The 49,590-nt window shown below is 37.8% G+C and carries 51 protein-coding genes, 2 tRNA genes and 1 rRNA gene; 51 read left to right on the forward strand and 3 right to left on the reverse strand.

Annotated elements, in window-relative coordinates:
• Nucleotides 1-7: 7 nt before the first annotated feature.
• From rrf to rsmI, 11 genes are all read left to right on the forward strand, one after another.
• Nucleotides 8-123: ribosomal RNA gene (gene rrf, locus ACN6NE_RS11155) — 5S ribosomal RNA — on the forward strand.
• 137 nt (nucleotides 124-260) lie between these two features.
• Nucleotides 261-443 carry a sigma factor G inhibitor Gin gene (locus ACN6NE_RS11160; RefSeq protein ID WP_129705618.1) on the forward strand — a complete coding sequence of 61 codons (183 nt, stop codon included), beginning with the start codon at nucleotides 261-263 and terminating at the stop codon, nucleotides 441-443.
• Between the two features lie 153 nt (nucleotides 444-596).
• Nucleotides 597-2,021 (forward strand): aminotransferase class I/II-fold pyridoxal phosphate-dependent enzyme, encoded by a 1,425-nt coding sequence (locus ACN6NE_RS11165; protein ID WP_474325326.1) that lies wholly within the window; start codon nucleotides 597-599, stop codon nucleotides 2,019-2,021.
• A gap of 16 nt (nucleotides 2,022-2,037) precedes the next feature.
• Nucleotides 2,038-2,664, forward strand: coding sequence for a dTMP kinase (gene tmk / locus ACN6NE_RS11170; protein ID WP_129705622.1), 627 nt, complete (start codon nucleotides 2,038-2,040; stop codon nucleotides 2,662-2,664).
• A 63-nt stretch (nucleotides 2,665-2,727) separates the two neighbouring features.
• Nucleotides 2,728-3,057: a cyclic-di-AMP receptor gene (locus tag ACN6NE_RS11175; RefSeq protein ID WP_013054845.1), complete on the forward strand. Its 330-nt coding sequence runs from the start codon at nucleotides 2,728-2,730 to the stop codon at nucleotides 3,055-3,057.
• 33 nt (nucleotides 3,058-3,090) lie between these two features.
• Entirely contained in the window at nucleotides 3,091-4,083 is a 993-nt protein-coding gene (gene holB, locus ACN6NE_RS11180; protein WP_129705624.1) for a DNA polymerase III subunit delta', read from the forward strand.
• 4 nt (nucleotides 4,084-4,087) lie between these two features.
• Nucleotides 4,088-4,915: a PSP1 domain-containing protein gene (locus tag ACN6NE_RS11185; RefSeq protein WP_013054847.1), complete on the forward strand. Its 828-nt coding sequence runs from the start codon at nucleotides 4,088-4,090 to the stop codon at nucleotides 4,913-4,915.
• 14 nt (nucleotides 4,916-4,929) lie between these two features.
• Nucleotides 4,930-5,295 (forward strand): DNA replication initiation control protein YabA, encoded by a 366-nt coding sequence (yabA, locus tag ACN6NE_RS11190; protein ID WP_474325327.1) that lies wholly within the window; start codon nucleotides 4,930-4,932, stop codon nucleotides 5,293-5,295.
• A 78-nt stretch (nucleotides 5,296-5,373) separates the two neighbouring features.
• Nucleotides 5,374-6,120: a tRNA1(Val) (adenine(37)-N6)-methyltransferase gene (locus ACN6NE_RS11195; RefSeq protein WP_129705626.1), complete on the forward strand. Its 747-nt coding sequence runs from the start codon at nucleotides 5,374-5,376 to the stop codon at nucleotides 6,118-6,120.
• Nucleotides 6,107-6,394, forward strand: a complete 288-nt coding sequence (locus tag ACN6NE_RS11200; protein WP_013054850.1) for a GIY-YIG nuclease family protein — start codon at nucleotides 6,107-6,109, stop codon at nucleotides 6,392-6,394. The genes ACN6NE_RS11195 and ACN6NE_RS11200 overlap by 14 nt, the downstream gene beginning before the upstream one ends.
• Complete coding sequence (gene rsmI, locus ACN6NE_RS11205; protein WP_129705628.1) at nucleotides 6,372-7,244, forward strand: 16S rRNA (cytidine(1402)-2'-O)-methyltransferase; 873 nt, start codon at nucleotides 6,372-6,374, stop codon at nucleotides 7,242-7,244. The genes ACN6NE_RS11200 and rsmI overlap by 23 nt, the downstream gene beginning before the upstream one ends.
• A gap of 32 nt (nucleotides 7,245-7,276) precedes the next feature.
• Here rsmI and ACN6NE_RS11210 read toward each other — a convergent pair whose 3' ends face one another.
• The gene (locus ACN6NE_RS11210; RefSeq protein WP_170836841.1) at nucleotides 7,277-7,567 is read right to left on the reverse strand and encodes an AbrB/MazE/SpoVT family DNA-binding domain-containing protein; all 291 of its coding nucleotides are present in this window, start codon (nucleotides 7,565-7,567) and stop codon (nucleotides 7,277-7,279) included.
• A 566-nt stretch (nucleotides 7,568-8,133) separates the two neighbouring features.
• Between ACN6NE_RS11210 and metG the strand changes: the two genes are divergently transcribed.
• From metG to ACN6NE_RS11335, 25 genes are all read left to right on the forward strand, one after another.
• Nucleotides 8,134-10,116 carry a methionine--tRNA ligase gene (metG, locus tag ACN6NE_RS11215; RefSeq protein WP_025601514.1) on the forward strand — a complete coding sequence of 661 codons (1,983 nt, stop codon included), beginning with the start codon at nucleotides 8,134-8,136 and terminating at the stop codon, nucleotides 10,114-10,116.
• Nucleotides 10,117-10,206: 90 nt separating this feature from the next.
• The gene (locus tag ACN6NE_RS11220) at nucleotides 10,207-10,977 is read left to right on the forward strand and encodes a TatD family hydrolase (protein WP_057237546.1); all 771 of its coding nucleotides are present in this window, start codon (nucleotides 10,207-10,209) and stop codon (nucleotides 10,975-10,977) included.
• A 223-nt stretch (nucleotides 10,978-11,200) separates the two neighbouring features.
• Entirely contained in the window at nucleotides 11,201-11,764 is a 564-nt protein-coding gene (gene rnmV / locus ACN6NE_RS11225; protein ID WP_129705632.1) for a ribonuclease M5, read from the forward strand.
• Nucleotides 11,758-12,636: a 16S rRNA (adenine(1518)-N(6)/adenine(1519)-N(6))-dimethyltransferase RsmA gene (gene rsmA / locus ACN6NE_RS11230; RefSeq protein ID WP_057242731.1), complete on the forward strand. Its 879-nt coding sequence runs from the start codon at nucleotides 11,758-11,760 to the stop codon at nucleotides 12,634-12,636. Before rnmV ends, rsmA begins: the two co-directional genes overlap by 7 nt.
• A gap of 77 nt (nucleotides 12,637-12,713) precedes the next feature.
• Nucleotides 12,714-13,586: a sporulation peptidase YabG gene (yabG, locus tag ACN6NE_RS11235; RefSeq protein WP_025601509.1), complete on the forward strand. Its 873-nt coding sequence runs from the start codon at nucleotides 12,714-12,716 to the stop codon at nucleotides 13,584-13,586.
• A gap of 273 nt (nucleotides 13,587-13,859) precedes the next feature.
• Nucleotides 13,860-14,093: a biofilm formation stimulator Veg gene (gene veg / locus ACN6NE_RS11240; RefSeq protein ID WP_013054859.1), complete on the forward strand. Its 234-nt coding sequence runs from the start codon at nucleotides 13,860-13,862 to the stop codon at nucleotides 14,091-14,093.
• A 194-nt stretch (nucleotides 14,094-14,287) separates the two neighbouring features.
• Nucleotides 14,288-14,458: a small, acid-soluble spore protein, alpha/beta type gene (locus tag ACN6NE_RS11245; protein WP_129705635.1), complete on the forward strand. Its 171-nt coding sequence runs from the start codon at nucleotides 14,288-14,290 to the stop codon at nucleotides 14,456-14,458.
• A gap of 198 nt (nucleotides 14,459-14,656) precedes the next feature.
• Complete coding sequence (gene ispE, locus ACN6NE_RS11250) at nucleotides 14,657-15,526, forward strand: 4-(cytidine 5'-diphospho)-2-C-methyl-D-erythritol kinase (protein WP_129705637.1); 870 nt, start codon at nucleotides 14,657-14,659, stop codon at nucleotides 15,524-15,526.
• 56 nt (nucleotides 15,527-15,582) lie between these two features.
• The gene (gene purR, locus ACN6NE_RS11255; RefSeq protein ID WP_013054862.1) at nucleotides 15,583-16,404 is read left to right on the forward strand and encodes a pur operon repressor; all 822 of its coding nucleotides are present in this window, start codon (nucleotides 15,583-15,585) and stop codon (nucleotides 16,402-16,404) included.
• 21 nt (nucleotides 16,405-16,425) lie between these two features.
• A complete protein-coding gene (locus ACN6NE_RS11260) occupies nucleotides 16,426-16,812 on the forward strand; it encodes a RidA family protein (protein WP_474325328.1) in 387 nt (128 codons plus the stop codon).
• A 146-nt stretch (nucleotides 16,813-16,958) separates the two neighbouring features.
• The gene (spoVG, locus tag ACN6NE_RS11265) at nucleotides 16,959-17,249 is read left to right on the forward strand and encodes a septation regulator SpoVG (RefSeq protein ID WP_013054864.1); all 291 of its coding nucleotides are present in this window, start codon (nucleotides 16,959-16,961) and stop codon (nucleotides 17,247-17,249) included.
• Between the two features lie 194 nt (nucleotides 17,250-17,443).
• Entirely contained in the window at nucleotides 17,444-18,823 is a 1,380-nt protein-coding gene (gene glmU, locus ACN6NE_RS11270; protein WP_014462060.1) for a bifunctional UDP-N-acetylglucosamine diphosphorylase/glucosamine-1-phosphate N-acetyltransferase GlmU, read from the forward strand.
• An 18-nt stretch (nucleotides 18,824-18,841) separates the two neighbouring features.
• Entirely contained in the window at nucleotides 18,842-19,795 is a 954-nt protein-coding gene (locus tag ACN6NE_RS11275) for a ribose-phosphate diphosphokinase (protein ID WP_013054866.1), read from the forward strand.
• Between the two features lie 187 nt (nucleotides 19,796-19,982).
• Nucleotides 19,983-20,612: a 50S ribosomal protein L25/general stress protein Ctc gene (locus ACN6NE_RS11280; RefSeq protein WP_129705641.1), complete on the forward strand. Its 630-nt coding sequence runs from the start codon at nucleotides 19,983-19,985 to the stop codon at nucleotides 20,610-20,612.
• 139 nt (nucleotides 20,613-20,751) lie between these two features.
• Nucleotides 20,752-21,309: an aminoacyl-tRNA hydrolase gene (gene pth, locus ACN6NE_RS11285; protein ID WP_129705643.1), complete on the forward strand. Its 558-nt coding sequence runs from the start codon at nucleotides 20,752-20,754 to the stop codon at nucleotides 21,307-21,309.
• Between the two features lie 59 nt (nucleotides 21,310-21,368).
• On the forward strand, nucleotides 21,369-21,599 hold the full coding sequence (locus ACN6NE_RS11290; protein WP_013054869.1) for an anti-sigma-F factor Fin family protein: 231 nt from the start codon (nucleotides 21,369-21,371) through the stop codon (nucleotides 21,597-21,599).
• 69 nt (nucleotides 21,600-21,668) lie between these two features.
• The gene (gene mfd / locus ACN6NE_RS11295; RefSeq protein WP_129705645.1) at nucleotides 21,669-25,199 is read left to right on the forward strand and encodes a transcription-repair coupling factor; all 3,531 of its coding nucleotides are present in this window, start codon (nucleotides 21,669-21,671) and stop codon (nucleotides 25,197-25,199) included.
• A gap of 450 nt (nucleotides 25,200-25,649) precedes the next feature.
• On the forward strand, nucleotides 25,650-26,186 hold the full coding sequence (spoVT, locus tag ACN6NE_RS11300) for a stage V sporulation protein T (RefSeq protein WP_013054872.1): 537 nt from the start codon (nucleotides 25,650-25,652) through the stop codon (nucleotides 26,184-26,186).
• A gap of 229 nt (nucleotides 26,187-26,415) precedes the next feature.
• A complete protein-coding gene (locus ACN6NE_RS11305) occupies nucleotides 26,416-28,020 on the forward strand; it encodes a putative polysaccharide biosynthesis protein (protein ID WP_474325329.1) in 1,605 nt (534 codons plus the stop codon).
• 12 nt (nucleotides 28,021-28,032) lie between these two features.
• The gene (gene yabN / locus ACN6NE_RS11310) at nucleotides 28,033-29,493 is read left to right on the forward strand and encodes a bifunctional methyltransferase/pyrophosphohydrolase YabN (RefSeq protein WP_129705651.1); all 1,461 of its coding nucleotides are present in this window, start codon (nucleotides 28,033-28,035) and stop codon (nucleotides 29,491-29,493) included.
• Between the two features lie 20 nt (nucleotides 29,494-29,513).
• Nucleotides 29,514-29,780, forward strand: a complete 267-nt coding sequence (locus ACN6NE_RS11315; protein WP_013054875.1) for an RNA-binding S4 domain-containing protein — start codon at nucleotides 29,514-29,516, stop codon at nucleotides 29,778-29,780.
• A gap of 99 nt (nucleotides 29,781-29,879) precedes the next feature.
• Entirely contained in the window at nucleotides 29,880-30,185 is a 306-nt protein-coding gene (gene yabP / locus ACN6NE_RS11320; protein ID WP_013054876.1) for a sporulation protein YabP, read from the forward strand.
• The gene (gene yabQ / locus ACN6NE_RS11325; RefSeq protein WP_129705655.1) at nucleotides 30,182-30,805 is read left to right on the forward strand and encodes a spore cortex biosynthesis protein YabQ; all 624 of its coding nucleotides are present in this window, start codon (nucleotides 30,182-30,184) and stop codon (nucleotides 30,803-30,805) included. The genes yabP and yabQ overlap by 4 nt, the downstream gene beginning before the upstream one ends.
• Nucleotides 30,806-30,809: 4 nt before the next feature.
• Complete coding sequence (locus tag ACN6NE_RS11330) at nucleotides 30,810-31,181, forward strand: FtsB family cell division protein (RefSeq protein ID WP_013054878.1); 372 nt, start codon at nucleotides 30,810-30,812, stop codon at nucleotides 31,179-31,181.
• Between the two features lie 88 nt (nucleotides 31,182-31,269).
• Nucleotides 31,270-31,737, forward strand: a complete 468-nt coding sequence (locus tag ACN6NE_RS11335) for a S1 domain-containing RNA-binding protein (protein ID WP_129705657.1) — start codon at nucleotides 31,270-31,272, stop codon at nucleotides 31,735-31,737.
• A gap of 120 nt (nucleotides 31,738-31,857) precedes the next feature.
• Here ACN6NE_RS11335 and ACN6NE_RS11340 read toward each other — a convergent pair.
• Together ACN6NE_RS11340 and ACN6NE_RS11345 are read right to left on the reverse strand one after the other, a co-directional pair.
• Nucleotides 31,858-31,929: transfer RNA gene (locus ACN6NE_RS11340), tRNA-Glu, on the reverse strand.
• Nucleotides 31,930-31,939: 10 nt separating this feature from the next.
• Nucleotides 31,940-32,013, reverse strand: a tRNA-Met gene (locus tag ACN6NE_RS11345).
• Between the two features lie 312 nt (nucleotides 32,014-32,325).
• On the opposite strand from ACN6NE_RS11345, the gene spoIIE reads away from it, so the two are divergent.
• The 15 genes from spoIIE (at nucleotide 32,326) to lysS (ending at nucleotide 49,258) form a co-directional block, all read left to right on the forward strand.
• Entirely contained in the window at nucleotides 32,326-34,803 is a 2,478-nt protein-coding gene (spoIIE, locus tag ACN6NE_RS11350; RefSeq protein ID WP_013054880.1) for a stage II sporulation protein E, read from the forward strand.
• Nucleotides 34,804-34,874: 71 nt separating this feature from the next.
• Nucleotides 34,875-35,615: a VWA domain-containing protein gene (locus ACN6NE_RS11355; RefSeq protein WP_013054881.1), complete on the forward strand. Its 741-nt coding sequence runs from the start codon at nucleotides 34,875-34,877 to the stop codon at nucleotides 35,613-35,615.
• Nucleotides 35,584-36,549: a protein kinase domain-containing protein gene (locus ACN6NE_RS11360; RefSeq protein ID WP_034654932.1), complete on the forward strand. Its 966-nt coding sequence runs from the start codon at nucleotides 35,584-35,586 to the stop codon at nucleotides 36,547-36,549. Before ACN6NE_RS11355 ends, ACN6NE_RS11360 begins: the two co-directional genes overlap by 32 nt.
• 96 nt (nucleotides 36,550-36,645) lie before the next feature.
• The gene (tilS, locus tag ACN6NE_RS11365; RefSeq protein WP_129705659.1) at nucleotides 36,646-38,022 is read left to right on the forward strand and encodes a tRNA lysidine(34) synthetase TilS; all 1,377 of its coding nucleotides are present in this window, start codon (nucleotides 36,646-36,648) and stop codon (nucleotides 38,020-38,022) included.
• 27 nt (nucleotides 38,023-38,049) lie between these two features.
• A complete protein-coding gene (hpt, locus tag ACN6NE_RS11370; RefSeq protein WP_013054884.1) occupies nucleotides 38,050-38,589 on the forward strand; it encodes a hypoxanthine phosphoribosyltransferase in 540 nt (179 codons plus the stop codon).
• A gap of 93 nt (nucleotides 38,590-38,682) precedes the next feature.
• The gene (gene ftsH, locus ACN6NE_RS11375; RefSeq protein ID WP_013054885.1) at nucleotides 38,683-40,593 is read left to right on the forward strand and encodes an ATP-dependent zinc metalloprotease FtsH; all 1,911 of its coding nucleotides are present in this window, start codon (nucleotides 38,683-38,685) and stop codon (nucleotides 40,591-40,593) included.
• A 217-nt stretch (nucleotides 40,594-40,810) separates the two neighbouring features.
• A complete protein-coding gene (locus ACN6NE_RS11380) occupies nucleotides 40,811-41,578 on the forward strand; it encodes a type III pantothenate kinase (protein ID WP_013054886.1) in 768 nt (255 codons plus the stop codon).
• Nucleotides 41,579-41,590: 12 nt separating this feature from the next.
• A complete protein-coding gene (hslO, locus tag ACN6NE_RS11385; protein WP_013054887.1) occupies nucleotides 41,591-42,469 on the forward strand; it encodes an Hsp33 family molecular chaperone HslO in 879 nt (292 codons plus the stop codon).
• A gap of 201 nt (nucleotides 42,470-42,670) precedes the next feature.
• Nucleotides 42,671-43,609 (forward strand): cysteine synthase A, encoded by a 939-nt coding sequence (cysK, locus tag ACN6NE_RS11390; protein WP_071277608.1) that lies wholly within the window; start codon nucleotides 42,671-42,673, stop codon nucleotides 43,607-43,609.
• Between the two features lie 97 nt (nucleotides 43,610-43,706).
• A complete protein-coding gene (gene pabB, locus ACN6NE_RS11395) occupies nucleotides 43,707-45,122 on the forward strand; it encodes an aminodeoxychorismate synthase component I (protein ID WP_129705661.1) in 1,416 nt (471 codons plus the stop codon).
• Nucleotides 45,123-45,124: 2 nt separating this feature from the next.
• On the forward strand, nucleotides 45,125-45,706 hold the full coding sequence (pabA, locus tag ACN6NE_RS11400) for an aminodeoxychorismate/anthranilate synthase component II (RefSeq protein ID WP_129705663.1): 582 nt from the start codon (nucleotides 45,125-45,127) through the stop codon (nucleotides 45,704-45,706).
• Nucleotides 45,707-45,710: 4 nt separating this feature from the next.
• Nucleotides 45,711-46,574, forward strand: coding sequence for an aminodeoxychorismate lyase (pabC, locus tag ACN6NE_RS11405; RefSeq protein ID WP_129705665.1), 864 nt, complete (start codon nucleotides 45,711-45,713; stop codon nucleotides 46,572-46,574).
• Between the two features lie 21 nt (nucleotides 46,575-46,595).
• Nucleotides 46,596-46,955 carry a dihydroneopterin aldolase gene (gene folB, locus ACN6NE_RS11410; RefSeq protein ID WP_013054892.1) on the forward strand — a complete coding sequence of 120 codons (360 nt, stop codon included), beginning with the start codon at nucleotides 46,596-46,598 and terminating at the stop codon, nucleotides 46,953-46,955.
• On the forward strand, nucleotides 46,956-47,501 hold the full coding sequence (gene folK / locus ACN6NE_RS11415) for a 2-amino-4-hydroxy-6-hydroxymethyldihydropteridine diphosphokinase (RefSeq protein WP_129705667.1): 546 nt from the start codon (nucleotides 46,956-46,958) through the stop codon (nucleotides 47,499-47,501).
• A 272-nt stretch (nucleotides 47,502-47,773) separates the two neighbouring features.
• Nucleotides 47,774-49,258 (forward strand): lysine--tRNA ligase, encoded by a 1,485-nt coding sequence (gene lysS, locus ACN6NE_RS11420; protein ID WP_013054894.1) that lies wholly within the window; start codon nucleotides 47,774-47,776, stop codon nucleotides 49,256-49,258.
• Nucleotides 49,259-49,590 lie beyond the last annotated feature (332 nt).

The raw sequence follows: 49,590 nt of genomic DNA on the forward strand, positions 1-49,590 counted from the left end.
TCTCTTGTCTGGTGGCGATAGCGAAGAGGTCACACCCGTTCCCATACCGAACACGGAAGTTAAGCTCTTTAGCGCCAATGGTAGTTGGGACTTTGTCCCTGTGAGAGTAGGACGTTGCCAGGCACCTAAAAAGGACTAGCTATTTTAGCTAGTCCTTTTTTATTGTTCACAGAGTATAAGCTATCTACATAAAATGGGGTAAATGAACTGCATAAAGAAGTTACATCTTGTCGATACTTATTTAGTGGAGGTGGAGAGTAATGGAAAAACAAATTAAAACATGTTCCGTTTGTCATGAACAGCATAAAAAGGGTATTGAGGTGTTTTCCAGCTTTATATGCCAACACTGCGAGGTGGAGATTGTAGAGGTGGATTCATCTCATTTTCGTTATCAATTGTTAGTAGATCAATTAAAGAGAATATCAGGAGCGTTTTCTTACTAAAAGCCCTTTTTTATAAGGGCTTCTTTATATGGTTCAAAAAAATCATCTAAGTTTGTTATAATGAAAGAAAAATGAATTTTGATAGGAAGAATACTTACATATTCTTTTATCAAGTTAACAATGTTATATTTACAAAAAGTAAGGAATGGATATATGGATACATATTTACCTTTATATAACCGTTTAGTAAGGCACAGCGAAAAGAGGTCACTCTCTTATCACGTGCCCGGCCATAAAAATGGTCAAATTCTACCTTCACATATTCAGTCTTCTTACGCAGACTTTTTGCAATACGATCTAACAGAAATTAGTGGATTAGATGATTTACATGAAGCAGAATCTGTTATTAAAGAAGCACAAGAGTTAACGGCAAAGTTGTATGGAGTAGATGAAAGCTTTTTTTTAGTTAATGGTTCTACTGTAGGCAATCTTGCCGCGATTTTATCTCTTTGCCAAGAAGGAGATAAAATTGCTGTCCAAAGAGATTCTCATAAATCTATTTTTAATGCTATTGCTTTATCAAAGGCATCACCTATTTTTTTAGCTCCTGAAATAGACTCTAAAACACATCTTAGTACAGGTGTATCCATTAAAACAATTAAAGCGGCTTTAGAGCATTCTGAGGATATAAAAGCATTTGTATTAACAAATCCTACTTACTACGGGGTGGCGCGAGATTTAAAGGAGACTATTGACTTTCTTCATGGCTACAATATTCCTATAATTATTGATGAAGCTCATGGAACCCATTTTATTTTAGGCAATCCTTTTCCTTCTTCAGCTGTTACGTATGGAGCCGACCTTGTCGTTCAGTCAGCACATAAAACGCTGCCAGCTATGACAATGGGTTCTTATTTACATATGCAAGGAACATTGGTAAATAAGCAAGCCGTGCGGCATTACCTACAAGTACTGCAGTCAAGCAGTCCTTCATATCCTATTATGGCTTCTCTCGATTTGGCACGGTATTATCTGCAGCAGTTTACACAGCATGATATCGATAGAATGACTGACAATATTCATTCATTTGCTGAAAAGATTAATGAGATTGATACACTTTCAACTATCGAGGTGGAAACAGATCAAACTGCTACCGACCTTTTGAAAATGACATTGACTTGTTCGGCGGCAACAGGATATCATTTGCAAAAGGAACTGGAAAAGCAAAATATTTATACAGAACTAGCTGACGTTAACTATGTATTGTTTGTTCTACCGTTAAGCAGCAGTTGGGATTTTAATGATACAATTAAGCGGGTTAGACAAGCAGTAGAGAATATACAGCGTAAGTCATATGAAAAACCACTAATCAAACCATTTCGTTTTTCAAGAGCAACCGTTCTCCTGTCTATGGAAGAAAGAAAACTAAGATCAAAGCATATGTGTTCGTTTGAAGAAGCGATTGGGTGTGTAAGCGCACAATCTGTTATTCCATATCCTCCTGGAATTCCTATTTTAATGGAGGGAGAAACGATTACGAGCAATCATATTGATTATATTTTGCATATTCAAAGGTTAAACGGTCATATTCAAGGCGGCTCTTGTATGGAAAAAGGAAAGATAGAAGTATTTAAATAGAGAAAGGAATTTATACATGTCAGGAACGTTTATTACATTCGAAGGGCCAGAGGGTGCTGGTAAGACGACCATCATCCATATGGTTCAACAAAAATTAATACAAGAGGGCTATACCATTGTATTAACAAGAGAGCCTGGAGGCATACGAATTGCTGAACAAATTCGTGAAATCATCTTAAATCCATCTAACACGGAAATGGATGCCAGAACCGAAGCACTTCTTTACGCTGCGGCTAGAAGACAACATCTTGTGGAAAAAGTGATTCCTGAGCTAAATAAAGGGAATATAGTGTTATGTGACCGTTTTATTGATAGCTCACTTGCTTATCAAGGAAATGCGCGGGGTATAGGCGTAGAAGATATTTTTGCTATCAATCAATTTGCTATTGAGCAAACGATGCCACAGGCCACTTTATATTTTGATATTGAGCCTGAGGTAGGATTAGAAAGAATTAATAAAGGTCGAAAAAATGAGATTAATCGATTAGATTTAGAATCCTTAGACTTTCATTACAAAGTACGAGATGGATATTTATCTCTTTTGAGTGAATTTCCAGAGCGTATTCGACGAATTGATGCAAATCAATCCGTTGAAAAAGTCTGTGAAGAAGCTTATAAACAAATAAAATTGATTTTAAAATAAATACAGATGATCGTTATTCTTGCTATACTATTCTTAACAAAAAAGTAAAATGAGGTGTTATTCATGAAATTAGTAATGGCCGTTATTCAAGATTCAGATAGCTCAAAGCTTTTAAATGCACTTGTAGAAAGAGGGTTTCGTTCAACCAAATTATCAAGTACGGGCGGATTTTTAAAATCAGGGAATACAACAATTATGATTGGTACAGATGATCATAAAGTAGATGAAGTACTTGATATTATCAAGGGCCAATGTGAAAACCGCAGACAGATGATTTCTCCTGTGGCACCGATGGGCGGTAATGCAGATTCATACATTCCGTATCCTGTTGAAGTTGAAGTGGGCGGAGCTACAGTATTCGTACTACCAGTAGATCAATTTCATCAATTTTGAGAGAGAAGATTTTAAATAGAAAGTGATGATTGAATGGGAAATACATGGGAACAGCTTGAAGCTCTTCAGCCGAACGTATTAAAGATTTTACAAAACAGCTTACTTAAAGAGCGAGTTGCTCATGCTTATTTATTTGAAGGAAGCAAAGGAACAGGTAAAAAACAAATTAGTTTTTTGTTTGCTAAAGCGCTGTTTTGCCAAAATCCAGTTAATCATAGGCCATGTCATGAGTGCAGTAACTGCCGGCGAATTGATTCAGGTAATCATCCAGATATTCACTTGATTGAGCCAGCTGGGCTATCGATTAAAAAAGAGCAAATTCAATTCTTGCAATCAGAATTCACAAAAACTGGTGTTGAATCTAATAAAAAGTTATATATTGTGAATCATGTTGATAAAATGACAGTAAGCGCAGCAAATAGTTTACTGAAATTTTTAGAAGAGCCTGGCAACGGAACTTATGCAATTTTATTAACAGAAAATATACAGCGCTTATTAGATACGATTATCTCACGTTGCCAAGTAATATCATTTCGATCTCTTACACCAGAACAGTTAGCTGAAAAACTAGTAGAAAATGGCCTTTCGGCAGTAGATGCGTCCATCTTGTCTAATTTAACAAACAGCATTGATGAAGCAATTGAATTAAGTAAAGATGAATGGTTTGGACTTGCAATAAAGTTAGTGATACAATTATATGAAGTGTTAACAACGAGACCTCAACAAGCTCTTCTTTTTATTCATGAAAAGTGGGTAACACATTTTAAAGAAAAAGAACAAGCTCATATTGGTTTAACTTTATTGATGCTTCTTTATCGTGATTTGTTGACGCTGCAAGTTGGACAAGAGTCTAAAATCGTCTATCGTCATAAAATAGAAGAATTAAAACAGCAAGCTCTTCAGACAACGCAGGAAAAAGCGATTTATCGCTTAGGGGTTATCTTGAAGGCCAAAAATAAATTAAATTCAAATATGAATCTACAGTTATTAATGGAACAGCTGGTGTTGGATTTGCAGGAGGGATAAAAGCTTGTATGATGTAGTAGGCGTTCGCTTTAAAAAAGCGGGAAAAATATATTATTTTGACCCTGGAGAACTTACAATTCCAGATGGTGAGTTTGTTATTGTAGAAACAGTTCGTGGTGTTGAATTTGGCAGAGTGGTTATTAATAAAAAGCAAGTAAGTGAACACGATGTCGTACTTCCTTTGAAAAAAGTAATCCGCATTGCCGAACAAAAAGACAGGCTGATTGTGGATGAAAATAAACAAGCTGCTAGAGAAGCATATGACGTATGCGTGCAAAAAATTCAATCACACGATTTAGATATGAAGTTAGTAGATGTAGAATATACGTTTGATCGTAATAAAGTCATTTTTTATTTTACAGCAGACGGCCGTATTGATTTTAGAGAGTTAGTTAAAGATTTAGCTGCTATTTTCCGTACGCGAATTGAGCTTCGTCAAATCGGTGTACGAGACGAGGCAAAGCTGTTGGGCGGGATAGGTCCTTGTGGACGTATGCTATGTTGCTCAACGTTTTTAGGTGATTTTGAGCCGGTTTCTATTAAGATGGCCAAAGACCAAAACCTATCGCTTAATCCAACGAAAATTTCTGGTTTATGCGGACGTTTGATGTGTTGTTTAAAATATGAAAATGATGAGTATGAAACGGCAAAAGAACAGCTTCCTGATATAGGCTCAACAATTAAAACTTCAGATGGTTCAGGACGTGTAGTGGGTTTGAATATTTTGGAAAGAATTATTCAAGTGGAACTGTCAGATCACGAACAAATTTTAGAGTATACTCTGGATGAGATCAATAATGAAGGTGCTGTTTCGTTTCAAGCCACAGATTAACGAGGTGGGCAAAGGTGGATAAAAAAGAGATTTTTGATTCGGTGACAAACATGGAGGAACAAATTGGTCATTTATATAAGCAGTTAGGTGAGTTGAAAGAGCATCTTGCTGAGCTAATTGAAGAAAATCATCACCTGCAAATAGAAAATGATCATTTGCGCCGTCGCCTTGACCAGACAAACTTCGAAACGAAGCTGAAAAATAGACATTCAAAAGCAAGCTCTCAAACAAAAGAGCAAAAACAAATTGATATCGGAGAAGGATATGACAATTTGGCTCGCCTTTACCAAGAGGGTTTTCATATTTGTAACATTCATTATGGAAGTGTGCGTAAAGATGGAGACTGTTTGTTTTGCTTGTCATTTTTAAATAAAAAGTAACAACACCTCTCCCTTTTGGAGAGGTTCTTTTTATGAGTAAAAGATATAAATAATAGATGTACAAGGAGAAGAACGACTATGATTAAGTTATATGGAGATGAACGTTTAGATTATCTATTAGCCGATGAGGAGATGCGCATTATTCAAAGTCCGTCTGTCTTTTCCTTTTCATTGGATGCTGTGCTTTTATCTCACTTTGCTTATGTCCCAATTCGTAAAGGTAACTTGGTTGATTTATGTTCAGGAAACGGTGTAATCCCACTGTTTTTATCTAAACGAACAAAGGGAAAAATCATTGGTGTAGAAATTCAAGAGCGGCTACACAGTATGGCGCAAAGAAGTATTGCGTATAATCAGCTGGATGGCCAGATTAAAATGATACATGGTGATTTAAAAAATGCGCCTCAAGAACTGGGTTATGGAAAATATGATGTTGTAACATGTAATCCTCCTTATTTCACCACATCCAATAAAGAAGAGATAAATGAAAACGAACACTTTGCAATCGCTCGCCACGAGATTCATTGTTCGTTGGAAGATGTGATTAGAGCCAGCAGTCAACTAGTGAAGCAAGGCGGAAAAGTGGCATTAGTTCACCGTCCAGGAAGACTATTAGATATCGTTACGTTAATGAGGCAGTACCGTTTAGAGCCAAAGAGACTTCAGTTTGTCTATCCTAAAGATGGGAAAGAAGCAAATACACTTTTAATTGAAGGTACGAAGGATGGAAGCCCAGATTTAAAGATTCTTCCTCCGCTGGTGGTCTACCAAGATAATGATGAATACACGGAAGAATTAAAAAGGATTTTATATGGAACAAAATAATCATTATTTTTATGTAGTTGAATGCAAGGACTGTACGTATTACGCTGGTTACACGAATAATTTGCAAAAACGTATTTCTGTCCATAATGAAGGAAAAGGGGCAAAATATACGAGAGCAAGAAGGCCTGTTTCATTAATTTGGCATGAGGTGTTTACTTCTAAAACAGAAGCTATGCAAAAAGAATATTGGTTCAAACAGTTAAGCAGAGTGCAAAAACAGGCTTACATTCGAAGGGAGCAAGAAAAGCAGAATGAAATCACAAAAAAGTTATGATGTATCGAATGAACGAGGCGTTTTATATTTAGTTCCCACTCCTATTGGAAACTTAGAGGATATGACATTTCGTGCGATTCGAATTTTAAAAGAAGTTGATTATATTGCCGCAGAAGATACGAGACAAACGAAAAAACTATGTAACCACTTTGAAATCGATACGCCTATTACAAGTTATCATGAACATAATAAACATACAAAAAGTGAACAGCTGTTAAGCGACTTAGACGGTGAAAAAAATATTGCTTTAGTAAGCGACGCGGGCATGCCTTGTATTTCAGATCCTGGTTATGAGTTAGTGGTAGCTGCCGTTAAAGAAGGGTATACGGTTGTTCCGCTGCCGGGGCCTAACGCAGCATTAACAGCTTTAATTGCTTCGGGACTACCTACGGGGCAGTTTTATTTTTATGGATTTTTAAACAGAAATAAAAAACAGCGTAAAGAACAGCTTCAAGAGCTTCAGTATATTAAGGAAAGCATGATATTTTATGAAGCCCCTCATCGATTAAAAGAAACACTAAAGAGTATAGAAGAAATTTTAGGAAACCGATCTATTGTGTTATGTAGAGAGTTAACAAAACGCTATGAAGAATTTTTAAGAGGAAGTGTATTAGAAGCAATTAAATGGACAAATGCCACAGATATTAGAGGCGAATTCTGCTTAATTCTTGAAGGGACAAATGAAGAAGCGCCAGATGAAAGTAATCTATGGTGGGAACAGCTCACCATTATCGAGCATGTTGATCACTATGTAGAAGAAGGACTTTCAAACAAAGAAGCTATTAAGCAAGTGGCAAAAGACCGAGATGTGTCAAAGCGAGACATTTATAGTGAATATCACGTACATTAAAAAAAGCTGTCTATCATAGACAGCTTTTCGTTTTATTTAGAAGCTTGTAAAGAATCTTGAAGTTCTTTCATGATTTGTTCTGCACCTTCACGGCTTAGAATTAATTTGCCGCTAGCAAGTTGAATGTTATCATCAGATACTTCACCTGTTACTTGGCAAGTCATGTTTGGTTTGTATTTTTTTAAGATGATGCGCTCTTCATCTACATAGATTTCTAGAGCATCTTTCTCTGCAATTCCTAATGTACGACGTAATTCAATTGGAATTACTACGCGTCCTAATTCATCAACTTTACGAACAATACCTGTAGATTTCATGTTAATCGTTCTCCTCTCAGTAATCATTTTTCTATGTTATTACTTTCGTCATTATTCGACAATTTCAACGTACTTTCATAATACCAGCGTTTCCAAAACTAGTCAATCATTTTATATGTAAAAAAATGTAGCTGGGAAAAATTTTTTTTCTCGACTTGTTTACAAGCTAATTGTGACCGTCAGTCAAGGAATGACAAGGGGTTTCATTGGAAAAAAGATTAATCGTCTAAATAGCTTGATATTAACTATTTTGAAGATAGGGTAAATGTAATTCGACATAAAACGACAAAATTAGACCTATTTGTCGTTTTCATCAAAGTGACTTTTTGAATGAGGGTATATTTTATATAAAAATAGGGCGAAGCTGATACAATTAACAGGATTATTTTTTGGAAAAATAACGATTATTTAAAAATGAAGTGAATCCGTCATATTCCCGTGTATATAGGAAGAGAATGTTTTGAAATTATCATGTAAAATAGTATGATAGATAGTAGAATAAGAAGACAGGGTTTATATGATTACATACATATAAATCAAAATGTTGAAATGGAATGTTGGAGGTTATGAACATGGCAGATGGAAATAATACATTTTATATTACTACGCCGATTTATTATCCGAGTGGTAAATTACATATAGGGCATGCATACACGACGGTAGCGGGAGATGCAATGGCTCGTTATAAACGTTTGAGAGGGTTTGACGTACGTTATTTAACAGGTACAGATGAACATGGTCAAAAAATTCAGCGAAAAGCAGAAGAGAAAAACGTGACACCTCAGCAATACGTAGATGATATTGTATCTGGAATCAAAGAGCTGTGGGATAAGATGGATATTTCGTATGATGATTTTATCCGTACAACAGAACCAAGACATAAAGAAATCGTGGAAAAGATTTTCGCGCGCCTTTTAGAACAAGGTGATATTTATCTTGATGAGTATGAAGGTTGGTATTCAGTTCCCGATGAGACGTACTATACAGAGCATCAACTAGTAGATCCAATCGTTGAAAATGGAAAAGTTGTAGGCGGAAAAAGCCCGGATAGCGGACACCCTGTAGAGCTCGTTCGAGAAGAGTCCTATTTCTTTAAAATGGGGAAATACGTAGATCGTTTACTAGCTTTTTATGAAGAAAACCCTTCATTTATTCAACCAGAGTCCCGTAAAAACGAAATGATCAATAATTTTATTAAGCCTGGCCTTGAAGACTTAGCTGTCTCTCGTACGACGTTTGATTGGGGGGTAAAAGTTCCAGGTAACCCAAAACACGTTATTTACGTATGGATTGATGCGCTTTCTAACTATATCACCTCTCTTGGGTATGATACAGAGAACGATGAAAATTATCGAAAATATTGGCCGGCTAACGTACATTTAGTAGGAAAAGAAATCGTACGTTTCCATACTATTTATTGGCCAATCATGTTGATGGCACTTGATTTGCCACTTCCTAAGAAAGTATTTGCTCACGGCTGGTTATTAATGAAAGATGGAAAGATGTCGAAGTCAAAAGGGAATGTAGTAGACCCAGTGACATTGATTGACCGCTATGGACTAGATGCCCTTCGTTACTACTTGCTTCGTGAAGTTCCATTCGGTTCAGACGGTGTATTCACACCAGAAGCGTTTGTTGAACGTATTAACTTTGACTTAGCAAATGACCTTGGCAACTTAGTTAATCGTACAGTGGCGATGATTAATAAGTATTTTGATGGTGTTATTCCGACTTATGAAGGCAATGTAACAGAGTTTGATGCACTTATCGTCCAAGCTCAAAAAGATACAGTAAATAAATATGAAGAAGCGATGGAAGATATGGAGTTTTCAGTGGCTCTTGCTTCTATCTGGCAATATGTAAGCCGCACGAATAAATACATTGATGAAACGCAGCCTTGGGCGTTAGCAAAAGATGAGAATAAGCGTGCAGAACTTGCTTCCGTTATGACACATCTAGCTGAATCAATTCGTCACATTGCGGTATTACTGCAGCCATTCTTAACGCGTACACCTGAGAAAATTTTTGCTCAGATTGGTGTAAAAGAAGATGTATTAAAAACGTGGGAAAGCACGACGCGTTTTAATATGCTTAAAGAAGGCACAAAAGTAGAAAAAGGTGAGCCAATGTTCCCTCGTCTAGATCGAGAAGAAGAGGTAGCGTTTATTAAAGAGCAGATGCAAGGGAGTGCTCCAAAGGAAGAAAAACCTGTTGTGAAGGAAGAGCCTTCTGAAGAGATTATGATTGATGATTTCATGAAAGTAGAGCTTCGTGTAGCGCAAGTTACGCAAGTAGAACCAGTTAAAAAGGCAGATAAACTATTAAAGCTGCAGCTTGATCTTGGCTATGAAAAACGCCAGGTTGTATCAGGTATTGCCAAGTTTTATAAGCCTGAAGAATTAGTAGGTCGAAAAGTAATTTGTGTAACCAACTTAAAACCTGTGAAACTGCGCGGTGAACTATCACAAGGAATGATTTTAGCGGGGGAAGATGAGAATGGTCTTTCACTAGCAAGCGTAGATCAAAACTTAGCAAACGGCACGAAGATAAAATAAGTACACGAAGATAAAATAAGTATAGGTAAAAGGGGTGTTTCACGTGTAACATGCGAGGACCCCCTTTTATTCATGGAAAGGATCGATTAGATGTTATTTGATACACATGTTCACTTAAACGCAGAACAGTATGAAGATGATTTGCAAGAAGTAATTAATCGTGCGTTAGAAAAAGGTGTTCAAAACATGGTAGTTGTTGGATTCGATGAACCTACCATCAAAAAGGCTATTCAAATAGCTGAAACGTATGACTTTATCTATGCTAGTGTAGGATGGCATCCAGTAGATGCAGTTGATATGACGGATGAGCACTTAGCTTGGATTGAAGAGTTAGCTCAGCATCCGAAAGTTGTTGCTTTAGGAGAAATGGGATTAGACTACCATTGGGATAAATCCCCTAAAGAAGTTCAAAAAGACGTATTTCGCCGTCAAATTCGCTTAGCTCGCAAAGTGAATTTACCTATCATTATTCATAATCGTGATGCAACGGAAGACGTGGTAACCATTTTAAAAGAAGAGCACGTAGAAGAAGTAGGCGGGATTATGCATTGCTTCACGGGCAGTATTGAAGTAGCGAAGCAGTGTATGGATATGAATATGTATATTTCTTTTGGCGGACCTGTTACTTTTAAAAATGCGAAAAAGCCAAAAGAAGTTGCTACAGAGCTTCCTTTAGATAAACTATTAATTGAAACAGACTGTCCTTATCTGACGCCTCATCCATTCCGCGGCAAGCGCAATGAACCTGGTTATGTTTCATACGTAGCAGAGCAAATTGCAGAGTTAAAAGGTATAACGTATGAAGAATTAGCTGATATTACAACAGCTAACGCCAAAAAGCTATTTGGCATTAATGATTAAAACTTTTTCTCATATAACAATCATTTTCGTGTTAAAGTAAAGATAGGCGCAGAGGAGAATGTTATCCTCTGCCTTTTTCAGTTAAAATAACAGGTAAATGCTTTTTAATTTAGTTGATAATAAGATAAAACGTTGATTTCATAGAAGAAAAATGATGTGTGTAACGATCATTTCATTTTTACTGAAAAGCAAATGAACAAAACTGAATGTTTTGGAGGAAGCAATGAAGATTAAAGAAATTATTGTAGTAGAAGGCCGAGATGACACTGTAGCGATTAAACGTGCAGTGGATGCGGATACCATCGAGACAAATGGATCAGCTGTAAATGAAGAAACCATTGAGAAAGTAAAGTTAGCTCAAAAAACAAGAGGCGTGATTATTTTTACAGATCCAGATTATCCAGGACAGCGAATTCGAAATATTGTTTCAGAACGTGTTCCCGGATGTAAACATGCATTCTTAGATAAAGAAGAGGCTCGCCCTAAAAATGGCAAAGGTATTGGAGTTGAACATGCTTCTATTGCGTCTATTCAAAAAGCACTAAAAGATGTGAAGCAAGAGTGGATGGGGGCAGCTATCGAGATTTCTCAAGAGGATTTAATCGTAGCTCGTTTGATAGGAGATAGTAAAGCTAAGTCTCGACGTGAAAGAATAGGGAAGTTATTAAAAGTTGGCTATGCCAACGGAAAACAGCTCCATAAACGATTACAGATGTTCCAAATTTCAAAAGAGGACTTTATCAGAGCTGTTGAGCAGATAAATAAGGAGGAAAAGGGATCGTGTTAAAAGATATTGCAACGCCTAATCGAACCAAGGAAATTTTAAAGAAATACGGTTTTACATTTAAAAAGAGTTTGGGACAAAATTTTTTAATTGATACGAACATTTTACATCGTATTGTTGATCATGCGGAAATAACAGAAGAAACGGGAGCTATTGAAATTGGACCTGGTATCGGGGCCTTAACTGAACAGCTAGCAAAGCGCGCAAAAAAAGTACTGGCATTTGAAATCGACCAGCGTTTGCTTCCGATTTTAGCTGATACTCTTTCTCCTTACTCAAATGCAAAAGTTATTCATCAAGATGTGTTAAAAGCGGATTTAAAAGGGACGCTCGAACAAGAATTCGAAAACATAGAAGATTTAATGGTCGTTGCGAATTTACCCTATTACGTGACGACACCCATTTTGATGAAATTATTAGAAGAGCAAATTCCGGTACGTGGAATCGTCGTTATGCTTCAAAAAGAAGTTGCCGACCGTATAGCAGCTAAACCGGGAACAAAAGAGTACGGTTCACTTTCTATTGCGATTCAATACTATACAGAGGCTGAGACGGTTATGATTGTGCCTAAAACAGTATTTAATCCGCAGCCTAATGTAGATTCAGCTGTTATTCGATTGTTGAGAAGACCAAAGCCAGCGGTAGAAGTACAAGATGAAGCATTCTTCTTTCAAGTTGTACGAGCAAGTTTTGGACAGCGTCGAAAAACAATTTTAAACAATCTAGTGAACAACTTGCCAAATGGGAAGCAGAAAAAAGCGAACATTGAGCAAGCACTTTCAACTGCTGAAATTGATCCGAAACGAAGAGGCGAAACGTTATCTATTCAAGAATTTGGAAAGCTAAGTGATCAACTTTTAAAATCATTTCGCTAAATCATCACATTTTTATCATGAAGTCATAGGCTATGAAGAGAATTTATTTTTGAAGTAGCAAAGACGGAGTGAAGCATATGAACATCAAAATTGGTGATATAGTTACACGACCTTCTTATCAAAGAGATTTGCTTTTTCGTGTTATAGCTATTAATGACAGCGAAGCGGGGAAATATGCGACTTTGATAGGAGAAGACGTTCGGTTGATTGCCGACGCTCCTTGTACAGATTTAGAGGTTGTGGATGCTAAAGAACAGGATCAAAGAAAAAAACAAGAAGAAGAACTTTTAGAAAGATCCTTGGAGCTTATTCAACAGGATTATCGGCTCGTTCGAGAGAAAACTGAATATAGCATGACAAATGGATACAGCCATTCACATCGCTTATTTCAAATTCCAGGAAAGGTCCTGCACGTAGACGGAGACCCTAATTATTTACGTAAATGTTTGTTGGTTTACGAAAAAATTGGTGTTCCTGTTTATGGTGTTCATTGCGTCGAGTCAGAAATGCCGGAGAAAGTTGGAAAGCTAATTGAGGATGTAAGACCCGATATTCTGGTGCTGACAGGCCATGATGCCTATTCCAAAGGAAAAGGAAATAAAGATGATCTCCTTGCTTATAGACATTCCAAGCACTATATTCAAACAGTCCAAGAAGCAAGAAAAAGAGTTGGTAATTTAGATCAGCTGGTGATCTTTGCAGGTGCCTGTCAATCGCATTTTGAATTATTGATTCAAGCTGGAGCAAACTTTGCTAGTTCACCTTCACGTGTAAATATTCATGCGCTTGACCCTGTGTATGTAGTAGCAAAACTAAGTTTTACTCCTTTCACGGATCGTATTAATGTATGGGACGTCTTACGTAATACATTAACGGGTGCTAAAGGTTTAGGAGGAGTAGAAACAAAAGGGCTGCTTCGCACGGGCATGCCTTATGAAAGCGATGAGTAGAAATAAAAACAACTGGTTACAGCATGTACACGCATGATGTGCAACCAGTTGTTTTTTCGTATGAAGCCAAAGTATACGCTTAATTACACAAAATCATTTTCAATATTTGCTAAAGATATACATATTTCGTTGAAAAACGAGCATAATAACAGCGAAATGTAGATTCATGTTGAAAATTATTTATTGACACAATTAGAGATAGATTGTTATAATTTTATGTTTTTGACTATTTTTCTAACATGTGTTACACTATACATAGTGAGGTGGACCAATATGGCGAAAACTTTGTCTGATATTAAGCAAGCGCTGGATTTGCACCTAGGCCAACGATTAACTTTAAAAGCAAACGGTGGTCGTAGAAAAACAGTAGAACGTTCAGGTGTATTAACAGAAACGTACCCATCTGTTTTTATCGTTGAATTAGATCAAGAGGAAAACTCTTTGGAGCGCGTTTCGTATAGTTACGCAGATGTGTTAACGGAAACAGTGCAACTAAAATTTTTCTAAGAATGACATAGGCAATATAGCAAGTGGTGATGAGCAGTGGACATTGGTTTACTGCTTTTTTATTGGTCTTTTTTTCAAATTATATATGCATTATTTTTTATACATACTATACATATCGTCCTCGCGTTTCTTATGTAAAAGAGCGAGGAGATTCAGGTTGAAATTTCATTTTATACGTAAAGGAGCCATGTGCAATGTCAAGGCGTAGAGGGGTTATGTCATCGAAGCTGAAAGAAGAACTGGCTAAAGAACTTGGTTTTTACGATACTGTACAAGCAGAAGGCTGGGGCGCTATTCGGGCAAAAGACGCAGGCAATATGGTGAAGCGAGCTGTAGAGCTTGCACAGCAGCAGCTAAAGCAATAGCATAGTGAAAATCAATGCTTATACGACTATTTAAAGTGAAATGAGGAAAACCGAAGTGTATAACCGCTTCGGTTTTTTTGTCCCAAAATGAAAGATAAAACAGAGGATTAAACAAAGATGTTTAAATGAACAGCTATATCTTGTTCATTTTATGATAAAATAGCGTTAAACTCGATAAGATGAAGTAGGTGAAGTAAGTTGAAATTAATGGTGAAAGCACCGGCTAAAATAAATTTGTCACTTGATGTGTTACATAAACGTCCAGATGGTTACCATGAAGTTAAGATGATTATGACAACAATTGATTTAGCGGACAGAATTGAACTTTCTGAACGTGAAGATGGACGAATTGTTATCTATTCTCATAATCGCTTTGTTCCAGATGACCAGCGAAATCTCGCTTATCAGGCAGCGCAGATTTTGAAGCGACGTTATAACATTTCAAAAGGTGTAAATATATTAATTGATAAACATATTCCAGTAGCTGCTGGATTAGCTGGAGGCAGCAGTGACGCGGCTGCTACATTACGCGGTTTAAATACGTTATGGGAATTAGGGTTATCATTAGACACACTTGCAGAAATAGGGGCTGAGATTGGCTCTGACGTATCTTTTTGCGTGTACGGAGGGACAGCTCTTGCCACAGGGCGCGGAGAGATTGTAGAGCATATTGAGGCACCTCCAAGCTGCTGGGTGATTTTGGCTAAGCCTGAAATAGGTGTTTCTACAGCAGATGTATATCGACACTTAAAAATTGAAGAGATGGATCATCCTAAAGTAGATGAGATGGTTCACGCCATACAATCAGGAAATTATGATCAAATGTGTAGCCTTGTAGGAAATGTATTGGAAGCAGTAACGCTGAAAATGCATCCGGAAGTAGCTCTCATTAAAGAACAAATAAAGCGTTTTGGCGCCGATGCTGTGCTCATGAGCGGCAGTGGGCCAACTGTATTTGGACTTGTACAGCATGATTCACGTATGCATCGCATTTATAATGGATTACGTGGCTTTTGTGATAAAGTTTATGCAGTTAGGCTACTAGGTGAACGAATAACGCTTGAATAAATCCGTATGTTAATGTTATATTTACATTACAATATTCGGATTTTCAGGAGGATGTTATGAAGTTTCGACGTAGTGGACGATTAATTGATATGACCAACTATTTCATTCAAAACCCTCAGCGCCTTATCCCTCTTACGTATTTTGCAGATAAATATGATTCCGCAAAATCATCTATTAGCGAAGATATGGCGATTATTAAACAAACTTTTGAACAGCAGGGTATCGGAACTTTGGTTACGCTACCAGGGGCTGCCGGCGGAGTTAAATTCATTCCAAAGATGACGAATGAAGAAGCCGGTCAGCTTGTTCAAGAATTATGTGGGTTGATTGAAAAACCTGAGCGTTTACTGCCAGGTGGATATTTATATTTAACTGATATTTTAGGGAACCCCCGCGTTGTGAATAAAATCGGTCGCTTGTATGCATCTCTTTTTGCTAACCGCAAAATCGATGTGGTGATGACTGTAGCAACAAAAGGTATTCCTATTGCGTATGCGGTTGCTCAGTATTTAGACGTGCCCGTTGTTATTGTGCGCAGAGACAGTAAAGTAACTGAAGGATCGACCGTTAGTATTAACTACGTGTCGGGTTCATCTAAGCGCATTCAAACGATGCTGTTAGCTAAAAGAAGTTTAGCGGTGGGGTCAAATGTACTCATCATTGATGATTTCATGAAAGCTGGCGGTACTGTAAATGGAATGGTTAGCTTGCTTGAAGAGTTCGATGCAACTGTTGCTGGCATTGGAGTTTTAGTAGAATCAGAAGATATTGAAGAACGTTTAGTGGATGAGTATGTGTCCCTTGTACAATTAACAGATGTAAATATCAAAGATAAACAAATTCGTGTACAAGAAGGCAATTACTTAAAATATATTTGATCAAGTAAGGGAGAGGAACATATGTTACAGGTTCAAACAAAAAATGCACCGCAAGCTATTGGTCCATATTCACAGGGAATTGTTGTGAATAACTTGTTTTACAGTTCAGGTCAAATTCCACTTCGTCCAGATGGTACGTTGGTCGAAGGAGATGTTCAAGTACAAGCTACGCAAGTATTTGAAAATCTAAAAGCAGTTCTTGAAGAAGCTGGAGCTTCTCTAAATACAGTTGTAAAGGCAACCGTGTTCATTAAAGATATGAACGACTTCGCAGCGTTAAATGAAGTCTATGGCGACTACTTTGGCGACCATAAGCCGGCACGTTCATGTGTAGAAGTAGCGAGACTACCTAAAGATGTACTTGTTGAAATTGAAGTTATTGCGCTCGTTAAAGGGGAATTAAATTAACAAATTTCTAACAAAAAGCAAGTAACTTCCAATTGTTCACTTTTTTTGCGAAAATTTTCTAAATTTTTTTTCTGAATAGCAGGAAAACACAAAATTCTGTGGAATTAAGTATGTAAAGCTTCGCATAGAAAAAGGTGGTGAACAAGATGGAAGTAACTGACGTAAGATTACGCCGCGTGAACACTGAAGGACGTATGAGAGCGATTGCTTCAATCACATTAGATGGTGAATTTGTTGTTCATGATATTCGTGTGATTGATGGTAATAATGGCTTATTTGTAGCCATGCCAAGTAAACGTACACCGGATGGTGAGTTCCGTGATATTGCACATCCAATCAATTCAAATACTCGCGGAAAGATTCAAGATGCTGTTCTAGCAGAATATCATCGTTTAGGTGAGGTAGAAGTTGAATTCGAAGAAGCGGGTGCTTCGTAAACATATGATACATTAAGAGTCTACTGAAAAGTAGGCTCTTTTCTTTTTGATTACCACTTATATAATTTCACACCTTTGTAAAACTTTAACATTACCAAAAAATAAAATTCATGACTTATAAATGATTCCTTGAAATGCTGTCATTTTTGATATAATATTCTTAATGGATAAAAAGGTAAAATTGGAGGCCTGTTATGTCAAAAAGATATGCAGTCATATTGGCAGCTGGTCAGGGTACACGTATGAAGTCATCTTTATATAAAGTGTTACACCCTGTGTGTGGCAAACCGATGGTGCAACACGTAATTGATCAGTTATCACGTTTGGATTTAACAAATTTAATTACAGTTGTAGGTCACGGTGCCGAAAAAGTGAAATCACATGTTGGAGATAAAAGCTTATTTGCTTTACAAGAAGAGCAGTTAGGAACAGCTCATGCAGTAATGCAAGCAGAATCTTTACTTGCACATGAAAAAGGTACGACAATTGTTGTATGTGGAGATACTCCGCTTATTACAGCTGAAACAATTGAATCTTTATTAAAGCATCATGAAGCAACAAATGCAATGGCAACTATTTTAACAGCTCATGCAGAAGATCCAACAGGATATGGACGCATCATTCGAAATGAACAAGGGTCTGTTGAAAAGATTGTTGAGCATAAAGATGCCACGGAACAAGAGCGTCTTGTACAGGAAATTAATACTGGTACGTATTGTTTTGATAATGAGAAATTATTTGAGACACTTTCAAAAGTTTCAAATGATAATGTACAGGGAGAGTATTATTTACCTGATGTTATCGAAATTCTAAAAAATGAAGGTCAAATTATTTCTGCATATCAAACATCCGATTTTGCTGAAACATTGGGCGTTAATGATCGATTTGCTCTGTCTCAAGCAGAAGAAACAATGAAAAAGCGTATCAACAAGCAGCATATGTTAAATGGAGTGACGATTGTAGATCCTTCTAACACGTACATTTCAGCAGATGCTGTCATTGGCAGAGATACGGTTATTTATCCTGGTACGGTTATTCAAGGAACAGTTGTAATTGGGGAGAATTGTGAAGTAGGACCTAACAGTGAAATTAAAGACTGCAAAATAGGTAATAATACTTCTATTCGCCATTCTGTTGCTCACGATAGTGAAATTGGTCACGAAGTCACAATTGGCCCATTTGCACATATTCGTCCTCAATCATTAATTGGAGATGAAGTGCGCGTAGGAAACTTTGTAGAAATTAAAAAAGCATCTTTTGGCAAAGGTAGCAAAGCTTCTCATTTGAGTTATATTGGAGACGCAGAGGTCGGAAAAGGTGTAAACTTAGGGTGCGGATCTATTACAGTTAACTACGATGGGAAAAATAAATTTTTAACAAAGATTGAAGATGGGGCATTCGTAGGATGTAACTCAAACTTAATTGCACCTGTAACAATTGGTGAAGGCGCCTATGTTGCAGCTGGTTCAACCGTAACGGATGATGTGCCAGGAAAAGCATTATCAATTGCTCGTGCGAAACAAGTAAATAAAGAAAACTATGCTGAAAAGCTTGATATTAATAAAAAATCCTGACGGAGGTTTCACAATAAAATGTCAAATGTATATGCTGATGAAAATTTAAAGTTATTTACGCTAAATTCAAACAAGGCTTTAGCTGAAGAGATCGCAAAAGTAATTGGTGTGGAATTAGGTAAATGTTCGGTTGATCGTTTCAGTGACGGTGAAATTCAAATTAACATTGAAGAAAGTATCCGTGGTTGTGATGTATTTATCATTCAATCAACAAGTGCTCCAGTTAACGAACACTTAATGGAATTATTAATTATGATTGATGCATTAAAACGTGCATCAGCTAAAACAATTAACATCGTTATGCCTTACTATGGCTATGCTCGTCAGGATCGTAAAGCTCGTGCACGTGAACCAATCACTGCCAAATTAGCAGCAAATATCATTGAAAAAGCGGGAGCTACTCGTATTATCACATTAGATTTACATGCTCCTCAAATTCAAGGTTTCTTCGATATTCCAATTGACCATTTAGTAGGTGTTCCAATTTTAGGTGAATACTTCAAGAGTAAAAACCTTGATGACGTTGTTGTTGTATCTCCGGACCACGGTGGCGTAACGCGTGCTCGCCGTTTAGCGGAACGTCTAAAAGCGCCGATCGCTATCATTGACAAACGTCGCCCACGTCCAAACGTAGCAGAAGTTATGAACATTGTTGGACAAGTGGAAGGAAAAACAGCAATCTTGATTGATGACATGATTGATACAGCTGGTACAATTACAATTGGTGCAAGTGCATTAATTGAAGCAGGTGCAAAAGAAGTATATGCTTGTTGTACACACCCAGTGCTTTCAGGCCCTGCGATTGAGCGTATTCAAAACTCTACAATCAAAGAGTTAGCTGTAACAAACTCTATTGCTTTAACAGAAGATAAGAAAATTGATAAAGTAACAGAACTTTCAGTAGCTCCGTTAATCGGTGAAGCGATTATTCGTGTTCACGAAGAGCAATCAGTTAGTACATTATTTGATTGATAAACAGAACCTCTTTCCAAATGGAAAGAGGTTTTTTTGAAAAAAAGTCAAGTGTGCTAACCCTTGATTTTAAAGCGCTTTGGACGGAATGAACAAAGATATATTACTGTTCAAACTGGGTTTCATGTTTAGCAACCTTCTAAAAAGGGTACATTTTAAGTAGAAAACATACTGGAAGGTGAATAAAATGAGTATTTCAATTCAAGCAAATAAAAGAACGGATTTAAAAAATTCTACAAATAGAAAGATTCGCGACGAAGGAAACTTCCCAGCGGTTGTTTACGGAAATAAAACAGAATCCACACCTATTTACTTAAACAGTGCTGATTTTATTAAGACTATTCGTGAAGCAGGACGCAATGGAGTGTTAACATTACAAGTGGATAAGCAAAAATATTCCGTAATGTTACATGACATTCAAACTGATCCAATAAAAAACGAAATTGTCCACGCCGATTTCCAAGTGGTCGACATGAAGAAAGAAATTGATACTGAAGTTTCTTTATCTCTAGTAGGAGAAGCAAAAGGAACAAAAGAAGGCGGCGTATTACAGCAGTCTCTATATGAAATTTCATTAAAAGGCTTGCCGCAAGATATCCCATCATCTATTGATATAGATGTATCAGATTTAGGAATTAATGATACAATCACAGTAGCGGATATTAAGGTAGATAAAAAGCTAGAAATTACGCATGATGCAGAAGATACAGTTGCTTCTGTGCTACCTCCTCAACAGGAAGAAGAGCCGGACAGCGGCGAAGTTCAGGATGCTGCAGGCGATGTTGAAGCAACAAAAGAAAAAGATAACGAAGAATAATATAAAAAGACGTAACCAAAAGGTTACGTCTTTTTGTGTGAATTGATTATAATAAAAGTGATACTATATAGTAATGTAAAACATTAAAGACATTTACCTATTATGTACAACTTACATAGAGTGGAAAGGAGTATCTATTTTGAAATTAATCGTTGGTTTAGGAAATCCTGGAAAAGAATATGACCGTACTCGTCATAACATAGGATTTATGGCAATTGATAAAATTGCTGAACAGTTTATGATTTCATTAGATAAAACAAAGTTTAACGGAATATATGGAACAGGTATAATAAAAGGAGAAAAAGTCATATTATTAAAGCCGCTAACATATATGAATTTATCAGGAGAAAGTATTCGCCCGTTAATGGACTATTTTGATATAGACGTCGAAGACTTGCTTGTTATTTACGATGACTTAGATTTACCGTGCGGAAAAGTAAGATTGCGTACAAAAGGAAGTCCAGGCGGCCATAACGGAATAAAATCAATTATTCAACATTTAAAAACCCAAGAGTTTAACCGAATTCGTATTGGAATTGATCGTCCGCAAAACGGTATGAAAGTAGTTGATTACGTACTAGGGCGCTTTACAGAAGATGAAATGGTTCATATGGAAGAAGCGATGAAAACGTCTGTACACGCGAGTGAAGATTTTTTAGGTAAACCGTTCTTAGAAGTAATGAATCGCTATAATTAAGTAGAATAAAATTTCTCTCAATCGTCCATACTAACACTAAAAGATTTGGGAGGATTTGTATGTCTATTCATTATTTCTGTAGACATTGTGGCGCAAAAGTCGGTATGATAGAAAAGACAGCTCACAATACAGAAGCACTGGGTTTTAATCACCTGACCGCAGATGAACGAAAAGACTTTATTCACTATCATAATAGTGGAGATATCGTGGTTAAAATTATTTGTGAAGACTGTCAAGAAGCGCTAGAACGAAATCCAGACTATCATCAGTACGAAACATTTATACAATAAAAAGCTTTGGTCTCAAACCAAAGCGTTTTTCTGTTTAGTTTAGACATATCATGGGAGGAGGGAATTCCTTTGCGAGGGATTAGACAGCAATTTGAAGAAAATAAAGAAATTGGAGCTGTTGTCAGCAGTTTAGAAGAAGGTTTGAAAGAACAGTTAGTAACGGGAATTTCCGGTTCAGCTCGATCTGTATTAATGGCACTCTTAAATGAGGATAAAAAATACCCCTTATTAGTAGTGACTCATAATTTATATCAAGCTCAAAAAGTGTATGAAGACCTTTTGCATCTTTTACCGGAAAAAGACGTTTTCTTATACCCTGTTAACGATTTAGTTGCTACAGAAGTGGGGATTGCAAGTCCAGAATTAAAGGCTCAGCGAATTGAAGTACTCAATTATTGGAGTCAACATACATGTGGAGTAGTTGTAACACCGCTTGCAGGAATTCGAAAGCTGCTGCCTCCTAAAGCAAGATGGGAGCAAACACAGCTGCCGTTTCAAATGGGAATTGACATCGACGTTGATCATTATTTAAAAAGGTTAGTTGAGTTGGGCTATGAGCGGGCATCGATGGTTTCAGCTCCGGGTGAGTTTAGTGTGCGCGGAGGAATCATTGACATTTATCCGTTAACAGAAGAGCTACCTGTCCGAATTGAACTATTTGATACGGAGATTGATTCCATTCGTACTTTTACAATCGAGGATCAACGCTCTCAAGAGCAGTTAAAAGAAATTTCAATCGGCCCTGCTACGGAAATCATTGTGAACCAAAATGAAGTGGCCCAAGGAATTGAAGAACTAGAAGCACAGCTGGCTTCGACACTGCAACAAGTGAAAAACGCAGCGCTAAAAGCTACCTTAACAGAAAATATTAAAGGTGAAATCGAACAGCTGCGTCAAGGTCAACTTCTTGAAAATATGTTCAAGTATTTATCATTCTTCTACGAATCGCCTGCTAGTTTACTAGATTATTTACCAGAAGGCGGCCTTGTCATCTTTGATGAGACCACTCGAATTCAAGAAACGTCTGATCAGCTTGAAACAGAGGAAGCTGAATGGATAACCGAATTATTAGGACAGGGGCAAATTGTTCGAGACGTTCAATTATCTCATAAGCTCCCATCTCTTATTCAGCGAGCAAAACACCAGTTTTTATACTTATCGTTATTTTTGAAGCACGTATCGTATACGAGTCCGCAAAATATTATTAATATTTCATGTAAGCAGATGCAGCAGTTTTACGGCCAAATGAACTTATTAAAAAGTGAAATTGAACGTTGGAAAAATGCTAATTATACGGTAGTCCTCTTAGGAGCAGATAAAGAGCGCGTGAAAAAGCTTGAAGGTGTGCTAGCAGATTATGATATTGATTCATCTATTTTAGATGGAAATGGTCAGCTTGTGCCAGGTCTTGTTCAAATTATTGAAGGCGATTTACAAATGGGCTTTGAACTGCCGATGCAAAAATTAGCTGTTTTAACCGAGGAAGAATTGTTTAAAAAACGGGTAAAGAAATCAAAGCGTCGTCAAAAGCTTTCCAATGCAGAGCGTATTAAAAGCTATTCAGAGTTAAACGTAGGTGACTATGTCGTTCACGTGAACCACGGTATTGGCCGTTATTTAGGAATGGAAACGTTGGAGATTAACGGTAATCATAAAGATTATATCCATATCAAATATGAAGGCTCTGACAAGCTGTACGTTCCTGTTGAACAGATTGATCAAGTACAAAAATATGTAGGCTCTGAAGGGAAAGAGCCAAAAGTATATAAACTTGGCGGAAATGACTGGAAGAAAGTGAAACGAAAAGTTGAGTCTTCTGTTCAAGACATCGCTGATGACTTAATTAAACTGTATGCAGAGCGTGAAGCAAGTAAAGGTTATGCATTTTCCCCGGATGGCGATTTACAGAGAGAATTTGAAACAGCTTTCCCTTATCAAGAAACCGAAGATCAGCTTCGTTCTGTACAAGAAATTAAAAAGGATATGGAACATGAAAGACCAATGGATCGTCTGCTATGTGGAGACGTTGGATATGGAAAAACAGAAGTAGCCATTCGTGCTGCATTTAAAGCTGTGACAGATGGAAAACAAGTGGCTATTTTAGTGCCAACCACTATTTTAGCTCAGCAGCACTATGAAACCATCCGTGAGCGTTTTCAAGACTATCCAATCAACATTGGGCTATTGAGCCGCTTTCGCAGCCGTAAACAGCAGCAAGAAACAATTAAAGGGTTAAAAAACGGGACCGTAGATGTAGTGATTGGTACACATCGTTTACTATCTAAAGACGTGATTTATAAAGATTTAGGGTTGTTAGTTATCGATGAAGAGCAGCGTTTTGGTGTAACGCACAAGGAAAAAATCAAGCAAATGAAAGCAAATGTTGATGTCCTTACACTTACAGCAACACCTATTCCACGAACATTACATATGTCTATGTTGGGCGTAAGGGATTTGTCTGTTATTGAAACGCCGCCTGAAAATCGTTTTCCGGTTCAAACATATGTAGTGGAGTATAATCCGGTTTTAGTTCGTGAAGCGATTGAGCGTGAGTTAGCGCGTGATGGCCAAGTTTACTTTTTATATAATCGCGTAGAAGATATTGAACGAAAAGCAGAAGAAATTTCGATGCTCGTGCCTGATGCTAGGGTAACGTATGCCCACGGAAAAATGAATGAAACCGAACTCGAAGCGGTTATCTTAAGCTTTTTAGAAGGCGAATATGATGTGATTGTGAGTACAACCATTATCGAAACAGGAGTAGATATTCCCAATGTAAATACGCTTATTGTCAATAATGCTGATAAGATGGGATTATCACAACTGTATCAATTAAGAGGGCGTGTAGGTCGTTCAAATCGCGTGGCATATGCGTACTTTACGTATCACAAAGACAAAGTACTGACAGAAGTAGCTGAAAAGCGTCTGCAAGCTATTAAAGAATTCACCGAATTAGGTTCTGGTTTTAAAATTGCTATGCGTGATCTTTCAATACGTGGTGCCGGAAACTTACTGGGTGCTCAGCAACATGGATTTATCGATTCTGTCGGTTTCGATCTCTACTCACAAATGCTTAAAGAAGCGATAGAGGAAAGACGCGGGTCTGACGGAGAAAGTGTGAAATTTAATGTGGAAATGAATCTGGACTTAGACGCTTATATTCCTGATCAGTACATTACAGACGGCCGCTTGAAAATTGAGATGTATAAGCGCTTTAGAGGAATTGAAGCACTAGAAGATATTCAAGAATTGCAGGATGAAATGATTGATCGTTTTGGAGAGTATCCGGCTGAGGTTGAGTATTTGTTTAAAGTAGCTGAAACAAAAGTATATGCAACGCAGAACTTAGTAGAATCTATTCTTCAGTCAAAACAAGAAATTTCTATTCTGCTGTCTGAAGAAGCGAGCTCAACAGTAGACGGCCAAAAATTATTCATGCTAGGTGATCAATTTGGCAGAATGGTCAGCTTAGGTATGGAAGGCAAGAAAGTAAAATTAGTGGTTAATGTAAAAGGACTTGCTCAAAAAGAATGGCTCAATATTGTGTATCAGTTAGTAAAAGGAGTAGCCACTGTTAAAAAAGAACAAGTTACGAATTAAAACAGGCAAGACAAAAGTATTTTAGTTAAAGGAAAATCCGAACGATGAATTGAGGTTCTTGATAAAGAATCCAACTCGTTCGGATTTTTTTATTGATATGGTGATCACCGGCCGCCCGCGGAAAGCGAAGTCTTGCACGGAAATCAGCAGCGGTGTCTCAAGCGGTTCGCCTCATTTCTCTATTTATTCGTCTTTAGGCGAGATAGGTTTAGTTATGTCCCAGCCTCTTTTGTATAGTCAAAATAAAAATATCTAAATCCCCATGTTTTGGCGGTTTTTTGGACATTTTTTTAATAAAAGCACACTTTTTAACAAAAAAAGAGATGGTTGGTGAATAGAAGTTGTAGAGTGAAGAATACTAACCTCAACAAAGGTGAACCTTTTATCATATAGCCATCAGTGATATTCACCAACTATTTTAATCATCATATGAAAGAGAGGCTTCAATGAATGAAAGCAACAGGTATTGTTCGTCGTATTGATGATTTGGGTCGCGTTGTGATTCCAAAAGAAATTAGAAGAACGCTTCGCATCCGAGAGGGAGATCCGCTAGAGATTTTCGTCGATCGCGATGGAGAAGTTATTTTAAAGAAATATTCGCCAATTAGTGAATTGGGAGACTTTGCAAAAGAGTATGGCGAAGCGCTATACGATAGCTTAGGTCATCCTGTACTTATTTGTGACCGCGATGTATTTATTGCGGTAGCAGGAAGTTCTAAAAAAGAATACTTAAATAAAAACATTAGTTCGTTAGTGGAATCTGTTATGGAAAGCCGCAGTTCTTCTTTAGTAACTGATGGGAAAAACCTTGAATTTGTCGATGGATACGAAGAAAATATTTCTTCTTACACAATCGGTCCGATTATTGCAAATGGAGATCCGATTGGAGCTGTTGTCATTTTCTCAAAAGATAAGTCTCTTGGTGAAGTAGAGCATAAAGCAGCCGAAACAGCAGCTAGCTTCTTATCTCGTCAAATGGAGCAGTAAGCGTAATTATCTTTATTTTACATTATTTACTGAAAAGGTAGCAGTTTCTGCTGCCTTTTTTCATGCTGTCTTACCTTAGAAATAAAGAGAACATGATATAATGGTACGGTATTTTATTTATTGGAAAGTGCAGGATGTTTTATAAGAACAAAGCTCTATTCTATTGTGGTTAGCGGCTAATAAAAAGAGTTGTTCATATCATTACAAGCTGCAGGTGAAAGGTGTAGGAATGCAGAAACAATCAAAGCTCTATTCTATTTTTAACGGCGCCGTTATTTTAACGCTCGCAGGTTTATTTACGAAAATCTTAAGTGCCACTTATCGTATTCCATATCACCATATCGCGGGAGATATAGGGTTTTATATCTATCAGCAAGTTTATCCGCTATATGGAATTGCGCTACAGCTAGGTACATATGGTTTCCCTGTAATTATTTCAAAGTTAGTAGCTGAGTATGCGGTAACAAATCGGAGAAAGGAAATACGGGGAATACTTCAAGTTTCGTTTGCTTTTTTGTTTGTAGTAGGCTGCACGATATTTGCGTTCGAATATATTTTCGCAGAAACGATTGCCGAGTGGATGGGAGATCGTAAGTTAACGATTCTCATTCAAATTATTTCATTTTCCTTTTTACTTATTCCGTTTATTGCTGTTATTCGTGGTTATTATCAAGGATTACATAATATGTTTCCTACAGCGCTGTCTCAAATTGCAGAACAAGTTGTACGGGTAGGGACTATTTTGTATCTGTCTATTCTCTTGATCCAACATGGTTATGATTTATATACTGCAGGGGCGGGAGCTATTTTTGGTTCTATAACAGGCGGTATAACATCCCTTATTATTTTATTTTTATTTGTTTTTAGAACAAAGATAAATTCTAAGGGAGTATTTCAACGCATAAAAAAAGCAGACATCAAGAGAATATTTAAAATCCTTGTTATTCAAGGCTTATTAATTTGTATTAGCGGTATGGGTCTGCTGTTTATCCAGCTTATTGACTCCTTTACTTTATATTCTAGTCTAACGGCGCACGGCATGGCTGAAGAAGCAGCACAAATTTTAAAAGGTATTTACGACCGCGGTCTTCCGTTAATTCAATTAGGTACAGTAGTAGGTACAGCTTTTTCGCTTTCGCTTGTACCTGTTATTTCTTCAGCCATTGCGAAAAAGAAACTGTCATTTGTGGTTGGAAAAGTTCAGCTGTCTCTCCGTCTATCGCTTGTAGTCGGAGTTGGAGCAGCTTTTGGCTTGATTGCGCTGATGGAACCCATTAATATGCTTTTATACGGTGACTCCCACGGAACGGACGTTTTACAAATTTTGAGCTTGTTAGTTATATTTACAACAGTAGCAGCAACTGCTGGAGCTGTGCTGCAGGGGATGGGCGCTGTTTTCGCGCCTGTAATAGCCGTCATCGCTGGCATGGCAGTCAAACTGATATTGAATCTTTGGCTAATACCAGATTTTCAAACCATAGGAGCAGCCATTGCTTCCTCAACTGGCTTCGCTATCGTTGCAGCAATCAATCTATTTTGTCTGTATAAAAAGGTAGCTGTACCTCTTGTTCCGAAAAAGGCGAGTGGAGGTATTTTTATAACGGGCATAGCAATGGTCGTTCTTTTGCAAAGCTATTTATTTTGTTTACATCACTTTGTATGGTCTAATGGTTTAGATACAAGCAAACAAGTGGTTGAAACAGGAGCGGGTGTTTTAATAGGCGGTTTGTTTTATTTGTTTATCATTATGAAACAACATATTTTTACCGAAGAGGAATTACGTTTACTTCCAATGGGAAGTGTTTTAGCTAAATACGTATTAAAAAATAAATAAGAAGGTGAAGCAATGACAGGTAAAGTAACAGTTATTGGTTTAGGAGCAGGCGATTTAGAACAGCTACCTGTAGGCATTTATCGCTTGCTACAGCAGGAAAAGCATATTTATATGCGCACAAAAGAACATCCTGTAATCAAAGAATTAGAAAGTGAAGGCTTGACGTATGTATCCTATGATGACGTATACGAATCTTATGATGCATTTGAAGAGGTATATGAACATATATCAAATGATTTAATCGATAAAGCTTCAATAGAAGAAGTGGTGTATGCCGTTCCGGGGCACCCTTTAGTGGCAGAACGTACGGTTCAATTACTTTTACAAAAAGGAAAAGAACGAGGCATTCCTGTTGAAATTAAAGGAGGACAAAGCTTCTTAGACCCAATTTTTGGTGCGCTAAAGATCGATCCTATCGAAGGGTTTCAGCTGCTAGACGGAACAGATTTAAAGCGAAGCGAAATAGAGTTAACCGGTCATGTTCTAATTGCTCAAGTATACGATCAGTTCGTTGCCTCAGAGGTAAAGCTAACGCTGATGGAACACGTTCCTGATGATTACCTCGTTTACATTGTAACAGCAGCGGGAAGCAGTGAAGAAAAAATCCAGCCGGTCAAGCTGTATGAATTGGATAGAGAAATGTCGCTCAATAACTTAACGACTATTTATGTTCCTCCAGTAGCAGATGAAACAATTTTATACCATCAATTTGACGCATTCAGAAGGATTATTGCCACGCTCAGAGGACCAAACGGATGTCCTTGGGATCAAAAACAAACGCATGAATCGCTCAAGCGCTATTTGTTAGAAGAGTCTTATGAGTTATTAGATGCAATTGACCGTCAAGATGACGATAATATGATTGAAGAGCTTGGTGATGTATTGCTGCAGGTATTGCTTCATGCACAAATCGGTGAAGATGAAGGAATGTTTTCCATTGATGATGTCATTCGCAGTGTTGCAGAGAAAATGGTAAGGCGCCATCCGCATGTATTTGGTGAAGTAAGCGTAAATGATGCAGACGAGGTCTTAAAAAATTGGGATGAAATCAAAAAAGAAGAAAAAGGAGAGGAACCTTCTTCTCTGTTAGCTTCTGTACCTGGGGCTATGCCTTCTTTAATGAAAGCGCATGGATACCAAAAACAAGCTGCAAAAGTTGGTTTCGATTGGTCAGAAGTTGAACCTATGTGGGAAAAAGTACAGGAAGAACTTGCTGAATTCCAAGAGGAAGTACAGCATGCTGATAAAGAAAAAATGAGCGATGAATTTGGAGATATTTTATTTGCTTTAGTGAATATTGCAAGATTCTATAAAATCGACTCTGAAGCTGCATTAGCTAAAACGAATACAAAATTTTTAAATCGATTTCAATATATTGAAGAAAAAGTGAAAGCTTCTGAAAAACCATTTGAATCTTTTTCGTTAGAAGAGTTAGATGAATTTTGGGAAGAAGCCAAAAAAACAGGTTTGTAAAACAGAAAGGTGAGGGAATTATGAGGTTAGATAAATTTTTAAAAGTATCACGTTTAATTAAGCGCCGTACATTAGCAAAAGAAGTATCAGACAAGGGCCGTATTACCATTAATGGTATCGTTGCAAAAGCAAGCACAAATGTGAAAGTAGGAGATGAATTAGCGATCACATTTGGCACGAAGAAAATTACCGTTAAAATAGAGGCTCTTCAAGAAGCAGCTAAAAAAGAAGAAGCAGCTAATTTGTACTCAATTGTCAAAGAAGAGCGTATTTCATCTGAAGTATAACTGATGAAGGCTTGTTCTAAATCACCTTTCTCATTCATATGTTTTAAACAACAGATAACAAGAGCGAATGCTCTTAATGAATGAGGTGGGGATGAAGATATGAGCCAATTTTACGAAACAAGCAATTCAAACAAAGACCATACTCCAAATCATGATTTAGTGATGAAGGGTCGGCGTCTCTTAGATATCACGGGTGTGAAGCAGGTAGAGAGCTTTGACAATGAGGAATTTTTACTTGAAACAGTGATGGGTTTCTTGTCAGTTAGAGGGCAAAATCTGCAAATGAAAAATTTAGACGTTGATCAAGGAATTGTATCGATAAAAGGAAAAATCTTTGATATAGTTTACTTAGATGAGAACCAATCGGAGAAGGCTAAAGGATTCTTTAGTAAGTTGTTTCGATGAGTTTAAACATTCAGCTCTATACAATGCTTGCGATGGTATCGATGGGAAGCGGTTTAGGTGCTTCTCTCGATACTTATCGTTACTTTGTTAATCGCTCTAAATCACGCCCATGGTTTGTATTTGTGAATGACGTATTGTTTTGGATGGTGCAAGCTCTTCTCATTTTTTATGTGTTGTTTTTAGTGAATGAAGGAGAACTGCGTTTGTATGCGTTTCTTGCTTTGTTTTGCGGCTTTGCCGCGTATCAAAGCTTATTTCAATCACTGTATTTAAAAGTATTAACATTTACTGTCTCGAGCGTATTAAGTTTATATCGAGGTGTTTTAACGCTTAGTAATATTTTTTTGGTCAAGCCTATCCGCTTCTTTATTCATATTTTAGTTGTAGTCGCTTTAGGGATTTACCGAGCTGTTCATAAGCTGTTCGTATTCTGTCTAAAGCTTATTTACGTACCGGCCAGGTGGGTTCTTTTCGTATTTTGGAGAATGATGCCTAAACCTGTAAAACGATTTTTACATATGGGTTTTCGGTATATAGAAGGAATTTACAATCGTGCAAAGAATATGATAATGAGAATCGTTGCATGGGTGAACACTTTAAAAAACAAGGGGGACGACTAATTCAATGAGTGCGGTACGAAAAAAAAAGGTCGCGAAGTTAAATACTGATTATAGCCATAAACAAGAGCAAATTAAACAAAATACAGATCGAAAGCGTATCGGTTTAATTAGGCGTTTGACTGTTTTCGGAGTGTTGGCCTTAATCATTGGTGGATTGATGGTATCAGCTTTAATTACGCAAACCTCAGCTATTGAGAACAAAAAAGCTGAGAAGGTGAAATTAGAACAACAGCTGACAAAATTACAAAGCAAGCAAAAACAGTTAAAAGGTGAAATCGTTAAGTTAAATGACGATGATTATATTAAAAAGATTGCCCGCAGAGATTATTTTTTATCAGAAGACGGGGAAATTATCTTTAATGTAAAAAAAGACTAAACGTATGGTTCGTTGACAGTGTATTTTTGCTTTTTGTATAATATAATAAATTGATTTCTTTTATCATTTAAGGAGGAGCATTTTTTTTATGTCAATCGAAGTAGGCAGCAAGTTACAGGGAAAGGTAACAGGTATTACGAACTTTGGAGCTTTTGTTGAGTTACCAGGAGGTTCAACAGGCTTGGTTCATATCAGTGAAGTAGCTGATAATTACGTAAAGGACATTAACGACCATTTAAAAGTGGGCGACGAAGTTGAAGTCAAAGTAATTAACGTTGAGAAAGATGGTAAAATTGGTCTTTCAATTAAGAAAGCGGTAGACAAACCAGAACGTCCAGAAAGACCAGATCGTCCTGCAAGAGCGCCACGCTCAGACCGTCCACGTGATTCACGCCCACAACGTAATAACAATCGTGGTGGCGGTAATGATTTCCGTACAAAAGAAACATTCGAACAAAAAATGAATCGTTTCTTAAAAGACAGTGAAGAACGTTTATCTTCCCTAAAACGCCATACCGAATCAAAACGCGGTGGACGCGGTGCAAAACGCGGTTAACTTGCTGCTTATATCAAATAGATAGCGAGTTTTTGGAAAGTACCTTTTATCTAAAAGGTGCTTTTTTTATATATATAAAAGAGTAGAAAAAAAGCATGTACTGTTGTACATGCTTTTTGATGACCCGTACGGGATTCGAACCCGTGTTACCGCCGTGAAAGGGCGGTGTCTTAACCGCTTGACCAACGGGCCGTTATTCGAGTAGCGGCGGAGGGGATCGAACCCCCGACCTCACGGGTATGAACCGTACGCTCTAGCCAGCTGAGCTACACCGCCATTATACGTTCTCTAAAAGACATTTATAATAATATAAAAAAGTAGGGTTATTGTCAATAACTTTTTTGTTATTTTTATAGACTTTTATTTGCTTTTAAAAAAGAATGATGAGCATAGGCTTTCTCTGAGGCAAACAGTATCTCTGATATTTTTTAAATTGCCATGTAAGATTGTACATCTTTTTGTATAGTTTTCAATATAATACTAGAAAATAGTCGAACGATTATAGGTATTTTACTAGTCCGTTTGACAAAATTTCACCTTTCGCCGCGATATAATAACGAATAAGTATAATTAGCGGGTGGTGGGAGAATGCAAAAGACGGAAAGAGATTTTGCAAGTCCAACAACAGAGGCGGTATTTAACCGAACTAGATTAGAAATGTCCCGTGTGTTTACAAAGGCGGGTATGAAAACGGAAAAGGTGTTATTTCAATGGGGATTGTTGCTGCTAGTCGTAGGTTTTTTATTAGGACGAGCGTTAATTTTAATGAAAATCATGCCATTTGCTTTGCCATTCTTTGCAGCTGTAATGGCTATAAAGAAAGAAAAAGCACCACTAGCAAGTTTAGCCGTATTGGCAGGGGCATTTAGTGTTTCCATTCAAAATGGAGGTACCGTATTTGCTACACTATTTGTTTTCTTACTAATTCATCGATTTAGCGGCATACTGACAATGGATCCGTTAAAGAAGCTGCCGTTCACTGTATTTAGCGCGATGTTACTTACAAAACTAACTATTTTTTATGTGTTTACCAAGGAATTCACCATGTATGATTTTACATTTGTGGCAGTAGAAGCAGGGTTGAGCTTTATCTTAACCATGATTTTCTTACAAAGCGTGCCTTTAATTTCATACCGAAAGCGAAAACAATCATTAAAAACAGAAGAAGTGATTTCTCTAATTATTTTGTTGGCATCTGTTATGACGGGGACAATAGGGTGGATGATTTACGGGCTTTCGGCTGAACATATATTATCTCGTTACTTAGTATTAGTTTTTGCGTTTGTATCTGGTCCCACCATAGGAGCTACGGTAGGGGTTGTAACCGGTTTAATTTTAAGTTTCGCGAATGTTTCTAGTTTGTACGAAATGAGTTTACTCGCTTTTTCCGGCTTGCTTGGAGGACTTTTAAAAGACGGTAAAAAGCTAGGGGCAGCTCTTGGGCTGGTTGTTGGTTCATTGCTAATTGGCCTATATGCTCAGGCAGATCAAGGATTGACAACTAATTTGTATGAATCACTGACGGCCGTTGTTCTATTTTTATTAACCCCATCTTTTGTTTTGAAAAACTTAAGTAAATTAGTACCAGGGACATCTGAAAATATGCTTGAACAACAGCAGTACGTACGTAAGATCCGAGATGTAACAGCGAATCGCGTAGAGCAGTTCTCAAATGTTTTTCAAGCACTTTCCAAAAGCTTTACGCAAAATGGGTTTTATGATGAAAAGCCAAGCGCGGATAAAGAAGTTGATTATTTCTTAAGCAGCGTTACCGAAAGGACGTGCCAATTTTGTTTTAAAAAAGAACAATGTTGGGCACAGCAGTTTGATACAACCTATGAATATATGAAGGAAATTATGCTTGAAGTTGATAATGGCACTCTTGAACAAAATCCAAGACTAATTCGAGAAATGGACAAACATTGTGTGAAATCGAAAAAAGTCATCGATGTGATTGAGCATGAACTTACGTATTTTAAAGCCAATCAGCACTTAAAAGCCCAAATTCAAGAAAGTAGAAGGATTGTAGCAGAACAGCTTCACGGTGTTTCTGAAGTCATGGGGAATTTTGCAAAAGAAATTAAGCGAGAGCGCGAAAATTTAAATGTACAAGAAGAACAGATTTTAGAAGCTCTTCGTAACTTTGGGATGGAAATTAATCAAATTGAAATTTATAGCTTAGAACCCGGAAATGTAGATATTGAAATGTGGGTGCCATATTGTCACGGAAGAGGAGAATGCGAGAAGATTATTGCGCCAATGCTTACAGATATTTTAGGTGAAAGTATTGTAGTAAAGAACGAAGAATGTGCTAAATATCCTCAAGGCTATTGCCACGTTTCATTCGGCTGTACAAAAGCGTACGTTGTTGATACAGGCGTAGCACATGCTGCTAAAGGCGGAGGGTTTGTATCCGGTGACAGCTACTCCATGATTGAGCTAAACGCCGGTAAGTATGCACTAGCTATTAGCGATGGTATGGGGAATGGAGAGCGTGCCCACTATGAAAGCAGCGAAACGCTTCAGCTGTTAAAACAAATTTTACAAACAGGAATAGAAGAGACAATTGCAATTAAATCGATTAACTCTATTTTATCGCTTCGTACAAACGATGAGATCTTTTCTACGTTAGATTTAGCGATGATCGACTTACAAGATGCCAATGTAAACTTCTTGAAAATCGGTTCTACGCCAAGCTTCATCAAACGTGGAGATAAGGTTATTAAAATACAGGCAAGCAATTTGCCAATGGGCATTATTGAAGAATTTGAAGTGGATGTTGTGAATGAACAAATGAAGGCGGAAGACTTATTAATTATGATGAGTGACGGCGTATTTGAAGGACCGAAACACGTTGAGAACTACGAAATGTGGATGAAGCGAAAAATTGGCGAGCTTCAAACAAACGATCCACAAGAAATTGCAGACTTAATTATGGAAGAAGTTATTCGAACAAAATCAGGTTTAATTGAAGATGATATGACGGTAGTTGTGGCAAAACTTCAGCACAATACCCCGAAATGGTCATCGATCCCTTCTTACGCTTATCGTAAAAAAGCACAATAGTTAGATAGAAGTATATTTTATCTTCTCCTCGTCTATCATGTTAATACTGATAATGAGGAGGGGATTTTTTTATGAAAAAAGGTACATTGAAACAGATGTTGGTCATTACGGACGGTGGTTCGAATACAGGTGAAGATCCGGTAGCAATGGCAGCGCTAGCTAAAGAACAAGGGATTAGTGTAAACGTTATTGGTGTGATGGAAGAGGATACAATTGATGAGCAAAGCACGAATGAAATAGAAGGCATTGCCATGTCAGGCGGTGGCGTGAGTCAAATTGTTTACGTAAAACAGCTGTCTCAAACTGTTCAAATGGTTACAAGGCAGGCAATGACGCAAACACTTCAAGGCGTTGTAAATAAAGAACTTCAGCAAATTCTAGGTTCGTCTAATTCAAGATTAGAAGAGTTATCTCCTGAGAAGCGAGGAGAAATCATGGAAGTTGTTGATGAACTTGGGGAAACGGTTGACTTAGAGATTCTTATTTTAGTTGACATGAGCGGAAGTATGAAAAATAAGCTTCCTACTGTAAAGGAGTCGCTGTTAGATTTATCGTTAAGCTTGAATGCTCGCATGGGGCATAATCAATTTTCAATCTTTTTATTTCCTGGGAAAAAGAAAGATGTAGAGAAGCTAATGGACTGGAATCCAAGATTAGAGTCGCTTTCAACGATTTTTCCGAAACTAACAGCAGGAGGTATTACGCCTACTGGACCGGCTATCAAAGAGGCTACTCATTATTTCACCAAAAAGCGCTCATTGAGAGGGTTGTTAAAAAATAATGAACAATACATTGAAGAATCAGGTATGTAACCTATCTCCGGGAACAGAAATTCAAGGAAAATGGCATCACGTCCATTATAAAATTCTTGAGAAATTAGGCGTGGGGGCAACTGGAGTTGTCTATTTAGTTCAATTAGTAAACGGAACGCTAGCGGCGTTAAAAATAAGCTTTTCCAACATGTCCGTTACAGCAGAAGTGAATGTATTAAAAAAGCTCTCTCAAGTCAAAGACAAAGTGCTAGGACCGCGCTTACTTGATGTAGATGATTGGAGCTATGGTTCTCACGCTCTTTCTTTCTATGTAATGGAGTATGTGAAAGGGCAGCCTCTCCTTTCCTTTATCTCCACAAGAGGGACAGAATGGCTGCAAGTATTTGCAAGTCAGCTCTTAACAGACTTAGAAAACCTTCATGAAGAAGGGTGGGTATTTGGTGATTTAAAACCAGAAAACCTGGTCGTAACATCTAACCCTGTAAAAGTTCGGTGGATTGACGTCGGAGGAACAACTCTGCAAGGGCGGTCAATAAAAGAATTTACCGACTTTTATGATCGAGCGCACTGGGGGCTTGGCTCCCGAAAAGCAGAACCAACCTATGATTTGTTTGCTGTATCTATGGTTTTGATTCACGCAGCTTATGGCAAGCGAATTAATAAAACAGACAAACCGGCTGAACAATTAAAACAATTTATATTAACAACAAAGCAGTTGGAACCTTTCGGGGACGTTTTGTATCAAGCGGTTACGGGAAAGTATAAGTCAGCTAAAGAAATGAAAACAGAGGTGTTATCGGTCGAAAAAAGAAGAGGGGCAAAAAGTAAAGGAACAAAGCCTCAAAACGTTCGTCAACCGTCTGCCCCTCGTGTTAAAGTAAAGAAGAAGCGTTCTCACGTTTTAGAGACGCTACTACTTTGTACGTCTGTAATGTTGATTTATATTTTGTATCTATTTATTCAAGTGCTATAAAGTTTGGAGAAATTGTGAAACTTTCCTTATAGTCATTCGTATAAAGTAAATTAATGATACATTATTGCGTGTACATTATAAGGATGAGTCATTCCTATGGAAAAGCAAGTGAACAATTTTATGACAAAACATCAGTTATTATCCGCAGGCTCTACGGTGGTTGTAGGTATTTCTGGTGGTCCTGATTCTTTAGCACTGCTGCATTTCTTATGGAGTCTGAAAGAGCAAAAATCTCTCACGATTATTGCTGCTCATGTTGATCATATGTTCCGGGGCAAAGAGTCACAGCAGGATATGGAATATGTGCAGAACTACTGCAAACAATTGAATATTAAATGTGAGGCGAAGCAGATTGATGTTACTGCCTATCAGAAGGAAAGAAAGTTATCTTCTCAAGTAGCAGCCAGAGAATGCCGCTATACATTTTTTACTCATGTTATGAAGAAGCACAAAGCAAATCTTCTTGCATTAGGACATCACGGAGATGATCAGATTGAAACGATGTTAATGCGAATGGTTCGAGGCAGTACGATGAATGGATACGCAGGGATGCAGCCCAAGCGGCCATATGGGGATGGATTTATTATTAGGCCGTTCCTAGCCGTAACGAAAGAAGAAATCAATCGCTACTGTAAGCTACATGGGCTTACCCCTCGGATTGACCCGAGTAATGAGAAAGATTCGTACACGAGAAATCGGTTTCGTCATTACGTTTTGCCATTTTTAAAGCAAGAAAACGCCGCTGTACATGAAAAATTTCAACAATTTAGCGAGAACTTGCATGAAGATCAAGCATACTTAGAGGAATTAACGACCGATGTGATGAATAAAGTAATGAGAAAGAAATTGCAAAATGAAATTCTCATTGATAGAGATTGTTTTCTAAGGATACGCAAGCCTTTACAAAGGCGTGGTATTCAACTAATATTAAACTATCTCTATAAAGAAATTCCTCCAACCCTTTCCTCAGCGCATGTTGACATGTTAGTAGGATTTTGTGAAAGTAAAAAACCGTCTGGTACGCTTGACTTTCCAAATGGTTTGCGCATTATCCGATCTTACAACGACTGTCTTTTCACCTTTAATGAGGGGAACATCGAGCCATATGAATTTATTGTTCCGATTCCAGGGGTCGTCGAGCTTCCAAATGGTCACCAGCTTATTTGTGAAATACATAATAAAGTCGAAGATATAAAAGGAAACGATGTTTTTCTTTTAGATGAAGCTCACGATTTACAATCATTAAAGGTAAGGACACGAAAAAATGGCGATAAAATGCGAGTAAAGGGCATGAAGGGACATAAAAAAGTAAAGGATATTTTTATCGATGAAAAAATCCCTTTGCAATTCAGAGATCATTGGCCGGTAGTGGAAGATAGCCAAGGAACTATTTTGTGGCTACCTGGTTTGAAAAAATCTGCTTATGAACTGCATACACATAAGTCCAGATATGTTATTTTATACTATAAGTAGCGAAAACTTCTAGGAGGCAAGTAAGGAATGAAGCAGGATATTCAAGAAATTTTGATTTCAGAAGAAGAAATACAACAGAAAGTAAAAGAATTGGGTAAGCTATTATCTGAGGAATACGCTGACCGTTTTCCTTTGGTAATCGGTGTATTAAAAGGCGCTATGCCTTTTATGTCTGATCTAATTAAGCGTGTTGATACATATTTAGAAATGGATTTTATGGATGTATCAAGTTATGGCAATGCGATGGTTTCTTCTGGTGAAGTAAAAATCCTAAAAGATTTAGATACATCAGTTGAAGGTCGAGACATTCTTATCTTAGAGGATATTATCGACAGCGGCTTAACGCTTAGCTATCTTGTAGAGTTATTCAAGTACCGTAAAGCTAAGTCAATTAAGATTGTCACACTCTTAGACAAACCAACAGGTCGTAAAGCATCTATTAAAGCAGATTACGTTGGATTTGAAGTACCTGATGCATTCGTAGTAGGGTATGGATTGGATTATCAAGAAAAATATCGTAACCTGCCGTATATTGGGGTTCTTAAACCGCAAGTATACAGCAATTAATAAGCACATATCCAAGTGCAATTTATTGGATAGGATAAATGTTCTATGTTAGTATTGAATACAGTATTTGTTTATCGTGGGAGGAGGTAAGAAATGAATCGGATCTTCCGTAATACCATCTTTTATTTACTTATATTTTTAGTCATTATTGGCGTGGTAAGCTTCTTTAGTGGCTCTAATCAAAAAGCAGAACCAATGAGATACGATACATTTGTTCAACACTTAGACAAAGGTGATGTGAAATCACTCTCTATGAAGCCTGAAAGAGGCGTGTATGTTGTGCAAGGGAAGTTGGATTCTTATAAAAAGGATCAAACGTTCCAAACTTACATCGTAGATGGTGACAAAGCACTTGATCGTATTGACGCTGCTTCAGAAAATAATCAAGTAGAAGTTGATTTTAAACCTGCTGATGAAACAAGCGGCTGGGTAACGTTCTTTACGTCAATCATTCCGTTTGTTATTATTTTCATCCTATTCTTCTTCTTACTGAACCAAGCTCAAGGTGGCGGAAGCCGCGTTATGAACTTCGGTAAAAGTAAGGCTAAGCTTTACAGTGAAGAAAAGAAAAAGGTTAAATTTAAAGACGTAGCTGGTGCAGACGAAGAAAAGCAAGAACTTGTGGAAGTTGTTGAGTTCTTAAAAGATCCTCGTAAATTCGCAGAGCTAGGTGCAAGAATTCCGAAGGGTGTCTTACTTGTGGGACCTCCTGGTACTGGTAAAACATTATTAGCAAGAGCTGTTGCTGGTGAAGCAGGCGTTCCTTTCTTCTCTATCAGTGGTTCAGACTTTGTTGAAATGTTTGTTGGGGTCGGTGCTTCTCGTGTTCGTGATTTATTCGAAAATGCGAAGAAGAATGCTCCATGTATTATCTTTATTGATGAAATCGATGCTGTAGGTCGTCAACGTGGTGCAGGTCTTGGTGGCGGACACGATGAGCGTGAACAAACATTGAACCAATTGCTTGTTGAGATGGATGGTTTTGGTGCTAACGAAGGTATCATTATCATTGCAGCAACAAACCGCCCGGATATCTTAGATCCAGCGTTATTACGTCCAGGCCGCTTCGACCGTCAAATTACGGTAGATCGTCCAGATGTAAATGGCCGTGAAGCAGTGCTTAAAGTACATGCTCGCAATAAGCCTTTAGATGAATCAGTAAACTTAAAAGCAATTGCTATGCGTACGCCAGGTTTCTCAGGTGCAGATCTTGAAAACTTGTTAAACGAAGCTGCCTTAGTAGCTGCTAGACAGGACAAAAAGAAAATTGAAATGGTTGACATTGACGAAGCAACAGACCGCGTAATTGCAGGTCCAGCTAAGAAAAGTCGAGTTATTTCTAAAAAAGAACGCAATATTGTTGCTTATCATGAAGCAGGACATACAATTATCGGTGTCGTATTAGACGAAGCTGATATGGTACATAAAGTAACCATTGTTCCACGTGGGCAAGCTGGTGGATATGCTGTTATGTTACCAAAAGAAGATCGCTACTTTATGACGAAGCCAGAGCTGCTGGATAAAATTGTTGGATTGCTTGGTGGTCGCGTAGCTGAGGAAATTATTTTCGGCGAAGTGAGTACAGGTGCTCACAATGACTTCCAGCGTGCAACAAGCATCGCTCGTAAAATGGTAACAGAATACGGTATGAGTGAAAAGTTAGGACCAATGCAATTCGGTCAATCACAACAAGGCCAAGTATTCTTAGGTCGTGATTTACACAGTGAACAAAACTACAGTGATGCGATTGCTCATGAAATTGATAATGAAATCCAACGTTTCATTAAAGAAAGCTATGAGCGTGCGAAGCAGATCTTAACGGAAAACCGTGACAAGTTAGAGCTTGTAGCTCAAACATTGTTAGAAGTAGAAACGTTAGACGCTGAGCAAATCAACCACTTAGTAGATCATGGAACTCTTCCAGATCGTTCTAGTCACGTAACAGATGAAGATGTTAAAGTAAACATCCAAACAAAGACAGACGATGAAGAGCCAAAAGCATAAGACAATAAAAATCAGTGGAGATATTCTCCACTGATTTTTTAATGGGCAAAAATTAGGTTTGGTAAAAGGTTTTCGTATATATGGTGGATAAGTAGGATATCCACTAGAGAATCGTGTCATTATATTCCTATTTTATCTAGAATATACACGTCTATTTACCAGTTATGGTATGATGGTTTCAGTGTGAATACTGAATTTATATAAAGTGGTGATTGAAATGATTTTTGTATTAGATGTTGGAAATACGAATACGGTATTAGGTGTATACGATGGAGATGAATTAAAGTATCACTGGCGTGTAGAAACAAGCCGTAATAAAACAGAAGACGAGTATGGCATGACAATCAAAGCCTTGCTTGAGCACGTTAGTTTATCTTTTAAAGATATTCATGGTATTATTATTTCCTCTGTTGTTCCTCCTATTATGTTTGCATTGGAGAGAATGTGTCAAAAGTATTTTCATTTAAAGCCGCTTGTTGTTGGTCCTGGAATTAAGACGGGTTTAAATATTAAATATGAAAATCCGCGTGAAGTGGGAGCAGACCGTATTGTAAATGCTGTTGCTGGAATTCAGCTATACGGAAGCCCTTTAATTATCGTTGATTTTGGTACCGCAACCACGTATTGCTATATTGATGAAAATAAGCAATATATGGGTGGTGCGATTGCCCCTGGTATTAATATTTCGACAGAAGCTCTTTATTCAAGAGCATCTAAGCTTCCGCGAATTGAAATTGCGCGACCAAATAGCATTGTGGGAAAAAATACAGTATCTGCGATGCAAGCAGGTATTTTATATGGATACGTTGGACAAGTAGAAGGAATTGTAGCAAGAATGAAAGAGCAAGCAACAGTAAATCCTAAAGTTATTGCTACTGGAGGACTCGCAACATTGATTGCTAAAGAGTCGGATATTATTGATATTGTGGATCCATTTTTGACTTTAAAAGGATTGCAAATAATTTATACAAAAAATATGGAGTAAGAGGTGTATATTATGGGTGACTATTTAGTAAAAGCACTAGCTTACAATAGTCAAGTTCGCGCTTATGCAGTAAAAACAACGGATACAGTTGGAGAAGCGCAGCGCCGTCACTATACATGGCCTACAGCCTCTGCAGCATTGGGACGTTCAATGACTGCGGGAGTCATGATGGGGGCTATGCTAAAGGGTGAGCAAAAGCTAACAATTAAAATTGAAGGCCGCGGCCCAATTGGCGTTATTTTAGTAGACAGCAATGCTAAAGGGGAAGTGCGTGGATATGTAACGAATCCACAAACGCACTTCGATTTAAATCAGCATGGGAAATTAGATGTAGCACGTGCTGTAGGTACAGATGGCACGCTAAGTGTCGTAAAAGATATCGGAATGCGTGATCAATTTAACGGACAAGTACCTATTGTATCGGGAGAATTAGGAGAGGATTTCACGTATTATTTTGTGACATCTGAACAAGTCCCATCTTCAGTAGGTGTAGGTGTACTTGTTAACCCTGATAACACGATCTTAGCTGCGGGCGGATTTATCATTCAGCTTCTGCCAGGAACAGATGATAAAACGATTACAGCTATTGAACAACGCTTACAGACGATTGAGCCAATTTCAAAACTGATTCAAAAAGGTCTTTCTCCTGAGGAAATCTTAGAAGAAGTTCTTGGAAAAGAAAATGTAAAGTTTCTGGAGACAATGCCTGTAGAGTTCAAATGTCAGTGCTCAGAAGAAAGAATTGCCAATGCTATTATCAGCTTAGGACAAGAAGAGATTCAATCGATGATTGAGGAAGACGGCCAAGCTGAAGCCCAGTGTCATTTCTGTAATGAGACATATCGTTTTGATAAAAAGCAGCTTGAAGAAATGAAAGAACAAGCAATCTAAATGAAATAAAAGATTCTTAAAAGGCGTCATTTTATAAATGAGCGCCTTTTTTTATAGATATTAAGTTCTATTTCTGTATATATTGATCTAAAAATATAACAAAATTAGGTAAATGAAAAGACAAAATGATTGACAATTTAGAAAACATCTGATAAATTGTATACAAAATCAATAAAATTAGTTGGTATTAGGAGTGGTCATATGGCACGTATTGCAAATTCAATTACAGAATTAATTGGTCAAACACCAATCGTAAAACTAAACCGTCTAGTTGAAGAAGATATGGCGGATGTATATTTAAAATTAGAATTTATGAACCCAGGAAGCAGCGTAAAAGATCGTATCGCATTAGCAATGATTGAAGATGCGGAAGCAAAAGGTGTGTTAAAACCTGGCGACACAATCATTGAACCAACAAGTGGTAACACAGGGATTGGCTTAGCAATGGTAGCTGCAGCAAAAGGATACCGTGCTATTTTAACAATGCCTGAAACGATGAGTATTGAGCGTCGTAATCTGCTTCGTGCGTACGGTGCAGAGTTAGTGTTAACACCGGGTCCAGAAGGGATGAAAGGGGCGGTTAATAAAGCAACTGAGCTTGCAAAAGAGCACGGCTACTTTATTCCTCAGCAGTTTCAAAATGAGGCGAACCCAGAAGTGCACCGTCAAACAACGGCTAAAGAAATTATCGAGCAGTTTGGCGATCAGCTAGATGGATTTGTGGCAGGTATCGGTACTGGCGGTACTATTACAGGTGCTGGTGAAGTGTTAAAAGAAAAGTACCCAAATATCAAAATTTATGCGGTAGAGCCAGCTGATTCTCCGATTTTAAGCGGTGGTCAACCAGGACCTCATAAAATTCAAGGAATTGGTGCAAACTTTGTTCCGGATACGCTTAACACGGAAGTATATGACGAAGTTGTCGCTGTTCAAAATGACCAAGCTTTTGAATATGCCCGTAAAGTAGCAAAAACAGAAGGTGTCCTAGTAGGTATCTCTTCTGGGGCTGCGATTTATGCTGCGTTAAAAGCTGCAAAACAGCTTGGAAAAGGTAAAAAAGTGTTAGTGATTATTCCAAGTAACGGTGAGCGTTACTTAAGTACTCCATTGTTCCAATTCGAGGAACAAACACAAGCATAAAAACGATAAAAAAACAGCTTCTATATGAAGCTGTTTTTTTTCATCTGAGAATCATGTAAAATGAAAGCAGGTGATTTATTTTTAGGAGAGTGAACAAATGCAGCAAAGAATGACTTGGGGCGAATCTATTTCTATCTCTAAAAACCAATGGTTCAAAAAATATCAAGAGTTGTCAAAAGAGGAACCGAATCATATCCTGCTTGAAAGCGGTCGAGGCGGAAAGTTTCAAATGATGGGATTAAAACCTGTAGCCATTTTGCGAGGCGAACAAAACGAGCTTCATATCAAAACGGATGGCCAAGCTACTGTTCAAAAAGGTAATCCGCTTCATCTTATGCGAGACTGGGTGAAGAAGTTTGAAGCAGAGGTGAATCCAGATCTTCCTCCTTTTCAAGGTGGAGCAATTGGCTTTATTAGCTATGATTATATCCGCTATGTAGAAACCATACCTGACCTTGCTGAAGATTCATTGAAAACGCCGGACGTTTATTTCCTTATTTTCGATGACGTATTTGTATACGATCAAGAAAAGGAAAAGCTCTGGATTATCGTTAACGATGAAGCAGATTGTAAAGAGCAGGCACATAAGCGTATTGATCGATACAAAAAGGACTGGATGGAGGCAAGTGCTGAAGGACTCTCATATGAGCGGATTCATCGTGTTGCCGAAAAGAGTGAGGTTTCGATGTCTCAAGCTGCTTTTTCAGATGCCACAACTCGGGTACATGAGTACATCGGGCAAGGCGATGTGTTTCAAGTGAACTTATCTGTTCGACAGTCTCAACGGCTTCAAACTCATCCTATGCATATCTACGAACAGGTACGAAAAATCAACCCGTCTCCTTACATGTCTTATATGCAGACAGAAGAATTTCACATTGTGAGCTGTTCACCAGAACTATTAGTGAAAAAAGCCGGTGATGAAATCAGTACGAGACCGATTGCGGGAACGCGCTCTCGAGGTAAGGATGATCAAGAAGATCAACAGTTAGCGGATGAGCTTATTCATAACGAAAAAGAGCGTGCAGAGCACGTGATGCTTGTTGACTTGGAGCGTAATGATCTTGGTAGAGTAAGTGAATATGGTACCGTGCATGTTGACGAGTTTATGGTTATTGAAAAATATTCACATGTCATGCATATTGTGTCTAATGTAAAAGGCAAGCTCGCGCGCAACAAAGATTTTGTAGATATCGTAGATGCGGTTTTTCCTGGAGGAACGATTACTGGAGCACCTAAAGTTCGTACAATGGAAATCATTGAAGAACTTGAACCAGTTCGACGAGGAATTTATACAGGATCGATTGGTTGGATTGGGTTTAATGGAGATATGGAATTAAATATTGCGATTCGCACTATGGTTATTCAAGACGGCCAAGCTTATGTGCAGGCTGGTGCGGGTGTTGTGATTGATTCAAATCCAAAACACGAATACAAAGAATCACTGAAAAAAGCAATTGCACTATGGAAAGCAAAAGAGCAGAGCGAAAATGAGCTGAGTGAGGGTGAGTAAAGATGATATTAATGATTGATAATTATGATTCTTTTACGTTTAATTTAGTACAGTATTTAGGTGAGCTAGGGCATGAGCTTCTTGTGAAAAGAAATGATGAAATTACACTTTCTGAAATTGAAGTGCTAAATCCAGATTTCTTGATGATCTCCCCGGGACCATGCAGTCCTAACGAAGCGGGAATCAGTCTAGAAGCCATCGAATATTTTGCAGGTAAGATTCCAATATTCGGCGTATGCTTAGGGCATCAGTCGATTGGGCAAGCTTTTGGAGGGAATGTGATTCGTGCGGATAAATTAATGCACGGTAAAACATCTGAAATGCGTCATGATGGCCGTACTATCTTTAAAGGTCTTGATAATCCGTTCACGGCAACGCGATATCATTCTTTGATTGTAGAAAAAAGTTCACTGCCGGATTGCTTTGAGATTTCAGCGTGGACAGCAGAAGATGAAATTATGGCGATTCGCCATAAATCATTACCTATTGAAGGAGTACAGTTCCATCCTGAATCTATCATGACTTCTTACGGTAAAGAAATGCTGAAGAATTTTATTGAAACTTACGAAAAAAAGCGAGTGTAATGATATGTATATATACGTAAATGGCGAAGTAAAGCCTGCGTCTGAAGCCACTATTTCTCCGTTTGATCACGGATATATGTACGGCCTAGGGCTGTTTGAAACGTTACGAGTTTATGAAGGTCATCCATTTTTAGTGGAAGACCATCTGGATCGACTGCGTAGCAGCTTACGTGAATTAAATATTGTATGGGACTACTCTACCCAGGACGTATTGGGAATCATTAATAGTCTGTTAATGAAAAACAATGAGAGAAATGCGTATGTTCGATTAAATGTCTCCGCAGGAAATGGCGGAATTGGCTTGCAGGTGGAAGAATACGACAAGCCATCTACAATCGTATATATGAAATCAATGCCTCATCCATCGAGCCCCCTTGTAAAAGAGGGGCTTATTCTTGAGACGAAACGAAATACGCCTGAAGGAACCATGAGGTTAAAGTCTCATCATTATTTAAATAATGTACTAGCTAAGCGAGAAGTTGGTTCAGACTTAAATAAAGAGGGTATCTTTTTAACAAAAGAAGGGTTCTTAGCCGAAGGCATTGTGTCAAATTTATTTTTTGTAAAAGATGATTGTGTATATACGCCGTCTCTTGAAACAGGTATCTTAAATGGAATTACGAGACAGTTTATCTTTACGCTTTTACAAAAGAAAAACATAGAGGTTGTAGAAGGCTTATTTACGTTAGAACAGCTCTTGGAGGGTGATGAAGTTTTCGTTACAAATTCCATTCAAGAAATCGTACCTCTTCGAAGCATAAAGGATAAGCAGTTTTCAGTAGGAGACCATACGTTGACAGCTCAGTTGCAAAAAGAGTATGGCTCTTACACGATGTCGCTAATGAGTCGACACGAGCTACATGTATAAAAGCGAAAGGAGAGGCTAAAGATGGATAAAATTTATGTGAATGATATGCGTTTCTATGGATATCATGGAGTATTTCCAGAAGAAAATAAATTAGGGCAGCGTTTTCACGTGGATTTAGCTGTAGAACTGGATTTAAAACAAGCTGGTACTACGGACAATTTAGAATACTCGGTGAGCTATGCAGATTTATACCAAACATGCCAGGAAGTTGTAGAGAAGCGCACGTTCAAGTTAGTTGAAACGGTGGCCGAAACGATTGCATCTGAATTGCTTGCTAATTACGAACTCGTGCAGGCTTGTACAGTAAAGGTATATAAGCCCGATCCGCCAATTCCCGGTTATTATCAATCGGTAGCTATTGAAATTAAAAGGAGCCGTTGAATGACAACAGAAGCATATATTGCATTAGGATCAAATATTGAAAATCGAATGGAACATTTGAAGTCAGGAGTTACTGGCTTGATGAAACACTCTGAGATTAAGGTAGTGGCTGTTTCATCTATTTATGAAACGGCCCCGGTCGGGTATACGAATCAAGCAAGCTTTTTAAACATGGTAGTAAAAATACAAACAACGTATTCGTCAGAGCACCTTTTAGATTGTTTGCAAGCCATTGAACAAGCGGCAGGTCGAAAAAGAGAGATTGTATGGGGACCTAGAACCCTTGATTTAGATATCTTACTTTATAGTAATGAAATCATTCATACGGATAGACTGAGCGTCCCTCATCCCCGAATGTTTGAACGAGCGTTTGTGATGGTTCCTCTAAACGAACTAGCTCCATCTCTTATTCTCCCTGTAGCAGAAGAAAAAGTTGAAATCATCACAACACGTTTATCGGATTTAAAAGATGTAAAATTATTTCGAAAGCAAACAACCGGTATACTAGATATGTTCGAAAATAATAGTAATGATTTACATAAGTGAAAATGAATCTTATTAGTTGATTCATTTTTATATTGGCGTAAAGTAGAGTTCATAGTGAAAACTTTGAGATTTGGGTTCGCAGGTTGTTGGTTTATTCGGTAGCTTGTTAGAGAAATCGAAGAAAAAGAGAAGCGCAGCAAGAATAAAGCGATTTGACATAGAGAAACGACTGAACCTATAATAATTTTAAAGAAACGTAGTAGTTGCCAGTAAACATGCTGGCCTTTTTTCTGTTTCGGAAAACTTAATTATACGATGGAGATGAGTAAACGATGAGTCATGAAGAATTAAATGATCAATTTCTCGTTCGTCGCGAAAAAATGAGCAACCTACGAGATCAAGGTATTGATCCGTTTGGTCAACGTTTTGAACGTACACATACATCACAGCAATTAATTAGTGAGTATGACGAGTTAACAAAAGAACAGTTAGAAGAAAATGAAGTGCCTGTGTCATTAGCTGGTCGTATTATGACAAAGCGTGGAAAAGGAAAAGCAGGTTTCGCTCACGTTCAAGATTTAACAGGACAAATTCAGCTTTATGTACGTAAAGATGCAATTGGCGAAGAACAGTACGAAATCTTCAGCAGCGTAGATATCGGTGACTTGGTAGGGGTTGAAGGTGTTTTATTCAAAACAAAAGTTGGCGAACTTTCTATTAAAGTAAAAGATTTTACGTTACTAACAAAAGCGCTTCGTCCACTTCCAGATAAATATCATGGTTTAAAAGATATTGAACAGCGCTACCGTCAACGTTACTTAGATCTAATTACAAACCCAGAAAGTAAACAAACATTTATCTCAAGAAGCCGTATTATTCAATCAATGCGCCGTTACTTAGATAATCATGGATATTTAGAAGTTGAAACACCGATGATGCATTCAATCGCAGGTGGAGCAGCAGCTCGTCCGTTTGTGACACACCACAATGCGCTTGATATGGAACTTTATATGCGTATTGCGATTGAACTTCATTTAAAACGTTTAATCGTAGGTGGATTAGAAAAAGTATATGAAATTGGCCGTGTATTCCGTAATGAAGGTGTATCTACACGTCACAATCCTGAATTTACAATGATCGAATTGTACGAAGCGTATGCAGACTACAAAGATATCATGGCTTTAACAGAGAACTTAATTGCACACATCGCGCAAGAAGTACTTGGCACAACAAAGATTCAGTATGGCGATCAAGAGGTAGATTTAACTCCAGAGTGGACAAGACTTCATATGGTGGATGCTATTAAACAATATACGGGCGTAGACTTCTGGGGAGAAACATCTGTTGAAGAAGCTCGTGCTTTAGCGAAAGAACACGGGGTAGAAATCACTGAACATATGCAATATGGACATATTGTAAATGAATTCTTTGAACAAAAAGTAGAAGAGCAGTTAATTCAACCAACGTTCATTTACGGACATCCTGTAGAAATCTCTCCATTGGCTAAGAAAAATGCGGAAGATCCGCGTTTTACTGACCGTTTTGAGCTGTTTATCGTTGCGCGTGAACACGCGAATGCATTTACAGAGCTAAATGATCCAATTGACCAACGTGAGCGCTTTGAAGCTCAGTTGAAAGAGAAAGAACAAGGAAACGATGAAGCACATGAGATGGATGATGACTTCATTGAGGCATTAGAATATGGTATGCCACCTACAGGTGGTCTAGGAATCGGTATTGACCGTCTTGTTATGTTACTAACAAATGCACCGTCAATCCGTGATGTACTATTATTCCCACATATGCGTCAACGCTAAAAAAGAGATGGCTACGGCCATCTTTTTTTAGTTAATAATATTAGAAAATTTAAACTTTTAATTTACCTCTTGTTTTTATGAAAATGATTTGGTATATTTATATCTGTCGCTAACGCAGACGAGCGAAAACAACAAAAAGAAATAAAAAAGTTGTTGACATTACGTTAATAACTTGATAAGATAGTAAAGTCGCTCGAGAGCGGCAGTTGAACTTTGAAAACTGAACAAAGCGACAAACGTCAACGTTAATTTTTTTATTTTATATGAGCAAGTCAAACATTTCTTCGGAGAGTTTGATCCTGGCTCAGGATGAACGCTGGCGGCGTGCCTAA

The organism is Priestia sp. 53B2 (assembly GCF_056099005.1).

What these genes read in the sequence shown, in the direction of transcription:
- ACN6NE_RS11160 (WP_129705618.1), top strand. Translation starts at nt 261, where the DNA reads ATGGAAAAACAAATTAAAACATGTTCCGTTTGTCATGAACAGCATAAA.
- ACN6NE_RS11165 (WP_474325326.1), top strand. Translation starts at nt 597, where the DNA reads ATGGATACATATTTACCTTTATATAACCGTTTAGTAAGGCACAGCGAA.
- tmk (WP_129705622.1), top strand. Translation starts at nt 2,038, where the DNA reads ATGTCAGGAACGTTTATTACATTCGAAGGGCCAGAGGGTGCTGGTAAG.
- ACN6NE_RS11175 (WP_013054845.1), top strand. Translation starts at nt 2,728, where the DNA reads ATGAAATTAGTAATGGCCGTTATTCAAGATTCAGATAGCTCAAAGCTT.
- holB (WP_129705624.1), top strand. Translation starts at nt 3,091, where the DNA reads ATGGGAAATACATGGGAACAGCTTGAAGCTCTTCAGCCGAACGTATTA.
- ACN6NE_RS11195 (WP_129705626.1), top strand. Translation starts at nt 5,374, where the DNA reads ATGATTAAGTTATATGGAGATGAACGTTTAGATTATCTATTAGCCGAT.
- ACN6NE_RS11200 (WP_013054850.1), top strand. Translation starts at nt 6,107, where the DNA reads ATGGAACAAAATAATCATTATTTTTATGTAGTTGAATGCAAGGACTGT.
- rsmI (WP_129705628.1), top strand. Translation starts at nt 6,372, where the DNA reads ATGAAATCACAAAAAAGTTATGATGTATCGAATGAACGAGGCGTTTTA.
- metG (WP_025601514.1), top strand. Translation starts at nt 8,134, where the DNA reads ATGGCAGATGGAAATAATACATTTTATATTACTACGCCGATTTATTAT.
- ACN6NE_RS11220 (WP_057237546.1), top strand. Translation starts at nt 10,207, where the DNA reads ATGTTATTTGATACACATGTTCACTTAAACGCAGAACAGTATGAAGAT.
- rnmV (WP_129705632.1), top strand. Translation starts at nt 11,201, where the DNA reads ATGAAGATTAAAGAAATTATTGTAGTAGAAGGCCGAGATGACACTGTA.
- yabG (WP_025601509.1), top strand. Translation starts at nt 12,714, where the DNA reads ATGAACATCAAAATTGGTGATATAGTTACACGACCTTCTTATCAAAGA.
- veg (WP_013054859.1), top strand. Translation starts at nt 13,860, where the DNA reads ATGGCGAAAACTTTGTCTGATATTAAGCAAGCGCTGGATTTGCACCTA.
- ACN6NE_RS11245 (WP_129705635.1), top strand. Translation starts at nt 14,288, where the DNA reads ATGTCAAGGCGTAGAGGGGTTATGTCATCGAAGCTGAAAGAAGAACTG.
- purR (WP_013054862.1), top strand. Translation starts at nt 15,583, where the DNA reads ATGAAGTTTCGACGTAGTGGACGATTAATTGATATGACCAACTATTTC.
- ACN6NE_RS11260 (WP_474325328.1), top strand. Translation starts at nt 16,426, where the DNA reads ATGTTACAGGTTCAAACAAAAAATGCACCGCAAGCTATTGGTCCATAT.
- spoVG (WP_013054864.1), top strand. Translation starts at nt 16,959, where the DNA reads ATGGAAGTAACTGACGTAAGATTACGCCGCGTGAACACTGAAGGACGT.
- glmU (WP_014462060.1), top strand. Translation starts at nt 17,444, where the DNA reads ATGTCAAAAAGATATGCAGTCATATTGGCAGCTGGTCAGGGTACACGT.
- ACN6NE_RS11275 (WP_013054866.1), top strand. Translation starts at nt 18,842, where the DNA reads ATGTCAAATGTATATGCTGATGAAAATTTAAAGTTATTTACGCTAAAT.
- ACN6NE_RS11280 (WP_129705641.1), top strand. Translation starts at nt 19,983, where the DNA reads ATGAGTATTTCAATTCAAGCAAATAAAAGAACGGATTTAAAAAATTCT.
- ACN6NE_RS11290 (WP_013054869.1), top strand. Translation starts at nt 21,369, where the DNA reads ATGTCTATTCATTATTTCTGTAGACATTGTGGCGCAAAAGTCGGTATG.
- spoVT (WP_013054872.1), top strand. Translation starts at nt 25,650, where the DNA reads ATGAAAGCAACAGGTATTGTTCGTCGTATTGATGATTTGGGTCGCGTT.
- ACN6NE_RS11305 (WP_474325329.1), top strand. Translation starts at nt 26,416, where the DNA reads ATGCAGAAACAATCAAAGCTCTATTCTATTTTTAACGGCGCCGTTATT.
- yabN (WP_129705651.1), top strand. Translation starts at nt 28,033, where the DNA reads ATGACAGGTAAAGTAACAGTTATTGGTTTAGGAGCAGGCGATTTAGAA.
- ACN6NE_RS11315 (WP_013054875.1), top strand. Translation starts at nt 29,514, where the DNA reads ATGAGGTTAGATAAATTTTTAAAAGTATCACGTTTAATTAAGCGCCGT.
- yabP (WP_013054876.1), top strand. Translation starts at nt 29,880, where the DNA reads ATGAGCCAATTTTACGAAACAAGCAATTCAAACAAAGACCATACTCCA.
- yabQ (WP_129705655.1), top strand. Translation starts at nt 30,182, where the DNA reads ATGAGTTTAAACATTCAGCTCTATACAATGCTTGCGATGGTATCGATG.
- ACN6NE_RS11330 (WP_013054878.1), top strand. Translation starts at nt 30,810, where the DNA reads ATGAGTGCGGTACGAAAAAAAAAGGTCGCGAAGTTAAATACTGATTAT.
- ACN6NE_RS11335 (WP_129705657.1), top strand. Translation starts at nt 31,270, where the DNA reads ATGTCAATCGAAGTAGGCAGCAAGTTACAGGGAAAGGTAACAGGTATT.
- spoIIE (WP_013054880.1), top strand. Translation starts at nt 32,326, where the DNA reads ATGCAAAAGACGGAAAGAGATTTTGCAAGTCCAACAACAGAGGCGGTA.
- ACN6NE_RS11355 (WP_013054881.1), top strand. Translation starts at nt 34,875, where the DNA reads ATGAAAAAAGGTACATTGAAACAGATGTTGGTCATTACGGACGGTGGT.
- ACN6NE_RS11360 (WP_034654932.1), top strand. Translation starts at nt 35,584, where the DNA reads ATGAACAATACATTGAAGAATCAGGTATGTAACCTATCTCCGGGAACA.
- tilS (WP_129705659.1), top strand. Translation starts at nt 36,646, where the DNA reads ATGGAAAAGCAAGTGAACAATTTTATGACAAAACATCAGTTATTATCC.
- hpt (WP_013054884.1), top strand. Translation starts at nt 38,050, where the DNA reads ATGAAGCAGGATATTCAAGAAATTTTGATTTCAGAAGAAGAAATACAA.
- ftsH (WP_013054885.1), top strand. Translation starts at nt 38,683, where the DNA reads ATGAATCGGATCTTCCGTAATACCATCTTTTATTTACTTATATTTTTA.
- ACN6NE_RS11380 (WP_013054886.1), top strand. Translation starts at nt 40,811, where the DNA reads ATGATTTTTGTATTAGATGTTGGAAATACGAATACGGTATTAGGTGTA.
- hslO (WP_013054887.1), top strand. Translation starts at nt 41,591, where the DNA reads ATGGGTGACTATTTAGTAAAAGCACTAGCTTACAATAGTCAAGTTCGC.
- cysK (WP_071277608.1), top strand. Translation starts at nt 42,671, where the DNA reads ATGGCACGTATTGCAAATTCAATTACAGAATTAATTGGTCAAACACCA.
- pabB (WP_129705661.1), top strand. Translation starts at nt 43,707, where the DNA reads ATGCAGCAAAGAATGACTTGGGGCGAATCTATTTCTATCTCTAAAAAC.
- pabA (WP_129705663.1), top strand. Translation starts at nt 45,125, where the DNA reads ATGATATTAATGATTGATAATTATGATTCTTTTACGTTTAATTTAGTA.
- pabC (WP_129705665.1), top strand. Translation starts at nt 45,711, where the DNA reads ATGTATATATACGTAAATGGCGAAGTAAAGCCTGCGTCTGAAGCCACT.
- folB (WP_013054892.1), top strand. Translation starts at nt 46,596, where the DNA reads ATGGATAAAATTTATGTGAATGATATGCGTTTCTATGGATATCATGGA.
- folK (WP_129705667.1), top strand. Translation starts at nt 46,956, where the DNA reads ATGACAACAGAAGCATATATTGCATTAGGATCAAATATTGAAAATCGA.
- lysS (WP_013054894.1), top strand. Translation starts at nt 47,774, where the DNA reads ATGAGTCATGAAGAATTAAATGATCAATTTCTCGTTCGTCGCGAAAAA.